Annotated in this window: 55 protein-coding genes and 1 pseudogene (2 of these 56 cut by a window edge); 32 read left to right on the top strand and 24 right to left on the bottom strand. The window is 64.6% G+C overall.

Features of this window, described 5'->3' with window-relative positions:
* On the top strand, positions 1-61 hold the final stretch of the coding sequence (locus CAG33_RS04705) for a helix-turn-helix domain-containing protein (RefSeq protein ID WP_085637136.1). The gene continues 395 nt to the left of window position 1, outside the view; only the last 61 of its 456 coding nucleotides appear in the window; its start codon lies beyond the left edge, outside the window; the stop codon is at positions 59-61.
* Positions 62-155: 94 nt separating this feature from the next.
* Here CAG33_RS04705 and CAG33_RS04700 read toward each other — a convergent pair whose 3' ends face one another.
* Positions 156-416 (bottom strand): accessory factor UbiK family protein, encoded by a 261-nt coding sequence (locus CAG33_RS04700; protein ID WP_085581192.1) that lies wholly within the window; start codon positions 414-416, stop codon positions 156-158.
* Positions 417-829: 413 nt separating this feature from the next.
* Between CAG33_RS04700 and glnK the strand changes: the two genes are divergently transcribed.
* The 4 genes from glnK (at position 830) to sutA (ending at position 3,614) form a co-directional block, all read left to right on the top strand.
* Positions 830-1,168 (top strand): P-II family nitrogen regulator, encoded by a 339-nt coding sequence (gene glnK, locus CAG33_RS04695; RefSeq protein ID WP_002555808.1) that lies wholly within the window; start codon positions 830-832, stop codon positions 1,166-1,168.
* A 35-nt stretch (positions 1,169-1,203) separates the two neighbouring features.
* The gene (locus tag CAG33_RS04690; protein ID WP_085581189.1) at positions 1,204-2,541 is read left to right on the top strand and encodes an ammonium transporter; all 1,338 of its coding nucleotides are present in this window, start codon (positions 1,204-1,206) and stop codon (positions 2,539-2,541) included.
* A 216-nt stretch (positions 2,542-2,757) separates the two neighbouring features.
* Positions 2,758-3,183: a secondary thiamine-phosphate synthase enzyme YjbQ gene (locus CAG33_RS04685; protein WP_085581187.1), complete on the top strand. Its 426-nt coding sequence runs from the start codon at positions 2,758-2,760 to the stop codon at positions 3,181-3,183.
* A gap of 101 nt (positions 3,184-3,284) precedes the next feature.
* On the top strand, positions 3,285-3,614 hold the full coding sequence (sutA, locus tag CAG33_RS04680; protein WP_085581184.1) for a transcriptional regulator SutA: 330 nt from the start codon (positions 3,285-3,287) through the stop codon (positions 3,612-3,614).
* A gap of 85 nt (positions 3,615-3,699) precedes the next feature.
* On the opposite strand, the gene CAG33_RS04675 is transcribed toward sutA, so the two are convergent.
* The 7 genes from CAG33_RS04675 to CAG33_RS04645 all read right to left on the bottom strand — a co-directional run bounded on the left by CAG33_RS04675 (position 3,700) and on the right by CAG33_RS04645 (position 10,578).
* Complete coding sequence (locus tag CAG33_RS04675; RefSeq protein WP_085581182.1) at positions 3,700-5,577, bottom strand: acyltransferase family protein; 1,878 nt, start codon at positions 5,575-5,577, stop codon at positions 3,700-3,702.
* 387 nt (positions 5,578-5,964) lie between these two features.
* Positions 5,965-6,675, bottom strand: a complete 711-nt coding sequence (locus tag CAG33_RS04670) for an HAD family hydrolase (protein ID WP_085630169.1) — start codon at positions 6,673-6,675, stop codon at positions 5,965-5,967.
* Positions 6,672-7,571 (bottom strand): tyrosine recombinase XerC, encoded by a 900-nt coding sequence (xerC, locus tag CAG33_RS04665; RefSeq protein WP_085581178.1) that lies wholly within the window; start codon positions 7,569-7,571, stop codon positions 6,672-6,674. Before xerC ends, CAG33_RS04670 begins: the two co-directional genes overlap by 4 nt.
* A gap of 2 nt (positions 7,572-7,573) precedes the next feature.
* A complete protein-coding gene (locus CAG33_RS04660; RefSeq protein ID WP_085581176.1) occupies positions 7,574-8,299 on the bottom strand; it encodes a DUF484 family protein in 726 nt (241 codons plus the stop codon).
* 13 nt (positions 8,300-8,312) lie between these two features.
* Positions 8,313-9,143 (bottom strand): diaminopimelate epimerase, encoded by an 831-nt coding sequence (gene dapF / locus CAG33_RS04655; RefSeq protein WP_085581174.1) that lies wholly within the window; start codon positions 9,141-9,143, stop codon positions 8,313-8,315.
* A gap of 4 nt (positions 9,144-9,147) precedes the next feature.
* A complete protein-coding gene (gene lysA, locus CAG33_RS04650; protein WP_085581172.1) occupies positions 9,148-10,395 on the bottom strand; it encodes a diaminopimelate decarboxylase in 1,248 nt (415 codons plus the stop codon).
* A gap of 9 nt (positions 10,396-10,404) precedes the next feature.
* Positions 10,405-10,578: a lipoprotein gene (locus CAG33_RS04645; RefSeq protein ID WP_085630167.1), complete on the bottom strand. Its 174-nt coding sequence runs from the start codon at positions 10,576-10,578 to the stop codon at positions 10,405-10,407.
* Between the two features lie 272 nt (positions 10,579-10,850).
* On the opposite strand from CAG33_RS04645, the gene cyaY reads away from it, so the two are divergent.
* From cyaY to rnk, 3 genes are all read left to right on the top strand, one after another.
* Positions 10,851-11,183, top strand: coding sequence for an iron donor protein CyaY (gene cyaY / locus CAG33_RS04635; RefSeq protein WP_085637132.1), 333 nt, complete (start codon positions 10,851-10,853; stop codon positions 11,181-11,183).
* 1 nt (position 11,184) lies between these two features.
* Positions 11,185-11,397, top strand: a complete 213-nt coding sequence (locus CAG33_RS04630) for a DUF1289 domain-containing protein (protein WP_085637129.1) — start codon at positions 11,185-11,187, stop codon at positions 11,395-11,397.
* 156 nt (positions 11,398-11,553) lie between these two features.
* On the top strand, positions 11,554-11,964 hold the full coding sequence (rnk, locus tag CAG33_RS04625) for a nucleoside diphosphate kinase regulator (RefSeq protein ID WP_085581162.1): 411 nt from the start codon (positions 11,554-11,556) through the stop codon (positions 11,962-11,964).
* Between the two features lie 7 nt (positions 11,965-11,971).
* Here the strand turns inward: rnk and CAG33_RS04620 are convergent, their stop codons facing one another.
* From CAG33_RS04620 to CAG33_RS04610, 3 genes are all read right to left on the bottom strand, one after another.
* The gene (locus CAG33_RS04620; RefSeq protein ID WP_085637126.1) at positions 11,972-14,815 is read right to left on the bottom strand and encodes a class I adenylate cyclase; all 2,844 of its coding nucleotides are present in this window, start codon (positions 14,813-14,815) and stop codon (positions 11,972-11,974) included.
* 184 nt (positions 14,816-14,999) lie between these two features.
* A complete protein-coding gene (locus tag CAG33_RS04615; protein WP_085581158.1) occupies positions 15,000-15,248 on the bottom strand; it encodes a TIGR02647 family protein in 249 nt (82 codons plus the stop codon).
* 191 nt (positions 15,249-15,439) lie between these two features.
* Positions 15,440-15,724: a hypothetical protein gene (locus CAG33_RS04610; protein WP_085581156.1), complete on the bottom strand. Its 285-nt coding sequence runs from the start codon at positions 15,722-15,724 to the stop codon at positions 15,440-15,442.
* Between the two features lie 123 nt (positions 15,725-15,847).
* Here CAG33_RS04610 and CAG33_RS04605 point away from each other — a divergent pair, with 123 nt between their 5' ends.
* Positions 15,848-16,528, top strand: coding sequence for a glutathione S-transferase family protein (locus tag CAG33_RS04605; protein ID WP_085581154.1), 681 nt, complete (start codon positions 15,848-15,850; stop codon positions 16,526-16,528).
* On the opposite strand, the gene argH is transcribed toward CAG33_RS04605, so the two are convergent.
* On the bottom strand, positions 16,482-17,876 hold the full coding sequence (argH, locus tag CAG33_RS04600) for an argininosuccinate lyase (protein ID WP_085581152.1): 1,395 nt from the start codon (positions 17,874-17,876) through the stop codon (positions 16,482-16,484). The genes CAG33_RS04605 and argH overlap by 47 nt on opposite strands.
* A gap of 322 nt (positions 17,877-18,198) precedes the next feature.
* Here argH and CAG33_RS28975 point away from each other — a divergent pair.
* The 8 genes and pseudogenes from CAG33_RS28975 to rsd form a co-directional block, all read left to right on the top strand.
* A pseudogene (locus CAG33_RS28975) lies at positions 18,199-18,318 on the top strand (sensor histidine kinase); the annotation flags it as partial.
* Positions 18,315-19,061 (top strand): LytTR family DNA-binding domain-containing protein, encoded by a 747-nt coding sequence (locus tag CAG33_RS04595; protein ID WP_085630161.1) that lies wholly within the window; start codon positions 18,315-18,317, stop codon positions 19,059-19,061. The pseudogene CAG33_RS28975 and the gene CAG33_RS04595, both read left to right, overlap by 4 nt.
* Positions 19,062-19,188: 127 nt before the next feature.
* Positions 19,189-20,130, top strand: a complete 942-nt coding sequence (hemC, locus tag CAG33_RS04590; protein ID WP_085581147.1) for a hydroxymethylbilane synthase — start codon at positions 19,189-19,191, stop codon at positions 20,128-20,130.
* Positions 20,127-20,894, top strand: coding sequence for a uroporphyrinogen-III synthase (locus CAG33_RS04585; RefSeq protein WP_085581145.1), 768 nt, complete (start codon positions 20,127-20,129; stop codon positions 20,892-20,894). The genes hemC and CAG33_RS04585 overlap by 4 nt, the downstream gene beginning before the upstream one ends.
* 16 nt (positions 20,895-20,910) lie before the next feature.
* A complete protein-coding gene (locus tag CAG33_RS04580) occupies positions 20,911-22,053 on the top strand; it encodes a uroporphyrinogen-III C-methyltransferase (RefSeq protein WP_085581143.1) in 1,143 nt (380 codons plus the stop codon).
* On the top strand, positions 22,050-23,288 hold the full coding sequence (locus CAG33_RS04575; protein WP_085581141.1) for a heme biosynthesis protein HemY: 1,239 nt from the start codon (positions 22,050-22,052) through the stop codon (positions 23,286-23,288). The genes CAG33_RS04580 and CAG33_RS04575 overlap by 4 nt, the downstream gene beginning before the upstream one ends.
* 219 nt (positions 23,289-23,507) lie before the next feature.
* Positions 23,508-24,050, top strand: a complete 543-nt coding sequence (locus CAG33_RS04570) for a disulfide bond formation protein B (RefSeq protein ID WP_085581139.1) — start codon at positions 23,508-23,510, stop codon at positions 24,048-24,050.
* Positions 24,051-24,231: 181 nt separating this feature from the next.
* Positions 24,232-24,702, top strand: a complete 471-nt coding sequence (gene rsd / locus CAG33_RS04565; RefSeq protein WP_085581137.1) for a sigma D regulator — start codon at positions 24,232-24,234, stop codon at positions 24,700-24,702.
* 64 nt (positions 24,703-24,766) lie between these two features.
* On the opposite strand, the gene CAG33_RS04560 is transcribed toward rsd, so the two are convergent.
* Positions 24,767-25,432 carry an FKBP-type peptidyl-prolyl cis-trans isomerase gene (locus CAG33_RS04560; protein ID WP_085637123.1) on the bottom strand — a complete coding sequence of 222 codons (666 nt, stop codon included), beginning with the start codon at positions 25,430-25,432 and terminating at the stop codon, positions 24,767-24,769.
* Positions 25,433-25,624: 192 nt separating this feature from the next.
* Here CAG33_RS04560 and CAG33_RS04550 point away from each other — a divergent pair, with 192 nt between their 5' ends.
* The gene (locus tag CAG33_RS04550) at positions 25,625-26,764 is read left to right on the top strand and encodes an AlgP family protein (protein ID WP_085581133.1); all 1,140 of its coding nucleotides are present in this window, start codon (positions 25,625-25,627) and stop codon (positions 26,762-26,764) included.
* Here CAG33_RS04550 and CAG33_RS04545 read toward each other — a convergent pair.
* Positions 26,761-27,222: a TIGR02444 family protein gene (locus CAG33_RS04545; RefSeq protein WP_085581131.1), complete on the bottom strand. Its 462-nt coding sequence runs from the start codon at positions 27,220-27,222 to the stop codon at positions 26,761-26,763. The genes CAG33_RS04550 and CAG33_RS04545 overlap by 4 nt on opposite strands.
* Before the next feature lie 50 nt (positions 27,223-27,272).
* Here CAG33_RS04545 and CAG33_RS04540 point away from each other — a divergent pair, with 50 nt between their 5' ends.
* The 3 genes from CAG33_RS04540 to CAG33_RS04530 all read left to right on the top strand — a co-directional run bounded on the left by CAG33_RS04540 (position 27,273) and on the right by CAG33_RS04530 (position 30,598).
* The gene (locus tag CAG33_RS04540; RefSeq protein WP_085581129.1) at positions 27,273-29,183 is read left to right on the top strand and encodes an ATP-binding cassette domain-containing protein; all 1,911 of its coding nucleotides are present in this window, start codon (positions 27,273-27,275) and stop codon (positions 29,181-29,183) included.
* Entirely contained in the window at positions 29,183-29,764 is a 582-nt protein-coding gene (locus tag CAG33_RS04535; RefSeq protein ID WP_085581127.1) for a mechanosensitive ion channel family protein, read from the top strand. The genes CAG33_RS04540 and CAG33_RS04535 overlap by 1 nt, the downstream gene beginning before the upstream one ends.
* Positions 29,765-29,965: 201 nt before the next feature.
* Positions 29,966-30,598: a LysE family transporter gene (locus CAG33_RS04530; protein WP_085581125.1), complete on the top strand. Its 633-nt coding sequence runs from the start codon at positions 29,966-29,968 to the stop codon at positions 30,596-30,598.
* Between the two features lie 97 nt (positions 30,599-30,695).
* Here CAG33_RS04530 and CAG33_RS04525 read toward each other — a convergent pair whose 3' ends face one another.
* From CAG33_RS04525 to CAG33_RS04505, 5 genes are all read right to left on the bottom strand, one after another.
* Complete coding sequence (locus CAG33_RS04525) at positions 30,696-31,439, bottom strand: penicillin-binding protein activator LpoB (protein ID WP_085581123.1); 744 nt, start codon at positions 31,437-31,439, stop codon at positions 30,696-30,698.
* 3 nt (positions 31,440-31,442) lie between these two features.
* Positions 31,443-32,030, bottom strand: coding sequence for a penicillin-binding protein activator LpoB (lpoB, locus tag CAG33_RS04520; RefSeq protein WP_085581121.1), 588 nt, complete (start codon positions 32,028-32,030; stop codon positions 31,443-31,445).
* A gap of 36 nt (positions 32,031-32,066) precedes the next feature.
* On the bottom strand, positions 32,067-32,441 hold the full coding sequence (locus CAG33_RS04515; RefSeq protein ID WP_085581119.1) for a YcfL family protein: 375 nt from the start codon (positions 32,439-32,441) through the stop codon (positions 32,067-32,069).
* Positions 32,442-32,456: 15 nt separating this feature from the next.
* Entirely contained in the window at positions 32,457-33,851 is a 1,395-nt protein-coding gene (locus tag CAG33_RS04510; protein WP_085581117.1) for a COG3014 family protein, read from the bottom strand.
* A 188-nt stretch (positions 33,852-34,039) separates the two neighbouring features.
* Complete coding sequence (locus CAG33_RS04505) at positions 34,040-35,449, bottom strand: COG3014 family protein (RefSeq protein WP_085637120.1); 1,410 nt, start codon at positions 35,447-35,449, stop codon at positions 34,040-34,042.
* 144 nt (positions 35,450-35,593) lie between these two features.
* Here CAG33_RS04505 and CAG33_RS04500 point away from each other — a divergent pair, with 144 nt between their 5' ends.
* Positions 35,594-37,489, top strand: coding sequence for an FTR1 family protein (locus CAG33_RS04500; RefSeq protein WP_085630143.1), 1,896 nt, complete (start codon positions 35,594-35,596; stop codon positions 37,487-37,489).
* 58 nt (positions 37,490-37,547) lie between these two features.
* Here CAG33_RS04500 and elbB read toward each other — a convergent pair whose 3' ends face one another.
* On the bottom strand, positions 37,548-38,216 hold the full coding sequence (gene elbB, locus CAG33_RS04495; protein WP_085581111.1) for an isoprenoid biosynthesis glyoxalase ElbB: 669 nt from the start codon (positions 38,214-38,216) through the stop codon (positions 37,548-37,550).
* Between the two features lie 116 nt (positions 38,217-38,332).
* On the opposite strand from elbB, the gene CAG33_RS04490 reads away from it, so the two are divergent.
* Positions 38,333-39,568: a sterol desaturase family protein gene (locus CAG33_RS04490; RefSeq protein WP_085581109.1), complete on the top strand. Its 1,236-nt coding sequence runs from the start codon at positions 38,333-38,335 to the stop codon at positions 39,566-39,568.
* Here CAG33_RS04490 and CAG33_RS04485 read toward each other — a convergent pair.
* On the bottom strand, positions 39,549-40,205 hold the full coding sequence (locus tag CAG33_RS04485; RefSeq protein ID WP_085581107.1) for a DedA family protein: 657 nt from the start codon (positions 40,203-40,205) through the stop codon (positions 39,549-39,551). The genes CAG33_RS04490 and CAG33_RS04485 overlap by 20 nt on opposite strands.
* 208 nt (positions 40,206-40,413) lie before the next feature.
* On the opposite strand from CAG33_RS04485, the gene hemB reads away from it, so the two are divergent.
* Positions 40,414-41,427, top strand: coding sequence for a porphobilinogen synthase (gene hemB, locus CAG33_RS04480; RefSeq protein ID WP_085581105.1), 1,014 nt, complete (start codon positions 40,414-40,416; stop codon positions 41,425-41,427).
* Positions 41,428-41,445: 18 nt separating this feature from the next.
* Complete coding sequence (ppk1, locus tag CAG33_RS04475; protein ID WP_085581103.1) at positions 41,446-43,668, top strand: polyphosphate kinase 1; 2,223 nt, start codon at positions 41,446-41,448, stop codon at positions 43,666-43,668.
* 84 nt (positions 43,669-43,752) lie between these two features.
* Here the strand turns inward: ppk1 and ppx are convergent, their stop codons facing one another.
* Complete coding sequence (gene ppx / locus CAG33_RS04470; RefSeq protein WP_085581101.1) at positions 43,753-45,255, bottom strand: exopolyphosphatase; 1,503 nt, start codon at positions 45,253-45,255, stop codon at positions 43,753-43,755.
* Between the two features lie 275 nt (positions 45,256-45,530).
* On the opposite strand from ppx, the gene trxA reads away from it, so the two are divergent.
* From trxA to CAG33_RS04440, 6 genes are all read left to right on the top strand, one after another.
* Positions 45,531-45,860 (top strand): thioredoxin TrxA, encoded by a 330-nt coding sequence (gene trxA / locus CAG33_RS04465; RefSeq protein ID WP_085581099.1) that lies wholly within the window; start codon positions 45,531-45,533, stop codon positions 45,858-45,860.
* 247 nt (positions 45,861-46,107) lie between these two features.
* The gene (gene rho, locus CAG33_RS04460; protein ID WP_085581097.1) at positions 46,108-47,367 is read left to right on the top strand and encodes a transcription termination factor Rho; all 1,260 of its coding nucleotides are present in this window, start codon (positions 46,108-46,110) and stop codon (positions 47,365-47,367) included.
* A gap of 195 nt (positions 47,368-47,562) precedes the next feature.
* Positions 47,563-49,557, top strand: a complete 1,995-nt coding sequence (locus tag CAG33_RS04455; protein WP_085637117.1) for an acyltransferase family protein — start codon at positions 47,563-47,565, stop codon at positions 49,555-49,557.
* Between the two features lie 69 nt (positions 49,558-49,626).
* On the top strand, positions 49,627-51,093 hold the full coding sequence (ubiD, locus tag CAG33_RS04450; protein WP_085637114.1) for a 4-hydroxy-3-polyprenylbenzoate decarboxylase: 1,467 nt from the start codon (positions 49,627-49,629) through the stop codon (positions 51,091-51,093).
* Positions 51,093-52,061: a CDP-6-deoxy-delta-3,4-glucoseen reductase gene (locus tag CAG33_RS04445; RefSeq protein WP_085637111.1), complete on the top strand. Its 969-nt coding sequence runs from the start codon at positions 51,093-51,095 to the stop codon at positions 52,059-52,061. Before ubiD ends, CAG33_RS04445 begins: the two co-directional genes overlap by 1 nt.
* A 196-nt stretch (positions 52,062-52,257) precedes the next feature.
* Positions 52,258-52,926 carry a gamma-glutamylcyclotransferase gene (locus CAG33_RS04440; protein ID WP_085581088.1) on the top strand — a complete coding sequence of 223 codons (669 nt, stop codon included), beginning with the start codon at positions 52,258-52,260 and terminating at the stop codon, positions 52,924-52,926.
* Here the strand turns inward: CAG33_RS04440 and glpT are convergent.
* Complete coding sequence (gene glpT / locus CAG33_RS04435; protein ID WP_085581086.1) at positions 52,902-54,251, bottom strand: glycerol-3-phosphate transporter; 1,350 nt, start codon at positions 54,249-54,251, stop codon at positions 52,902-52,904. The two genes, CAG33_RS04440 and glpT, sit on opposite strands and share 25 nt — an antisense overlap.
* Positions 54,252-54,475: 224 nt before the next feature.
* Here glpT and CAG33_RS04430 point away from each other — a divergent pair, with 224 nt between their 5' ends.
* Positions 54,476-55,105, top strand: coding sequence for a flagellar basal body-associated protein FliL (locus CAG33_RS04430; RefSeq protein WP_085581084.1), 630 nt, complete (start codon positions 54,476-54,478; stop codon positions 55,103-55,105).
* A gap of 15 nt (positions 55,106-55,120) precedes the next feature.
* On the opposite strand, the gene CAG33_RS04425 is transcribed toward CAG33_RS04430, so the two are convergent.
* Positions 55,121-55,175, bottom strand: the 3' end of a protein-coding gene (locus CAG33_RS04425) for an NADPH:quinone oxidoreductase family protein (RefSeq protein ID WP_085581082.1). 923 nt of this gene lie beyond the right edge of the window; the window shows 55 of its 978 coding nt (coding positions 924-978); its start codon lies beyond the right edge, outside the window — the gene reads right to left on this strand; the stop codon is at positions 55,121-55,123.

Genomic DNA, 55,175 nt, shown 5'->3' with positions numbered 1-55,175 from the left:
GTCGGGCAAGGTACTGTCCCCGGCCGATTGCCACCGGCGGGTGGTCAAGCGCGGCGCCTGAGGCGCGGGACGCCTTCACCGAATACGCGAACCCCACACCGGAAGGTGTGGGGTTTTTCATGGGCTGCCGATCCGTAGCCCGGTAGGCTGCGGCCTCACTCGGCCGGCGGGTTCAGCTTCGCTTCGAGCTCCGCCACCTTTGCCTCGAGGCTTTCGAGGCGGGCGCGGGTGCGGGCCAGCACCACCATCTGACTGTCGAACTCTTCGCGGCTCACCAGGTCCAGTTTGCTGAAGGCGCTCTGCATCAGCATCTTGAACTGGCTTTCGATTTCGGCTTTGGGCAAGGGCGTGTCGCCGCTGAACAGACGGGAGGCGGTGCCGCTCAGGGCGTCGAGGAAGTCTTTGGGCGCGAGCATGGGAAATGTCCTGGAAACAATGGCCGGCAGTGTATCACGCAGTGTCTATAGTCATTGGCGCCGGCAGGGATGCACGCTTTTCGCGCAAGCCGCCGGACGGCGGCGCACCGTTGTTGTGCGTATCCCCGGTGCCATTTTAGTGATGGCCACTGCCGACGCGGCCAAGGGATTGAAATCAGTGGGTTTTGGCAAGGTGGCAAGCTTTCTGCTTAGTCGGTGGTGACCCATGCACTGATGCAGTCGCTGTGATGAATGCAGTGCGGCAGGCGGAGCGGGGAGTTTCGTCTGATGCGGTTAGCTGGCGTCGGTCGGGCCGGGAGGGCCGACGATGCGTTACAAAGCCAGGCACTGCGCTTAGACTTGAGTCGGGTTTGTTTTCCTGGGGCAAGTCCACCAATTCGGGAGAGAGTTTCATGAAGCTAGTCACTGCCATCATCAAGCCGTTCAAGCTGGACGACGTGCGCGAGTCGCTGTCCGAAATCGGCGTGCAGGGCATTACCGTCACTGAAGTCAAAGGCTTCGGCCGGCAGAAGGGTCACACCGAGCTGTACCGCGGCGCGGAATACGTGGTCGATTTCCTGCCCAAGGTGAAGATCGACGTCGCCATCGACGACAAGGACCTTGACCGGGTCATCGAGGCGATCACCAAGGCCGCCAACACCGGCAAGATCGGTGACGGCAAGATCTTCGTGGTCAATCTGGAACAGGCGATCCGCATCCGTACCGGCGAAACCGATACCGACGCCATCTAAGCCGCCACAAACCCAACGCCCCAGGAGAAAACAAAATGACTCTGCGTAAATTCGCAGGGCTAGGAGCCCTGTTGCCTATCGTAATGCCCGGCCTGGCCATGGCGGCAGACGAAGCGGCGGCCCCGGTCCTCAATTCCGGCGACACGGCCTGGATGCTCACCTCCACGGCCCTCGTGCTGTTCATGACCATCCCCGGCCTCGCGTTGTTCTACGGCGGCATGGTCCGTTCGAAAAACATCCTTTCCGTGATGATGCAGTGCTTCGCCATCACCGGTCTGATCAGCGTCCTGTGGGTCATCTACGGCTACAGCATCGCGTTCGACACCACCGGCATGGAGCAGGGCGTCGTCAACTTCAACTCCTTCGTCGGCGGCTTCGGCAAGGCGTTCCTCGCCGGCATCACCCCGGCCAGCCTGACCGGCCCGGCGGCGCTGTTCCCCGAGGCGGTGTTCGTCACCTTCCAGATGACCTTCGCGATCATCACCCCGGCGCTGATCGTCGGTGCGTTCGCCGAGCGGATGAAGTTCTCCGCCATGCTGGTGTTCATGGGCATCTGGTTCACCGTCGTCTATGCGCCGATCGCGCACATGGTCTGGTCCGGCAACGGCGGCCTGATGTGGGACTGGGGCGTGCTCGACTTCGCCGGCGGCACCGTGGTGCACATCAACGCCGGTGTGGCCGGCCTGATCGCCTGCCTGGTGCTGGGCAAGCGCAAAGGCTTCCCGACCACCCCGATGGCGCCGCACAACCTGGGTTACACCCTGATGGGCGCGGCGATGCTGTGGATCGGCTGGTTCGGCTTCAACGCCGGTTCCGCCGCCGCCGCCAACGGCACCGCCGGCATGGCGATGCTGGTCACCCAGATCGCCACCGCCGCCGCGGCGCTGGGCTGGATGTTCGCCGAGTGGATCACCCACGGCAAACCGAGCGCACTGGGCATCGCCTCGGGCGTGGTGGCTGGCCTGGTGGCGATCACGCCGGCCGCCGGCACCGTCGGCCCGATGGGCGCGCTGGTGATCGGCCTGGCGGCGGGCGTGGTCTGCTACTTCTGCGCCACCAGCCTGAAACGCAAGCTCGGCTATGACGACTCCCTGGACGCCTTCGGCGTGCACGGCATCGGCGGCATCCTCGGCGCGATCCTCACAGGCGTGTTCGCCGCACCGTCGCTGGGCGGTTTCGGCACCGTCACCGACATCGCGGCGCAGGTCTGGATCCAGTGCAAGGGCGTCGGCTTCACGGTGATCTACACCGCAGTCGCAACCTTCGTCATCCTCAAGGTGCTGGACGCGGTGATGGGCCTGCGGGTGACCGACGAGGAAGAGTCGGTGGGCCTGGACCTGGCTCAGCACAACGAGCGCGGCTACAACCTGTAAGCCAGCGACCTGAAAAAATTGCCCGGTTCGCCGGGCATTTTTTTGTCCGGATTTTGTCATCCGTGACACCGCCGGAAGGTTTTCGCGTGCGGCTTCGGCGCTGTCGGAGGCAGGGGTGTTTATGCGGCCAAAGGCTTACACCGCTGAAGGAATATTAGGGCCTTTGTTTTTTTCCAGAGCGCGCTAGAATGCGCCCCGAAACGTGCGGAGAACTGTATGTGGCAACAGACTCTGATAACCCTGCGGGCACGGCCCCGGGGCTTTCATCTGGTGACGGACGAGTTGCTGGCCGGCCTGCCCGGACTCAAGGCATGCAAGGTCGGTCTGTTGCATCTGTGGCTGCAGCACACCTCGGCGTCGTTGACTGTCAACGAGAACGCCGATCCGGCGGTACGTCGCGACTTCGAACGGTTTTTCAATCGTCTGGTCCCACAAGGAACGGACGGCTATGAGCACAACGACGAAGGCCTGGACGACCTCCCGGCGCACTTCAAGGCCAGCGTGCTGGGCTGTCAGTTGAGCCTGCCGGTTTCGGCGGGAAAGCTGGCGCTGGGCACCTGGCAGGGCGTTTACCTGGGCGAGCACCGCGATCATGGCGGTGCCCGCAAAGTCCTCGCCACCCTCCACGGTGAAGGGGCATGAGCCGCTGGTCAGCAGCGGCGGATGATTTTTTCCGGCGACTTTCGACAGTTGCCTAAGCTGGTCTATAACTAATCTGCTTTTCGCAAGTCATGAGGTAGAACATGAGCGACGATGATCTGGAAAACGACGACCTCGAAGTAGGCGACGAAGACGATACCGAAGAAGGTCTGGAAGCGGCGGCCGACGATGTCGCCGAGGACAGCGATGACGGCGGCGATGCACCTGCCCCGGCCGCTAAAGGCAAGGCCAAGGCTGCGGTCTCGGTCGACGAGCTGCCGAGCATGGAAGCCAAGAACAAGGAACGCGATGCCCTGGCCAAGGCCATGGAAGAATTCCTTGCCCGTGGCGGCAAAGTGGTTGAGGTGGAGGCCAATGTGGTCGCCGACCCGCCCAAGAAGCCCGACAACAAGTACGGCAGCCGCCCTATCTGAGGCGCGTCGCCCGCTTGCCGAAAAAAGCCCGCCGTCGCTGCGGGCTTTTTTCATTGCTGGATAAACCGATGCGGCCTGACTGACACTAGTTCAGTAACGACTCGAAAAACGGGCCCGTTTCCAGCTTTTCAGCCAGGTATTTCGCTCCTGCCGGAGTCAAGTGGGATCCATCGTAGGACATCAACATACCGTTGAGATCAAACAGAGGGCATTGATTGGCCTCGCAAATGCCAGTGACCAAATCCAGAAACTGATCGTTTCTTACTTTTGAAGACAGCAAACGGTTGATGTAGGAAATGCCTGCGTCCGGCGAAGTTCTATAAGCGAGTCTTTGACTGAAACTGAGACTGCTCAGTTTCAAGAGGTCGATTGGGCCGAATGTTTTTCTCCCGACAACAAAAAATTTTCCTGGCCCAAAGTCTCTTTCAAGATTCTTGATGCTTTTGTCCAGTAATTCTATTTGCCAAGGCACCCAGACCGAGACGAGAACAACTCGGTCAGCCTCGGCAAGTAGTTTTTTTACTTCGGGATTGTTATACCAGTTTCCGTTCAGGCAAAGCTGTTGGTAATCTTTTTCGACCTTGTCGATGAAGTTTTCTTCCAGGTACAGATTTCCGCAGGCATGCTCGATCCTGTAAAAGGAAAAATCATTTTTCTCGTAGTACGGTGTATCACGAATGACGTTAAGGAAGTCGCCGGCCATGCTGTCGCCGATCACCAGAACTTTGCGGCCGGGTCCGCGATTGAACTCCTTCAGGCTGAGCTGATTGGCTAGTTCCCAGACGAACTCGCCTCTTTCTTTTGTGAAGGCGAGCACTTCCATGGATTCAGTATCGTATCTTGAAAAATTGCCCTCGGTGGCATATCCAAAAAAGCCGAAGGTCAAGAAACAGGCGGGGGCCACTGTGCCGAAGTAAATTAATCGTTTTGCACCAGGGGCTCGCGGTTTCCGAAAAGGGGTTTCAATGAAGCGCCAGCTCAAAACGGCGAGCGTTGCGGTTAGCAGCAACAAAACAATAGTCAGGGTCAGATCAAGATTCTGAGAAGTCTTGTATCTCGCAAAAGCAAACAGTGGCTGATGCCATAAGTAAGCGCTGTAACTGATTAGCCCTATGCCTACCAGAATTCTTGAGCCCAGTAATCTTCCCACAAAGGTTGCTGGGGTCGCATACAGGATGATCAGAGAGGCGCCGACTGTAGGTACAAGCGCATAGAGGCTCGGGAACGGCGTGTACTTGTCGTAAAAAACAGATGAAAAAACGATCAGAGAAAATCCAAGAGCTGCGCCAGCCTGTTTCGTAATCTGGCCAGGGTGTCTTTTTTTCTCTTGAAAGAGATAAAAGGCCAGTAAGGCTCCCATGAGCAACTCCCATGCTCGCGTGGGTAGCAGATAGAATGTTGCTATCGGATATTTTTCGACGTTGATCTGTGCCAGCATCAGACTGGCAAAGAAGATAAGCAGTAAAGTGCTGACAATGAATTTTTTACCCAGCTTCCAGGTTGCCATCAGGAAGATAGGAAATAATAGATAGTATTGTTCTTCTACGGCGAGGCTCCATGTGTGTAGCATGGGCTTTAGTTCGGTTGCAGTGTCGAAATAGCCGCTCGCATTCCAGAAAAATATATTCGACGAGAAAACTGAAACAGCTGCCAGGCTGCCAGCAAAGTCTTTCATGTCTCGAGGGAGTAGCCAGAGCCACGCGAATATAATTGATACAACCATTACCGCAAAAAGAGCGGGTAGAATACGCCTTGCTCTTCGCTCATAGAACTTGAGTAAAGAGAATGTTCCTGCCTCTTTCTCGGACAGGAGAATGGAAGTTATCAGGTATCCGCTGATGACAAAGAAGACGTCAACGCCAACGAACCCGCCTTTGAATATTTCAAATCCAGCATGGAATAGAATGACGGGGATGACAGCCAGGGCTCGTAGGCCGTCTATCTCTCTTCTGTAGGCTAGCACGCTTTATGTTCCCTCTCGCTACTTCGGTCGAATTGCTTCCGTTCTATTGTTATTTACTGAATTCAGTTAGGGCTTTTAAAAGAAAAATTTCACTTCCGGCTAGTTTGTTGCCGCATCTAACTTGGTAGGGAATGGTATTTCCAGATGAAATTCAGCGGTTGCTTATAGCATTTTTGCGGGCGAAAAAAAAGCAGGTCGTATTTGCCTAGGCAACAGTTGCAAATACCAAAGTGCAGCTTTTCGCAGCGCTTCGGTAAGCGGCGTCTTGCAGCGCAGGGCGTTCTGTGGCGAATCGAACATGCTTCCCCCCTCTCCACTCAATTTGAGCGAAAGGATCATTTACGGCCTGGATAGATCAATCTCGCAGACCGGTATGATCCCACGGGTTTATTCAGCTTGAGCCGCGTTCCAGCGGGCGAGGATCGCAGGCAGATCCGCCAGGTTGCGAATCTCCGCATCCGGCAGGCGCTCCGCTTCCCAGACCTTGCCCGCCGGGTTGAACCAGATCGCCCGCAGCCCGGCCTGCTGTGCCCCGGCGATGTCGTCCCCCGGATGGTCGCCGATGTGCACCGCCGCCTCGGCGCTCACGCCGCCCCGCTGCAAGGCCTCGTGGAACAGCCGCGCGTCCGGCTTGGCGATGCCGATGTCTTCGGCGCACAGGGCGAACTTGAAGTAATCGGCCAGCCCCAGCCGGCGCACGTCGGCGTTGCCGTTGGTGACGACGCCCAGGGCATAGTGGTTGGCGAGGATCTCCAGCACCGGCTCGACCTCGGGGAACACCTCGATCTGGTGCCGTGCGTGGAGGAACACTTCGAAGCTCTTGTCCGCCAGGTCCGACGCCTCGCCGTGGGCGTAGCCGGCCTCTTCCAGCGCGTGGAACAGCACCCGCCGGCGCAACGCGCTGATGCGGTGCTTGAGCCCGGGCTCGCCGGCCAGCACCCGTTCGCGGATGGCCCACAGGTGCTCCACCGGCACCGCGCCCAGGTTCGGCGCATGTTCGCCGAGCCATTGGCGCAGCACCGTTTCGGCGCTGAGGATAACCGGAGCGGTGTCCCACAGGGTGTCGTCGAGGTCGAAGGTGATCAACTGGATGCTCATGAATCCTCGCCTTTGGTGCGTTTGGCCCGAGGATGGGCGCTGTCGTAGACCGCCGCCAGGTGCTGGAAGTCCAGGTGGGTGTAGATCTGGGTGGTCTTGATGTCCGAGTGGCCGAGCAGCTCTTGCACGGCGCGCAGGTCCTGCGATGACTCCAGCAGGTGGCTGGCGAAGGAATGCCGCAGCATGTGCGGATGCAGGTTCTGCCCCAGTTCCCGTTCGCCGGCGAGCTTGACCCGCACCTGGATCGTCCGCGGGCCGAGGCGCCGGCCTTGCTGGCTGACGAACACGGCGTCGTCCGCCGGATTGGCCAGGGCGCGCAGCGGCAGCCAGTGCTCCAGCGCTTCGCGGGCCTTGGCGCCCACCGGCAACAGGCGGGTCTTGCTGCCCTTGCCGAGCACCTGGACCATGCCGTCGGCCAGGTCGAGCTGGTCGAGGTTCAGGCCTGTCAGCTCCGACAGGCGCAGGCCGGAGGAATAGAACAGTTCCAGGATCGCCTGATCCCGGCGGGCCATGAAGTCGTCCTCCACCGCGCCTTCGAGCAGCTGCAGCGCCCGGTCGGTGTCGAGGGTCTTGGGCAGGCGGCGCTCGCCTTTGGGGGGCGTCAGGCCGGTGGCCGGGTCGTGGTCGCAGAGGCCTTCACGGTTGAGGAAGTGATAGAGCCCGCGCACCGCCGACAGCAGGCGGGCGAGGCTGCGCGAGGACTGGCCCTGGGCGTGGAGGCGGGCGATCAGGCTGCGCAGGCGCTGGATGTCCAGCGCCTGCCAACTGCCGATGTTCTGCTTGGCGCACCAGCCGAGCACCTTGTCGAGGTCGCGGCGGTAGGCCGACAGGGTATGGGGCGACACCTGCCGCTCACTGCGCAGGTGTTCGCAGTAAGCGTCCAGTTGCCGTTCCATGTTCAGCGCACCTTGCGCAGGGAGCTGTTGACCCGTGGCAGCACGCGGCCCATGACTTCGGCGATGTAGCTCAGGAACAGGGTGCCCACCGAACTCTTGTAGTGCTGCGGATCGCGGCTGGCGATGGCGAGGATGCCGTGGATGCCCTGGTGGCTGACGGCGACCACGGCGGTGGAGCCGATCTGCTTGCGCTGCTCTTCGCCGAACAGGAAGTCCAGCTCATGCTCGCGCAGGCTGCCGCTGACGCTCTTGCCCTCGGTGAGCAGGCCGCCGATGGCGGTCTGCGCGTCGGCGTGGGTCACCCAGCGGCCCACCGGCGCCGGGTTGTCGCCGAGCAGGATCAGGCTCACGAACGGCACCTGGAAGTCCTGGCGCAGGCTGTCCTCGACGCTGATCACCACGTCTTCGAGGGTCGCGGCGTCCATCAGCGCGAGGATCAGGCGCCGGGTCTTCTCGAACAGCCGGTCGTTGTCCCGGGCGACGTCCATCAGGTGCGAGAGGCGATGGCGCATCTCGATGTTGCGTTCGCGCAGGATCGCCATCTGGCGCTCGACCAGCGACACGGTGTCGCCGCGCCGGTGGGGGATGCGCAGGGACGGCAGCAGTTCCTCGTGTTCGGCGAAGAAGTCCGGATGGGCCTCCAGGTAGGCGGCGACGGCGGCCGCCTCCAGGTTTTCGGCGGCGGATCCGGCGGACGGTCTGGCGGGGGCTTGAGGCTTGTCGGTCATGGCTTCTGCTCGCTCAAAGACGCACTTGTCCTTCGTATACACGCACTGCCGGACCGGTCATCAGCACCGGTTGGCCGGGGCCTGCCCATTCGATGGACAGGCGCCCGCCCGGCAGGTCGATCGACAGCGGCGAATCCATCCACCCCTGGCTGATCGCGGCCACGGCAGCGGCGCAGGCGCCGGTGCCGCAGGCCTGGGTTTCCCCGGCGCCGCGCTCCCAGACGCGCAGCTGTGCGCGGTGGCGGTCGATGACCTGGAGGAAGCCGACGTTGACCCGTGCCGGAAAGCGCGGGTGGTGTTCGATCTTCGGCCCCAGCTCATGCACCGGTGCGCTGTGGATGTCTTCCACGCGCAGCACGGCATGCGGGTTGCCCATCGACACGGCGGCGATGTCGACGGTGACGCCGTCGACCTGCAGCGGATAGCTTTGGGCCTGGGCCTGTGCATCGAACGGAATGTCGGCGGGCACCAGGCGCGGGGCGCCCATGTTCACGCCGATCTGGCCGTCGTTGCGCACGTCCAGCTCGATGATGCCGCCCTTGGTCTCGACGCGGATCCGACGCTTGGCGGTCAGGCGCTTGTCGAGCACGAAGCGGGCGAAGCAGCGGGCGCCGTTGCCGCACTGTTCCACTTCCGAGCCGTCGGAGTTGAAGATCCGGTAACGGAAGTCCACGTCCGGGTTGCTGGGCGCCTCGACGATCAGCAACTGGTCGAAACCGATGCCGGTGTTGCGGTCGCCCCACTGTTTGGCGTGTTTGGGCTGAATGTGCGCGTGCTGGCTGACCAGGTCGAGGACCATGAAGTCGTTGCCCAGGCCGTGCATCTTGGTAAAACGCAGCAGCATGGGGTCACTCCGGCAGCAGGCTTTCGCCGGCATACAGCTCGGCCACGGTTTCGCGGCGGCGCACTTCGAAAACTGAGTCACCGTCCACCAGCACCTCGGCGGCGCGGCCGCGGGTGTTGTAGTTGGAGCTCATCACGAAGCCATAGGCACCGGCCGAATGCACGGCCAGCAGGTCACCCTCTTCGAGGGCCAGTTCGCGTTCCTTGGCCAGGAAGTCGCCGGTCTCGCAGATCGGCCCGACCACGTCGTAGGTCCGCGCCGCGGTGTCGCGCGGGCGCACGGCGGCGATGTCCATCCAGGCCTCGTACAGGGCCGGGCGGATCAGGTCGTTCATGGCCGCGTCGACGATGGCGAAGTCCTTGTGCCCGGTGTGCTTGAGGTACTCGACACGGGTCAGCAGGACGCCGGCGTTGGCGACGATGTAGCGGCCCGGCTCGAACATCAGCGCCAGGTCGCGGCCGGCGAGGCGTTCGCGCACGGCCTTGACGTAGTCGCCGGCCAGCGGCGGCTCTTCGTCGCGGTAGCGCACGCCGAGGCCGCCGCCCAAGTCGATGTGGTGCAGGTGGATGCCGCAGTCGCCGAGGCGGTCGACCAGATCCAGCACGCGGTCGAGGGCGTCGAGGAACGGCGCCAGGGTGGTCAGCTGCGAGCCGATGTGGCAATCGACGCCGATCACGTCCAGGTTCGGCAGGTGCGCGGCGCGCACGTACACGTCTTCGGCGTCGGCGATGGCGATGCCGAACTTGTTCTCTTTGAGGCCGGTGGAGATGTACGGATGGGTGCCGGCATCGACGTCGGGGTTCACGCGCAGCGAGACCGGTGCGCGGACGCCCAGCTCGGCGGCCACGGCCTGGAGGCGCTCCAGCTCGTCGGTGGACTCGATGTTGAAGCAGTGCACGCCGACTTCCAGGGCGCGGCGCATGTCGTCGCGGGTCTTGCCGACGCCGGAGAACACGATCTTGTCGGCGCTGCCGCCGGCGGCCAGCACGCGTTCCAGCTCACCGCGGGAAACGATGTCGAAACCGGCGCCGAGACGGGCCAGGACGTTCAGCACACCGAGGTTGGAGTTGGCCTTGACCGCGAAGCAGACCAGGTGCGGCATGCCGGCCAGCGCATCGGCGTAGGCCCGGTACTGGGCCTCGATGTGGGCGCGGGAGTAGACGTAGGTCGGCGTGCCGAAGCGGTCGGCGATGGCGGACAGCGCCACGCCTTCCGCGAACAGCTCCCCGCCACGGTAGTTGAAAGCGTCCATGGCGATCCCTTAGTAGACGTCGTGCTTGTGTGCCTTGGAAGCAGGCTGATGCTGCGACGACTTGGCTTGCTCGGTCGGGTCCTGATCTTCGTCGGGTAGGTACAGCGGGCCTTTTTGACCGCAGGCCGAGACGAGGCAGGCAACCGCGACGAGCGCCGCGAGGGAAGAGATCAGGCGCTTCATGGCGAAATCCTTGAAAATGCGTTAATTGCGCCGGAGTATACCGGCGACCCGGCGGATTGCCTATGCGACGGGGTTCCCGTCCGGCGGGGCCTGTTGCGGCGGCGCAAGCGACTCCTGCGGCGCCCTGGCCGGCGCCGTCGCCAGCAGGCTGGCTCCCACAGGAATCGAGGGAGGCCGTGGAACCCGCCCGGTCGTTATTCTTTGCAATCGGGCGCCGTCGCTCGTATCTTGCGGCCCTTGAGCCTGATCCGTCATTTCCCGAGGTTGCCGCAATGAGTCTGTCCGAAGCCCGTTTCCACGATCTGGTCGATGCCACCCAGCAGGCGCTGGAGGACATCTTCGACGACAGCGACCTGGACCTGGACATGGAGAACTCGGCCGGTGTGCTGACCGTCAAGTTCGACAGCGGCAGCCAATTGATCTTCAGCCGCCAGGAGCCGCTGCGCCAGTTGTGGCTGGCCGACCGTTCCGGCGGTTTCCACTTCGACTACGACGAGCAGGCCGGCAAGTGGGTGTGCGAGAAGACCGAAGAGCTGCTGGGCGAAATGCTCGAACGCATCGTCTGGGAGCGCGCCGGCGAGAAGCTCGACTTCGACGAGATCTGAGATGAGCACCGAGATCCGGCCTGCCAAGCCGCTCTACAGCAACGTCAGCCCGGCGGTGCCTTCGCCGTGCAGCGGTGTCTGCCGGCTGGACGAGCAGAAAGTCTGCCTGGGCTGTTTCCGCCATGTCGAAGACATCCGCGAATGGCGCTCGGCGGATGACGAACGCCGCCGGGTGATCTGCGCGCAGGCGGTGGCCCGCAAGGCCCGGGCCTGACCGGCGCAGGTTTGTGTCCGGCTTTGGGTGGCTTGTATATTTTTTGAGCTGTGATAGTGTCCGGACACGCCTCAACCCATCGAGGCCCGGTAAGAACCCCGTCTTTTTTGGCGGGGTTTTGCTTTTTTGCGCAGAAGAAAGGAGTCTGCCCGGATCATGACCGCACCATCCATCACCCTTACCCGTCTGGACGTGCAACGTCTGGAGCAGCTGATCGACAGATTGCCTGAAGGCACCCGTGGCGTTGATGAGTTGCAAACCGAACTGGACCGCGCCGAAACGCTGGTGAGCCACGATGACGTGCCCGCCGACGTCGTCACCATGAATTCCCGCGTGCACTGCCGCGAGGAAGGCAGCGGCAAGGACTACCACCTGACCCTGGTGTATCCGAAACACGCCAACGCCGACGAGGGCAAGATCTCGATCCTGGCGCCGGTGGGCAGCGCGCTGCTGGGACTCAAGGTCGGCCAGCACATCGACTGGCCGGCGCCGGGCGGCAAGACCCTGAAGCTGACTCTGCTCGAAGTCGAGTCGCAGCCGGCCAACGGGGGCGACTTCCCGGTGTGACCCCGCCTCAGGCCTGTTCGAGCGCCTCGTTCAGGGCGCGCTCCAGGTCGGCCTTGTAGCGCAGGTAAAGATTGCTCGAACTCTGCCCGTCCCCGAGCAGGCCCGACAGGTCCAGGTCGGTGATGTAGCAGCGGTAGCGTTCGGTTTCCCGGCGCTGGCCGATGATCTCCCGGGCGACCACGCCGAACAGCTGGTCGCCGTGCTCCAGCTCGCTGAATTCCCGTTGGTTGCAGTACAGCGTGACCTGCACCTGACCGGGTGCGGCCTTGCCGATGATGGCCTGCACGTCGTAGTACGGTTCGTCGGCCGGGGTCTGCGGCGCCGCCCGCGCTTCGACCCGCCGCGCCCGTCCGGGGCCCTGGGGCAATAACTGGTAATACAAAATCTCGAGGTCGGGGGCCGGGCCCTGATCCATCGGTGCCTGCGTCTCGCGGCGGAACTGGATCGATTGCAGGAAGCGCTGCAGCGGCACCAACAGGCTCTGCTCGTCGTGGTAGGGCAAATGCTGCTGCCACAGCGCATTGAACTCATCCAGCACGTACAGCTCGGCCTGCCGTTCGGTCACCCGGTAGAACACCTGAATGCATTCGGGTTGGCCCATGGGCAGGATCAGCGCGAGGTCGTGGTCCTCCAGCGCCATCGGATCCAGGTGCAGGGGGCTGTAGTGCGGCAGCTCTTCGCCCAGGTAATCCAGCAGCGCGGGCAAGGTGGCGAGCGCCGCGTGGCTGACCTGGCCCGGCACCAGCTCCAGGACGTGATAGTGCTGCTGGACCTGGATGAGGTAGCGGTGGTTGAGTCCGCTGAGCAGCAGGGTCTGGGCGGTGTCGAGAATCTCTTCCACCCGCCGGGCGATGAACTGCGCGCGGTTGTGGCAGAAGCAGCGCACCCGCAGCTTCGGCTGCCGGGCGCCGGTCGGCAGGTTGTTCAGGTAGTCGCGCAGGCAGTCGAGCAGGGCGTGGGGGCCGTCGAAGCGGTTGACCAGCACCTCGTTCCAGCTGTTGAGCGTGACCTGGTCGAGCGTCAGCACCAGGTTCTCGCGCACCCCGGCGTAGCTCAGGGAGTCGGTGCGCTCGGTGGTCATCAGGATGTTCAGGTCGCGGTGGTGCTTGAGCGGATCGACGCCGACGTTGACCAGCAACAGCACCTCGCTCGGCACGCTGGCGTGCAGCAGCGGTTCTTCGGCGACGGTGGGCAAGGGCAGGACGATGCTCTGCTGCAGGCTGCCGAGCAGGTTGAACAGCTCGAACTCGCTCAGGTCGCTGGTGCCGGGGTGCAGCGCCAGGCGGGTGCTGCTGTCGATCACGCCGTTGCGGTGGCACCAGGTCAGCAGCTCCAGCAATTCGCGGCTACGCTTGATCGGTGCGAAGTGCTCCCATTCCAGCGCCGTGAGGCTGCCGTTGTACAGGCCCCATTGGGTCTGCCCCGGTTCTTTCTTGTTGGGCGACTGCACCAGGGTCAGGGTGTCTTCGGCCAGGTCCGGGGCGATGCCGGGGTTGATGAATTCGATCTTGTCGGCCTTGCGCTCGAAGGCCGCGTACAGCCGCCGGCCCAGCACATTGAGGTCGCGTTTGTTGATCAGGCTGACGGTCTGCTCGGTGCGGGCGAAGCGGGTCAGGAAGCGGTAGCTGTAGTTCAGCTCGTTGACCAGCGCCAGGCGCTCGGCGCTGACCTGGCGCACTTTCCATTGGCTGCGGCTGTCGAGCAGCGCCAGTTGCCGACGGTCCCAGTGCCATTCGTCGGCCAGGCGCTCGAGCAGCGAGCGCTGCCAGCTCTGGGTGCGGGTGTTGCCGGTGAGCTTGCGGTTGACCTTGAGGTACAGCGCCCGGCGCACCAGTTCCAGCCGCTCCGGTTCGTTGCGTGCCGTGAGGTATTCCTCGATCCGCCGGTACACCACCATGTACGGATCCAGCTCGTCCAGGTCCAGCCGGTTGGCGAACACCGCCTGCTTGAAGCGCAGGCTCAGGCACTGCACGTGCGGGTGCTCGCTGGCGTAGACCTCGGTCAGCAGCAGTTTGAGCACCGACTTGTAGGGCGATTCGATGCCCTTGAACAACTGCCACAGCCCGGCGCCGATGAACTCCCCCGGCGGGATGTGCGCCAGGTGGCCGAGGTCGAGGGTTTCGTCGGTGCGGATGAAACGCTTGGAGATCAGGGTGTGGGTGTACTGCGCGTAGGCGCTTTCCTCATAGACCGGCACCAGCCACCAGATCGGCGTGCGGCCGGCCAGCCAGATGGCCGTGCGGTAGAACTCGTCCAGCAACAGGTAGTGCTGGGTGGTGCCGCAGTCTTCGGAGCTCAACTGGCTGTCGCGCTCGCCTTTGACGAAACGGGCCGGGTCGATCAGGAAGAAGTGCGCCTCGGCGCCCTGGCTCGCGGCCCAGGCTTCGAGGGCCTGGCACTTTTTGCGCAGCTCGGCCAGTTCGCTGTCGCCCAGGTCCGGGGCATGGCAGACCCACACGTCCATGTCGCTCTGGTCGGCCTGGGCCAGCGTGCCGAGGCTGCCCATCAGGAACAGGCCGTGGATCGGCCGGGGCGGGTTGCTGCCGTGGCGCGGCTTGTAGGAGAACGACCGGGTCAGGCGCTGGGCCTCGGTGAGCGTGTCGGCGTCCGGCTCATAGTTCGACAGCCCTGCCGGCGTGCTGCCCGACACATAGCCGGGCAGCAGGGGATGGTTGACGTGGAAGAACAGCGGCAACAGGGTCAGCACGCTTTGCTGACGGGGCGAAAGCCCTTCCCGTGCCCGGTCCAGGCGGCCTTCGTTGAGTTTGAGGAAGCGTGCGCGCAGCTGGCTGAGCACCTTGCGGTCGATGCCTTCGTCCAGGTCGGGGCGGATTTCGTGGGTGCGGGGCATGTCGGCTCGCAGGGCTCGGGGGCAGAGGGGCTCGCAATGCCGGGGAGTTTAGCGCCTGGGCGGGGGAATCATTAAGCTGAATTTGTTTTTTGGCGCCATTTTTCCAGCGTCGGCACCGGCAGGCCGCCGGGCTGGCCCGCGGAAAGCCCGTGGCAGGGGTTTCCGTGGGCAATGGGGGAGAAGGTCAGGCGGTTTCTTCGGCGACGTCGAGGATGGTCAGCAGACTCTGCACGTGTTCTGCGGCATCGCGGCCCAGGCTGGTCAGGTAGCCACCGTCGACCTGGTCGATGAGTTCTTTCTGGAACAGGCTCTTGGCGGCGGCGATGTGTTTCGGGGCGGCGGTCTGATGAATCTTCAGACCTTCCTGGGAACTGTCCAGGTTGAAGAGTGCGAGGACTTCCAGTTCGGCAACCAACTCAGGGGTAAGCGACATAAGGACTCCAGACTTTCTAGGAATTGAGCGACAGCGCCCCTAAGGTGAACCTGCCGTTGCGGCCTGTCCAGTGCCGCCGACCGGGTTTTTCCTTCTTGGGGGTGGAGTCCAGTGTAGTCAGGCGCCGGCGCCGGGCCGCAGAGATGGGTGACAAATTGTGTGGGAGCGGGCGCGCTCCCACTGGGTCGGGCTCACTGCTTTTCCGGCGGCAGCTCAGGGAGCGCGCGCAAGGCCGTCTCGTACCACTGGGTGTCGAACGCCCGGTCTTCGTCGAGCATGGCGTCGATCTCGTAGGCCAGCACATGGGCCATCAGGTTGAGGATGTCCTCGCGTTCGTAGCCGACCAGGGTCAGCTTGTTGAACGTGGCCTTGGCCGCCGGCGGGTTCTCGCTCTCGATCTGGTTCTCGACGGCTTCGATCAGGGTGGACTCGGTGAAGGCTTCTTCGTCGTTGTCGATGTCGGTTGGCTCGCTCATGGCAGGCTCCTGTGCAAAAGGCGTCAGTCTACCCTCATTCAGCGCCGTGATGCCGGTGGCGCGAATCCCCCGCAGGATCTATAAACAGGCACTGCCCACCCCGCACGGCCTGGAGGCTATGTGATGTTCAAACTGTACGGATTCGCTGTCAGCAACTACTACAACATGGTCAAGCTGGCGCTGCTGGAGAAAGGCCTGCCCTTCGAAGAGGTCACGTTCTACCCGACGCAGACCCCGGAGGCACTGGCCATCAGCCCCCGCGGCAAGGTGCCGGTGCTGGGGGCCGGCCCCGGCTACATCAATGAGACATCGGTGATCCTCGAATACCTCGAACAGACCGGCCAAGGTGCGCCGCTGCTGCCTGCCGACCCGTTCGAGCGGGCGCAGGTGCTGGCGCTGGCCAAGGAGATCGAGCTGTACATCGAGCTGCCGGGCCGTGCCTGCTACGGCGAGGCGTTCTTCGGCGCGACGGTGCCTGAGGCGATCAAGGAGAAGACCAAGGCCGAACTGCTGCTGGGCTTCGCCGCCCTGGGCCGGCACGGCAAGTTCGCGCCGTACGTGGCGGGCGACCGCCTGAGTGTGGCGGATCTGTATTTCCTGTACAGCGTACCGCTGGCCTGCGCGGTCGGACAAAAGCTGTTCGGGGTGGATCTGTTGGCAGAGATGCCGAAGGCCAAGGCGCTGCTGGAACAGCTGGAGGAGAATCCGCACGTGCAGAAGATCGCGGCGGACAAGGAAGCGGCGATGCCTTTGGCCCTTAGCGGGCGGCGAGCAGGGCTTGGCCGCGGGCCACGGCAGCCTTGACCTGGGCCGGTGCGGTTCCGCCGATGTGGTCACGGGCGTTGACCGAGCCTTCCAGGGTCAGCACGGCGAACACGTCCTGTTCGATCTGGTCGCTGAACGTGCGCAGTTCTTCGAGGCTCATTTCCGCCAGGTCCTTGCCGGTGTCCACGCCGTACTTCACCGCATGGCCGACGATTTCGTGGCAGTCGCGGAACGGCAGGCCGCGGCGCACCAGGTAGTCGGCCAGATCCGTGGCGGTGGAGAAGCCGCGCAGGGCCGCCTCGCGCATCATCGCGTGCTTGGGCTTGATCGCCGGCACCATGTCGGCGAACGCGCGCAGCGAGTCGCGCAGGGTGTCGGCGGCGTCGAACAGCGGTTCCTTGTCTTCCTGGTTGTCCTTGTTGTAGGCCAGCGGCTGGCCTTTCATCAGGGTCAGCAGGCCCATCAGGGCGCCGAACACGCGGCCGGTCTTGCCGCGCACCAGCTCCGGCACGTCGGGGTTCTTCTTTTGCGGCATGATCGAGCTGCCGGTGCAGAAGCGGTCCGGCAGGTCGATGAACTGGAACTGCGCGCTGGTCCACAGCACCAGCTCTTCGGAGAAGCGCGACAGGTGCATCATCGCGATGCTGGCCGCCGAGCAGAATTCGATGGCGAAGTCGCGGTCCGACACGTTGTCCAGCGAGTTGCCGCCCACGGCGTCGAAGCCCAGCAGCTGCGCGGTGTATTCGCGGTCGATCGGGTACGTGGTGCCGGCCAGCGCGGCGCTGCCCAGCGGCATGCGGTTGGTGCGCTTGCGGCAATCGGCCAGGCGCTCGTAGTCGCGGCTGAGCATTTCGAACCAGGCCAGCATATGGTGGCCGAAGGTCACCGGCTGAGCGGTCTGCAGGTGGGTGAAGCCCGGCATGATGCTGCCGGCTTCGCGCTCGGCTTGCTCCAGCAGGCCTTTCTGCAGGCGGGTGATCTCGGCCAGGATCAGGTCGATCTCGTCGCGCAGCCACAGGCGGATGTCGGTGGCGACCTGGTCGTTGCGGCTGCGGCCGGTGTGCAGCTTCTTGCCGGTGATGCCGATGCGGTCGGTCAGGCGGGCTTCGATGTTCATGTGGACGTCTTCCAGATCCACGCGCCAGTCGAACTGGCCGGCCTCGATCTCGCCCTGGATGGTCTTCAGCCCGTCGATGATGCTGTCGCGCTCGGCATCCGTCAGCACGCCGACCTTGGCCAGCATGGTGGCGTGGGCGATCGAGCCCATGATGTCGTGGCGATACAGGCGCTGGTCGAAAGTGACGGAGGCGGTGAAGCGGGCGACGAAGGCGTCGACGGGCTCACTGAAGCGGCCGCCCCAGGACTGATTGGTCTTGTCAGTGCTCATGAATTCGCTCGTATCGGCTTGGAGAAAGAAGGCTGCAAATGCTGGCGCGGATGATAACAGGGTTGCCGATCCTGTCGCTGACACTGGTCGAAACGTTTTTTTCTCATCCCCTGCGCCACAATCGCCGCCGTCGCCGTCGCGATTTGCGCAACGATATTTTCCGATTGAGCAATGTCGGCCCGACGAACGTCTACAGTTGGACTGAAGGGTCGGCGCAAATGCGGTTCGGGCGCCGGCCAAGAAAAAGAGAGGGGTGGGAGCTTTGGCCATCGGCAAGCCCTGCGCAAGGCGCAGGATCCGGGCACCGGCAAATTTTGCCGGCCGACGTACGGCACTTTTCGGCGTCCGCGCTAGTCTTAGCGTGGTTCGCGGTGACGGACGTCACTCCACCTGTCTACGCTATCCTTGTGCGAGACTCACGCAGGAATCCAGCGCAATATGAATGTCCTGATCGTTGATGACGAACCCTTGGCCCGCGAGCGCCTCAGCCGAATGGTGAGCGAACTCGGGGGTTACACTGTCCTGGAGCCCAGCGCCACCAATGGCGAAGAGGCGCTGGCCCTGATCGACAGTCACAAGCCGGATATCGTGCTGCTCGATATCCGCATGCCGGGCCTGGATGGCCTGCAGGTCGCTGCCCGTCTGTGCGAACGAGAAACCCCGCCCGCCGTGGTGTTCTGCACAGGTTCCGATGAATTTGCCGTGGAGGCCCTGAAGGCCGGTGCCGTGGGCTATGTGGTGAAACCCGTGCGAACCGAACACTTGCAGGATGCCCTGAAAAGGGCCGAACGTCCCAACCGGGCCCAGCTCTCGGCCCTGACCCGTCCCGCCGCCGAAAGCGGCAACGGTCCGCGCAGCCACATCAGCGCCCGGACCCGCAAAGGCATCGAGCTGATTCCCCTGGATCAGGTGGTGTACTTCATCGCCGACCACAAATACGTGACCCTGCGCCACGAGCACGGCGAAGTCCTGCTGGACGAGCCGCTCAAGGCGCTGGAGGACGAGTTCGGCGAGCGCTTCGTGCGGATCCACCGCAACGCCCTGGTGGCGCGCGAGCGCATCGAGCGGCTGCAGCGCACGCCGCTGGGGCACTTCCAGCTCTACCTCAAAGGCCTGAACGGCGATGCCTTGATCGTCAGCCGCCGGCATGTGGCGGGCGTGCGCAAGATGATGCAGGGGCTCTGACCCGGCGTCCGTCGCTTCTTCCTGTCAGGCACACGGGCCAGGGAGGCCGTGCGCTTGCTGATTCAAGTCAAAGTGGATTTGGCTGAGCTGTTATCATCCGCCGTATCTATTCAGTACGGATTGATCCATGTCCTCTCGCGAAATCCGCATCGCCACCCGCAAAAGTGCTCTGGCCCTCTGGCAGGCCGAATTCGTCAAAGCCCGTCTGGAAGCGGCCCACCCGGGGTTGCAGGTGACGCTGGTGCCCATGGTCAGCCGCGGCGACAAGCTGCTCGACTCGCCGCTGTCGAAGATCGGCGGCAAGGGGCTGTTCGTCAAGGAACTGGAAACCGCGCTGCTGGAGAACGAAGCCGACATCGCCGTCCACTCGATGAAGGACGTGCCGATGGATTTCCCCGAGGGCCTGGGCCTGTTCTGCATCTGCGAGCGTGAAGACCCGCGTGACGCCTTCGTCTCCAACACCTACGCCAGCCTCGACGCGCTGCCGGCCGGCAGCATCGTCGGCACGTCCAGCCTGCGCCGCCAGGCCCAATTGCTGACCCGCCGTCCGGATCTTGAGATCCGCTTCCTGCGCGGCAACGTCAACACCCGTCTGGCCAAGCTCGACGCAGGCGAGTACGACGCCATCATCCTCGCGGCGGCCGGCCTGATCCGTCTCGGCTTCGAAGACCGCATCACTTCGGCGATCAGCGTCGACGACAGCCTGCCCGCCGGCGGCCAGGGCGCCGTGGGCATCGAATGCCGCAGCGCCGACCGCGAAATCCATGCCTTGCTGGCGCCGCTGCATCACGCCGACACCGCTTCGCGGGTGACCGCCGAACGTGCCCTCAACAAACACCTGAACGGCGGCTGCCAAGTGCCGATCGCCTGCTACGCCGTGCTGGAAGGCGATCAGCTGTGGCTGCGCGGCCTGGTGGGCGAACCGAGCGGCGGCAAGCTGCTCAGCGCCCAGGCCCGGGCCCCGCGCGAGGCGGCCGAGTCGCTGGGCGTGCAGGTCGCCGAAGACCTGCTCGGCCAGGGCGCCGACGACATCCTCAAGGCAGTGTACGGCGAGGCAGGTCACGAGTGACCGGCTGGCGCCTGCTGCTGACCCGTCCGGCGGATGACTGCACGGCGCTGGCCGAGGTGTTGGCGCAGCAGGGGATTTTCAGCAGCTGCCTGCCGCTTTTGGAGATCGTCCCTTTGGCGGTCTCTGACACAATGCGCCGGACCCTGGGGCAACTGGCGCAGTGCGCTGCGGTGATCGTGGTCAGCAAACCGGCGGCGCGCCTGGCCGTGCAACTGCTGGACGCTTGCGCAGACGTGCCGCCGTCGTTGCCCTGGTTCAGCGTCGGCGCGGCGACGGCGCAGATTCTGAAGGACCGGGGGCTGGACACCCACTTCCCGGACGAGGGCGACGACAGCGAAGCACTGCTGCGCCTGGAGCGCTTGCGCGAGGCGGTGGCGCGGCCCGGTTCGCGGGTGCTGATCCTGCGCGGCGAGGGCGGGCGCGAGCTGCTCGCCGAGCGCCTGCGCGCGCTTGGTGCTAGTGTCGAGTATCTGGAGCTGTACCGCCGCGACCTGCCGGCCTGCGCGCCAGGGGAGCTGACGCGCAGGATCGGATCGGAACGCCTGAACGGGCTGGTGGTCAGCAGTGGACAGGGTTTCGAGCACCTGCGCCAATTGGCCGGCGACGCCTGGCCCGAGGTGGCGCAGTTGCCGTTGTTTGTTCCAAGCCCAAGGGTCGCCGAACAGGCGCGTGCCGCCGGGGCCCGAACAGTTGTGGATTGCCGCGGCGCCAGTGCCGCGGCCTTGCTGACGGCGTTACGGGAGCATCCCGTGCCCGTTCTCTAATGCAAAGGATGGATACGTGAGCGAAACAGCCTTGCCTAAAGATGATGTTCAACCTGTGATCGATGCACCGGTTGACGTACCACCACCGGCCCGGGAACCGCGTCGGGGAAACGGACTGGCCATCGTGGCATTGCTGCTGGGCGCCGCCGGCGTCGCGGTCGGCGGCTGGGGCGTGTGGCAGGTGCGTCACCTGCAGGCCGACACCCGGCAGCAGTTGGACCAGGTGCAGGCGCTGAACGATCAGGCGCAGTCGCTCAAGCTCAACGAGCAGCGCCTGACCGAACGTCTCGGGCAATTGCCGGGCGCCGACGAGCTCGATGAGCGCCAGCGGCTGGTGACGCAGTTGCAGGGCGATCAGCAACGTCTCAACCAGCGTCTGGAAACCGTCCTCGGCGCCAGCCGCAAGGACTGGCGCCTGGCCGAGGCCGAGCACCTGCTGCGTCTGGCCAGCCTGCGCCTGTCGGCGCTGCAGGACGTCAGCAGCGCCCAGGCCTTGGTGCAGGGCGCCGACGAGATCCTGCGCGAACAGAACGATCCCGGTTCGTTCGCCGCCCGCGAGCAAGTGGCGAAAACCCTGGTGGCCCTGCGCAGCACCGCGCAGCCGGATCGCACCGGCCTGTTCCTGCGCCTGGGCGCCCTGCGCGATCAGGTCATCGAACTCACCGAACTGGCGCCCGAGTACAAGGACCGCGGCGAATCCCTGCTGGGCCTGACGGCCGACGGCGACGGGGCCAGCCGCTGGGCGCAATGGTGGGATCAGGTCTCGCGGTACATCCGCATCGACTTCAACGCCGACAAGAACGTGCGACCGCTGCTGGCCGGGCAGAGCCTGAGCCAGGTGCGCCTGGCCCTGAGCCTGGCGCTGGAGCAGGCGCAGTGGGCAGCGCTCAACGGGCAGGCGCCGGTGTACGCCCAGGCGCTGGCCGAGGCGCGGGACGTGCTCAAGGGCAACTTCAATCCGGACAACCCGCAAAGCAAAATCATGCTGGAGCAAGTGGCCGAACTGAGCCAGCAGCCGGTGACGGTCAGCACGCCGGACCTGGCCGGCACCCTGAGCGCGGTGCAGGCCTATCTCGAGCGGCGCAACGTCAATGCCGAAGACTCGGTCAAGCCGTTCGCCAAACCGGCCGCCGGCACGGCGCAGGAGGCCACGCCATGAAGCGCCTGTATGTGATCGTGTTTCTGGCCATCGCCGTCACGGCGGCGCTGGGTCTGGCGATCGCCCAGCATTCCGGTTACGTGCTGGTCGCGTACAAGAGCTTCCGCTATGAGTCGAGCCTGTGGGCGACCCTGGCGCTGGTGGCGGTTCTCTGGCTGCTGATCTGGGCCGTCAAGGCGCTGGTCGAGCTGGTGCTGACGTCCGGCGGGGTGGTCAACCCGTGGTCGCGGCGCAACCGCAGCCGGCGCGTGCAGGTGGCGATCGAGCACGGGCAGCTGGATCTGGCCGAAGGCCGCTGGGCCAGCGCCCAGCGTCACCTGTACCGGGCCGCCGAAGCCGAGCGCCAGCCGTTGCTGTATTACCTCGGCGCCGCCCGTGCCGCCAACGAGCAGGGCAACTATGACGAATGCGACCGTTTGCTGGAGCGCGCCCTGGAGCGTCAGCCCCAGGCCGAACTGGCGATCGCCCTGAGCCACGCGCAGTTGCAGACCGACCGCGGCGACACCGACGGCGCCCTGGAAACGCTGCAGGCCATGCACGGGCGCCATCCCCACAACGCCCAGACCCTGCGCCAGTTGCAACGGCTGCATCAGCAGCGCGGGGAATGGTCGGCCGTGATCCGGCTGTTGCCGGAACTGCGCAAGGACAAAGTCTTGCCGCCGGCCGAACTGACGGAGCTGGAACGCCGTGCCTGGGGCCAGAACCTGTCGCTGGCGGCCCAGCGTGAAGAGGACGGCACGGTCGGCCAGCAATCCCTTGAGCGGGCCTGGCAGCAGCTCACCTCCGCCCAGCGTCAGGAGGCGCCGCTGGTGCTGGCCTACGCCGAGCAGTTGCGTCAGTTGGGCGCGCAGGTCGAGGCGGAAGAAGTGCTGCGCAATGCCCTCAAGCGCCAGTACGACAGCCACCTGGCGCGCCTGTACGGTCTGGTGCGCGGCAACGATCCGGCGCGTCAGTTGCAGACGGCGGAGGGGTGGCTCAAGGAACATCCCGCCGATCCGAGCCTGCTGCTGACGCTGGGTCGCCTGTGCCTGCAAGCCAGCTTGTGGGGCAAGGCGCGGGACTACCTGGAAAGCAGCCTGCGCACGCAACGCAACCCGGAGGCCTGTGCCGAACTCGCCCGCCTGTTGGCCCGTCTCGGCGACACCGAGCGCAGCAATCAGCTGTTCCAGGAAGGGCTGGGCCTGCTGGATGACCGTCTGCTGGCCGCACCGTTGCCGGTGCCGGCCCGTGCCTGAAGGAGTGACGGGGAGCGTGCTCCCCGTTAACGCCCGACGCCAGAAAAGTTACTGCTGATCTGGGTCTTAGGCAGCGTCCTACACGGGACTACATCTAATCCTCTCGCACCTGTCGGGATTTCCCTACACCTCTGGTGAAGTGTCGGCAGTGCCCCGCCTTGAAAGGCCGGCGCGCTTTCCTCTACCGTAACTGCCTGTCTTTACTGTTGCGGATAAGCCATGTCGTTGACCTGCTCACGCTCCCTGTTTTTCATGGCTTTCATGGCAGGGGCTCTGGCCCTGGGGGCTTCCTACTACCTCGAATACACGGTCGGCCTGACGCCTTGCCATCTGTGCCTGGTGCAGCGCCTGTTCCTGGTCGCGCTGTTTGTCTGCTGCGGTGTGGCGGCGGTGCATGGGCCGCGGCGGGTGGGCCTGTCGCTTTACTGGATGTCGGCGCTGGCCGCCAGCGCCGGGGGCATGACCGCCGCCTGGCGCCAGGTGCTGTGGCAGAGCGACCCGCTGCACCAGTTGGCGAACTGCATACCGGCCCCAGAAACGCCGCTGTCGTGGATGTGCGCGCTGTCAGGCATGTTCAACGACCATGGTGACTGCGCCGAGATCTCCTGGACGCTGTTCGACCTGAGCATTCCGGAGTGGAGCCTGCTGTTTTTCCTCGGCATGTCGATCCTGGCGGTCTACCAGCTCTTGCGTCTGCTCTGGGGCGCGGTGCAGCGTCCGTTCGGCGGCGAAGCGTCGCACCGGCTGTTGATCCGGGATTAAACGCTTGTATGAACTTTGTCGCCTGCGTACCTTGAAGCCACTGGCCTGCGGGAATAATCTGGCCCGCACGTGTCATTGCAATTCAGTTGCTCAATGACGCTCTGCCCGGCAGCCTCCGAATCCGTTTTCACAAGAGGGGCGCGGGTGTAGAGCAGTGACCCACAAGGGAAGAGAGATCGCCATGCTCGAAAGTTGTCAGAGTGCTCAGGAACGTTGGGGTGGAGTTCATCAGCTGATCGACCGCTGGCTCCAGGAGCGTGAGGAGCTGGTGACCGCGTTCAGCAAACTGCGCGATGCCAAACCCGCGTTCGCCGACAAGTCGAAGAACGGCCGGTTTTGCCAGATCCTCGTCGATTACGTGTCCGCTTGGCACTTCGAAGTGCATGAACAATTGAGCGATGAAGCCAAGGCGTTCCATGACAAGCGCGGGCTGAAACTTGCGGAGCAGATCGGGCCGCGCATCGACGAGATCACGCAGCTTGCCCTGGACTTCAATGACCACTGCCACAAGGGCCAGTGCAATGACACCGAGCGCTTCGCGGAAGAGCTGAAGAATCTGGGCGTGCTGTTGCACGAACGCTTCGAGCTGGAAGACTGCCTGATCGAAGTGCTGCACAACGCCCACAAGGAAGAAGCCCCGGTTCAGGCCTGACGGCGACCCTTGGGCAAGACACACAGAACGGTGCGCCATGGCGCACCGTTTTTCGTTTGCGCGGTCAGCCGGTCGCGCCCTTCAATTCGACCTCGAACACCAGCGGCGTGAACGGTGCGATCAGGTCGCCGGCACCGTCCGCGCCGTAGGCCTGGTCGGAGGGGATCACCAGTCGCCATTTCGCGCCCACCGGCATGTTCTGCAACGCGGTGCGCCAGCCGGCGATCACGCTGTCGAGGTTGAACCACTGCGGCTGCGTGTTCTGGTCGAACACGGTGCCGTCCGGCAGCCGGCCGACGTACAGCACCTGCACCTTGCCGTCGGGGCCGGCCTTGGTGCCGGTGCCGGGCGCAAGCTCGGTCATCAGGATGCCGTCGGCCAGTTCCTTCACGCCGGGCTTGGCCTTTTCGGCGGTGAGGAAGCGCTGTTCGTTTTCCATCGCGGCCTCGCTCGAAGGCTGCGATGCCTGCTCGGCGTTGCGCGATTCGTGGTCGGCCAGGATCTGCTCGATCCGCGCCTCGCTCAAGGCCAGCGGCTTGCCTTGGTAGGCCTGCTGCAAACCGTCGATCAACGCCTGGATCTGCAGTTGCGGCACCTCCTGGCGCAGGCGTTCGCCGAGGCTGGCGCCCAGGCTGTAGGCCAGGTCATGGGCATCGTTCGCAGTGGTTTTCTCGTCGGCCTGGGCGACGGAAAAAACCAGGCAGAGGGATAAAAAAAGGTAGCGCGGCATGGGCACTCTCCATCCTGAATTGCGGTGGATTATGCCAGCGCAGACACCTGCAACGGTGAACTGCTTTTGTCTGTGCGCAGAAGTTTTGCGCAGCGCTGCAACCGAGCGCTTTCGATACTGTCAACATGCCCTAGCGGCGGTAGCAGCAGAGGTCTAGTATGAGCCGCACTCACGTCAGCCAGGAGGTAAACCATGTCGGCCACCAAGAAGCCCGTAAACACTCCGTTGCACTTACTCCAACAGCTCTCGGGCAGCCTGCTCGAACATCTGGAAAACGCATGCTCCCAAGCCTTGGCTGATGCTGAAAAACTGCTCGCCAAACTGGAGAAGCAACGCGGCAAGGCGCAAGAGAAACTGCACAAGTCCCGCACCAAACTGCAAGACGCCGCCGCCGCCGGCAAAGCCAAGGCGCAGGCCAAGGCCAAGTCGGCCGTGAAGGAACTCGAAGACCTGCTCGACGCGCTGAAGGGCCGTCAGTCCGACACCCGCAGCTACATCCTGCAACTCAAGCGCGATGCCCAGGAAAGCCTGAAACTGGCCCAGGGCGTGGGTCGTGTGCAGGAAGCCGCCGGCAAGGCGCTGTCTGCCCGTACGGCCAAACCGGCAGCCGCCGCACCGGCCAAGAAAGCCGCCGCCAAACCGGCTGCGAAACCCGCTGCAAAACCTGCCGCCGCCAACACCGCTGCCGCCAAGGCACCGGCCAAGCCTGCTGCGAAACCTGTAGCCGCCAAAGCGCCGGCGAAGGCTGCCGCCAAACCTGCCGCGAAGAAACCGGCAGTGGCCAGCACCGCCAAGCCTGCGGCCAAACCCGCCGCTAAACCTGTGGCCAAGGCTGCCGCCAGCAAGCCGGCCGCCGCTAAACCGGTAGCCGCCAAAGCCGCCCCGGCGAAGACCGCAGCCGCTAAACCTGCAGCGAAACCTGCCGCGAAACCCGTAGCCAAGCCTGCGGCGAAACCCGCAGCGAAACCGGCTGCGAAGACCGCTGCCGCGAAACCTGCCGCCAAGCCGGCCACCGCCAAACCCGCAGCCAAACCTGCGGCAAAAGCGCCTGCCAAACCTGCCGCTGCGGCGAAGCCTGCGACCACCGCCGCCAAGCCTGCGGCTGCAAAACCTGCGGCCAAGCCAGCCGCCAAACCAGCAGCCAAACCTGCCGCGAAAAAACCGGCCGCCGCCAAGCCTGTCGCCAAGCCGGTGACCGCTGCCGCCGCCAAGCCGGCCGCTGCTGCACCTGCAGCCGCCACCGCCCCAACCGCCGCCACCCCGACCAGCGCACCCACACCTGCGCCGGCCGCCGTGTCGAGCGTCGCCAGCACCCCGACCAGCGCCTCCTAAGCGCCGGCCGCCGCGACGCGCAGCACCCGCAGCGCGTCGCGGTTCAGGTTGGCCGCCTCGCCGGCCAGGCCTTCGAGCCAGTCGCTCGACTCTTTCGAGTTCCGCGCCCAACCCTGGGCCACGCCTTCCAGCCGCGACAGCAGCGCGCGCTCCGCTTCCAGTTCCAGCCCCTTGATCTGCTCCCGCATGCCCTTGAGCAGCGGGTCGGTGTCGGCCGCGTCTTTCCATTGCAGGCGCAGTGCCCGAAGCGGTTGGACCACGTCGCGGTCCCAAGGGTCGGTGATGTGCCGAAGCTGGTGCACGCGCCCGTCGTCGCAGGTCGCGTCTCGTTGTTCAAGCCACAGGCCGCACAGCATCAGGCACACGTTCGCCCCCGCCGATTGCAGGCGCAGGCAGGCGGCCTCCACGTCCGGACGGGCGTAGACGGCCAGGGCAAAGCTCCACAGGTCAGAGGACATCGTGCTACTCGCGCCAGTTGCGGGCGAAGCTGGTAGACTCCGCCGCCATTATGATCCGACTTCAGAACCTGACTTTACAGCGTGGCCCGCAGCGTCTGCTAGAAGACGCCGAGCTGACCCTGCACGCCGGCCACAAGGCCGGTCTCATCGGTGCCAACGGCGCCGGCAAATCCAGCCTGTTTGCCTTGCTGCGCGGCGAGCTGCACCCGGACTCGGGTGACTGCCTGCTGCCGGCCGACTGGCGCATCGCCCACATGCGCCAGGAGGTCGACACGCTCGAACGCCTGGCGGTCGACTACGTGCTCGACGGCGACGTGCGCCTGCGCCAGGTGCAGCGCGACCTCGCGGCGGCCGAAGCGGCCCATGACGGCGAGGCCCTGGCCCGCCTGCACGCCGAACTCGACAGCGCCGACGGCTACACCGCCGATGCGCGTGCGCGCAAGCTGCTGGCCGGCCTCGGGTTCACCAATGAGCAGATGGATCGTCAGGTAGGAGATTTCTCCGGTGGCTGGCGGATGCGTCTGAACTTGGCGCAGGCTTTGATGTGCCCGTCGGATCTGCTGCTGCTCGACGAACCGACCAACCACTTGGATCTCGACGCGATCATCTGGCTGGAGGAGTGGCTCAAGGGCTACCCCGGCACCCTGCTGCTGATTTCCCACGACCGCGACTTCCTCGATGAAGTCGTCGATCACGTGGCCCATGTCGACCAGCGCAAGCTGGTGCTCTACCGCGGCGGCTACACCGCGTTCGAACGCGCCCGCGCCGAGCGCCTGGCCCAGCAGCAACAGGCCTACGAGAAGCAGCAGGCGCAGCGTGCGCATATGGAAAGCTACATCGCCCGGTTCAAGGCCCAGGCCACCAAGGCCCGTCAGGCCCAGAGCCGGATCAAGGCCCTGGAGCGGATGGAAGAGCTGTCGGCGGCCCACGTCGATTCGCCGTTCGACTTCGTGTTCCGCGAGTCGACCAAAATCTCGAGTCCGCTGATCGACCTGTCCGACGCCCGCCTGGGCTACGGCGAAAAGACCATCCTGGAGAAGGTCAAGCTGCAGCTGACCCCGGGGGCGCGGATCGGCCTGCTCGGCCCCAACGGCGCGGGCAAGTCGACCCTGATCAAGAACCTCGCCGGCGAGCTTGCGCCGCTGGCCGGGCGCCTGACCCGCGGCGAGAACACCGTGGTCGGCTACTTCGCCCAGCACCAACTCGACTCGCTGGACGCCAAGGCCAGCCCGTTGCTGCATCTGCAGCGTCTGGCGCCGACCGAACGCGAACAGACCCTGCGCGACTTCCTCGGCGGTTTCGACTTCCGCGGCGGGCGGATCGACGAGCCGGTGCTGAACTTCTCCGGCGGCGAGAAAGCGCGCCTGGCCCTGGCGCTGATCGCCTGGGAGCGGCCGAACCTGCTGCTGCTCGACGAACCGACCAACCACCTGGACCTGGAAATGCGCCTGGCCCTGACCATGGCGTTGCAGGAGTTCAGCGGCGCCGTGCTGGTGGTGTCCCACGACCGGCACCTGCTCAAGAGCACCACGGACAATTTCTACCTGGTGGCGGACGGCAAGGTCGAAGAGTTCGACGGCGACCTCGACGACTACGCCCGTTGGCTGGTGGACTACCGCCAGCGCAACGCACCGGTCAGCAGCACGCCGGTGAACCCGGACAAGACCGACAAGAAGGCCCAGCGCCAGGCCGCCGCCGCGTTGCGCCAGCAACTGGCGCCGCACAAGCGCGAAGCCGACAAGCTCGAAGCGGAGCTGGGCAAGCTGCACGAGAAGCTCGCCAAGGTCGATGCCAGCCTCGGCGACAGCGACATCTACGACCCGGCCCGCAAGAACGAACTGCGTGACCTGCTGGCCGAACAGGCCAAGCTGAAAGCGCGGGAAGCCGAGCTGGAAGAGGCGTGGATGCAAGCGCTGGAAACCCTGGAAAGCATGCAGGCGGAGCTGGAGACGCTGTCTTGATGGAGGCGTTCAAGCTGCCGCTGCCGGCGGTGTGGGTCGAGCCGATCTGGCTCGGCGTGCAGATCCTGCTGATTCTGCTGGCCGCCTACTTCGCCCAGCGCTTCGTCGCCAAATGCCTGACCCGCCTGGGCGAGCGTTACCCGTTCCCGCCGCAGTTGCTGATGCCGCTTCGCGGCGGCCTGCGCTGGCTGATCATGGGCAGCGCGCTGATCTTCGTGCTGGAGCGCCTCGGGGTGTCGGCCACCGTGCTGTGGACGGCGCTGTCCGGTTTCGTCGCGGTGGCGGCGGTGGCGTTCTTCGCCATGTGGAGCGTGCTGTCGAACCTGCTCTGCGCGATCCTGATCTTCACCGTCGGCCCGTTCCGCCTGGGCGATGTGGTCGAGCTGGTGGACACCACCGACAAGCCCGGGGTGAAGGGGCGGGTGGTGGCGATCAACCTGCTGTACACCACGCTGATCGAGGCCGAGGAGCTCGGCACGGGCAGCGCCATGGTGCAGGTGCCCAACAGCCTGTTCTTCCAGCGTTCGGTGCGGCGTTGGCGGGGCAGCGATGTGTTTCCTTCCAGCGGGTTCGAGAAGTAAGTCTTCTGTCCTGCGTCGCCTGGGCTGGCGCCATTGCCAGCAGGCTGGCTCGCACAGGTCATGTGGCGTCGGCAAGGTGAAGGCGCCATCGGCCCGTAAACGTTGGTCGGCAAGCTGCAACATCCTGCAAAAAATCGGTGGTCATCCGCCCGGATCCGCATTAGCTTGGACGTCTGTCACGAGTCTGAGTCGAGGTGTGCGATGGAGTTTCAAACATGGCTGGCGTTCTTCGCCGCCTGTTGGGTGATCAGCCTGTCTCCGGGCGCCGGCGCGATCGCGTCGATGTCCAGCGGTCTGCAGTACGGTTTCTGGCGCGGTTACTGGAACGCCCTCGGCCTGCAACTGGGGCTGGCCCTGCAGATCGCGATCGTCGGCGCCGGCGTCGGCGCGATCCTGACGGCCTCGGCCACGGCGTTCTACGCGATCAAGTGGTTCGGTGTGGCCTACCTGGTCTACCTGGCGGTCAAGCAATGGCGTGCGCTGCCCAGCGACATGAGCGACGATGCCGCCGTGCGGCCGATCGGCAAGCCGATGGCGCTGGTGTTCCGCGGGTTCCTGGTGAACATCAGCAACCCCAAGGCCCTGGTGTTCATGCTGGCGGTGCTGCCGCAGTTCATCGACCCTCATGCGCCGCTGCTGATCCAGTACCTGGTGATCGGCGCGACCATGATCTGCGTCGACCTGATCGTCATGGCCGGCTACACCGGCCTGGCCTCGAAGGTGCTGCGCCTGCTGCGCACGCCCAAGCAACAGAAGCGCATGAACCGTACCTTCGCCGGGCTGTTCATCGGCGCGGCGGCGTTCATGGCGACGCTGCGCAAAGCCGCCGCCTGAATCCTGCGGCCACAAAAAAAGGCGACCTGTTCAGGTCGCCTTTTTTTTGGCTCGGGATCCTTCCCCGCCGCGGGTGCTTCCCTGCGTCAGCGGGCAATCACTTGAGGATCACCGGCGCCGTGTCGCGCGGCAGGTTGTTGCGCTGCTGCGGCTCGCGCGGCTGCTCGTAACCGCCGCCGCCGAGCTGCATGCTCAGTTGCCCGGCCACGTCCTCGCCCAGCGCCTTGGACACGTCACGCACCACCCGCGGGCGGTTCAGCGAGATCTTGATGTCGCGGCCGTTCACCAGTTTGGTGTCCTGCGCTTCACCCATCGCCGTGAAGGCCGAAGTGATCTCGTAGGTCTTGGTGTTGATCAGGCTGAAGTCCGCCACCAACGTCAGGCCCAGCACGGCCGAGTAGCTGTCGGTGTGGGCCAGCTCGTTCATGTCCTGGGTGAAGTCGATGTCCGACACGGTGCCGAACAGCACGTAGTCGGCGCCCTTGAAGTTACCCGCCTTGATCCGCTTGATGACGTCGTAGACGTCGCCCTTGGACGAGGCGGTGTAGGGCGTGCCCTGCACCAGTTGGAACATCCCGGTGCGCAGGATCTCACCCTTGATGTCGCCGGTGAATTTGCGCAGCTCGCCCTGCTCGATGTAGCTGGTGGTGGCCTCCAGCTCGTTGTAGCTCGAAGAGCCGCTCGCGCTGTAGTAACCCTCGCGGTAGTTGTTCTGGGCCGAAACGATGTGGATGTACTGCTCCACACGCTCCTGGTACGCCAGGTCCGTCACCGCGACTTTCGGGGCCGCTTGCGCGCCGAACGCGCAAGCCAGGGCCATCATGCCAATCCATGCGCGCATCGGTTAACGCTCCGTGGTTTTGCGGATCTCTTTTTCGTCCATCCACTCGGCCAGACCGCTTTCGACGTCGATCAGTTGCAGGCTGAATTTGTAGAAGACGTCCTTGTAGTCGCTGCTGCGCTTGACGATCGAGCTGATCGAGCCTTCCAGGCGGTACTTGGCGGCGATCATGTTGCCGGTCTTGGCCACGGTGCTCTTCTTGTACAGGCCGCTCTGGTTCTGCAGCTTGAGCTGGTCGACCTGGCTCTGCATCGCGGTGTTGTCGCTGGCGAAGCGGGCGGTGCCGGACTTCATCAGCTGGGTCTTGATGCTGGTGGTGATCTCGCGGGTGTCGATGTACTCGCTGGTCTTGTTCTTCACGTCGTAGACCTGAACCACAGGACGGCCCTGCAGGATGCCGGACTGGGCCAGGGAGCGGGTCATCGACTCGGCAATCATCTGCAGGTCGGTGGAGCCGAATTCGTTGGTCACGGTCTCGACGGCCTTGGTGTCGCCGTAGCTGATGTTCTTGCTGCCCAGGGTCGGCGAGGTGTTGGCGCAGCCGGTGGCCAGCAGGGCGAGGACGGCGATGCAGGAAAAGCGTGCAAACATGGGAATGCTCTCTAAATCGGGAATGGGGTGTCGGGCTTAAGGCGTCTTGAGTTCCAGGCGGAAGTCCACAGCCTTGGGCGTCGGGGCGATGGCCTGGATGAAGCTGGTCTGGGCGCCGTACATCATCTGGCTTTTCCAGACTTCTTCTTCGGCGACCGGGAAGCCTTCAGGGCCGAGCCAGGCGAAGCGGTAGTAGAACGTCTTGTTGCTGTTGAGGGTGTTGCTCAACTGCACGTTGACGGTCATGAAGCCGTTCTCGCGGGCCACGCGCATGGCGCCGACCACAATGTGCTTCTGCGGGCCCATGGCCACGACCTTGCTCGCGGCGCTGCCCGGTTCCGGTGGCGGCGGGGTGGCGCAGCCGCTCGCCAACAGGGCGAGGGCGGCGACGGCGAAGAGTTTGAAACGCATGCAAAGACTCCGTTCTTAAGGTTGTTTGAGGCTGGCCACGGCGGTGGCGTTGGCGCCCGGGATCACGTGGGCGGCGTTGCCGGCGGCGAACACCTGGCTGCCGACGGCGCGCAGAGTGATGACCTGGTATCGCTGATCGACGGTGACCTTGACCTGCGAGCCACCGGCCACGCTTGGCAGGGTCACCTGGTGCTCACCCTTTTTCAGGCGCAGGCGCACCACTTGGGTGGTGTCCGGCAATGTGCGCCACGTACGGGTATCGGCACCTTCGAGCACGGCTGAAGAGATGCCCACCGCCAGGCCCGCCAGCGGGTTGGTTTCGTTGAGCTTCTTCTGGGCCGCGCCTTTGGTGATCGCCCGCACGGCGGTGCGCACGATGATCCCCGGCATGTCGTCGCGCAGGGCGCGGCGGGACATGGCGGTGGTGCTGTTGAGGGCGGTGAGGTCCAGTTGCCGGCCGTCTACGCCGATCTGGGCGAAGGGGGCGGTGGAGGTGTCCGGCTTGATGACCGGGAACGACAGCGGGGTGATCACCAGGTTGTTGTCGATCGGCAGCGGCAACGGCACGCGGATCGAGTCGCGGGCCGGCGCCAGGCCGCTCTGCACCACGATCAGGATGTCGCTGTCGTCGGACTTGGCCGGCTTGTCGAGGTCGACCAGCGCCTGTTCCAGCAACGGTGTGTTCGGACGCAGCTCGGCGGCCTTGCGGTAGCCCGGCGCGGCCAGGTCCTTCTCGCCCAGCGCTTCATAGACGAAGCCGGCCAGGTAATGGCTGAACGCACTCTGGTAGCTGTTCTTCAGGCCGACCACTTCCGGCGCGTCGAGGCTGGCGACCGGGTAGCCCTGCAGATCCTTGTACTGGGTCTTGATGCCTTCCTTCTCGGCCTCTTCCTCGCTCTTGAGGTATTCCTTGTCGCGCAGCTCGGCGATCACCGCTTCGCGCTCGTGGGTCTTCTTGATCGCGGTGCGGGCGCCGTCGAAGTCGTTGACCGCCAGCAGGTTGAGGGCCATCTGGGTGGTCAGCATGACCTTTTCGTAGTCGTAGCCTTCGTAGCGGCGCACCTTGTCGTTGACCAGGAAGCTGCCGAATTGGGCCAGGTACTTGTCGGTGTCGAGCTTGACCGAGTCTTCCCACTTGCCCACGACCTGGTCGGCGGCGGTCCAGGCGCCCTGGCTGCCGGACAGGTCGCCCTTGGCGCGCAGCAGTTCGCCTTTCTCGAAGTAGTAGAGCAAGTCCTTGTCGGGACCGGTGTTGTTCTTTTCCAGCAGGGTCAGGGCGGCGTCGACGTTGCCGGCGGCCAGTTGCTGGTTGGTCTGGGCCAGTTCGGAATCGTAGTTGCGAAACGCCGAACAGCCGGACAGCAGGGTGACGGCGCTGAGCGCGAGCAGGGTGGGAGCGCGGAATGCCATGGGGGTACTTCTTCCATGAGTGGCGACAGCCCCGGTGCGGGTCGGGCTGCAGGGACCGATCGGCAGGGGTGTTGGCGTCCTGCCGATTCCTCATCAAAAGAGGAGCTTTAATGCCGTTTCGCGATAGCGAGGGCGCGGCATTATAGGTCCGCGGTGCTGGCTATGTAATAGCTTTTTAATTTCACCGGTTAGTGAGGTGCCATTACTTGTGTCGTGTTCGATACCGCCTGCGGCGGCACGTAGGCCGCGCCGATGATGAACGCCAGATCGCCGAACGCCCGTAGGTTGATGACCTGATGATCCTGGTCGATGCGCACCGTGATCGGCGGCGTGCGCTTGGCGTTGGGCAGGACGAGGGTGTGCTCGCCCTTTTTCAGGCGCAGGCGCGCCACCAGGGTCTTGTCCGGCAGCGTGCGCCAGGTGCGGGTGTCGGCTTCCTCGAACGGATCCTTGGCGGTCACCGTCAGCGAGGCCTTGGCCGGGTTGCGCTCGTTTTCGTTGGCCTGCCCGATCGCGGCCATGTTGGCGCGGAACATCGCGGCGGAAATGATCGCCGGCATGTCGTCGCGCAGGGTGCGCACCGCCATGTCGGTGACGCTGTTGACCTGGGCCAGCGAGCGTTTGCGGCCGTCCACCGTGAGGTGGTCGAACTTGGGCGTGACCGCGTCCGGGATCATCACCGGAAACGAGATCGGCGCGACGATGACCAGGTTCTCGTTGAGCCGCACGGGAATCGGCACGGTGACGGACGCCCGGGCCGGCGCCAGGCCGCTCTGCACGACAATCAGGACATCGCTTTCGCCGGCCTTGGCCGGCGGTTTGTCGAGGTTGCGCAGCGCCTGTTCGAGAAAGGGTAGGTTGGGCCGCAGTTCGATCGCCTGCCGATAGCCCGGCGCGGCCAGGGTCCGTTCCCCCAGCGCTTCATAGGTGAAGCCGGCCAGGTAATGGCTGAACGCGCTCTGATATCCGTTTTTCAGCTCGATGACCGCCGGCGCCTCCAGGGTGGTCACCGGATAGCCCTGCAGGTCCTTGTAGTGCAGCCGGGTGCCTTGGGCCTTGGCCTGGTTCTCGACCTCTTCGTACTGCCGTTCGCGCTGGCTGGCGATCAGCGTTTCGCGCTCGTGGGTCTTCTTGATGTCGGCCCGCGCACCGTCGAAGTCATTCATCGCCAGTTGGTTGAGGGCCATCTGGGTGGTCAGCATGACCTTTTCGTAATCGTAGCCGTCGTAGCGCTGCAGCTTGTCGTTGACCAGCATCATGCCCATTTCCTTGTAGAAGCGGTTGAGCAGCTTCACCGGGGCGGACGGCACCGCTTCTTCGCGGCGGACAATCATCTGGTCGGCGCTGCGCCAGGTCGCCTGACTCTCCGGCAGGGCATTGCCGAGGCTGAGGACGGCGCCTTTCTCGAAATAATAGAGCAGGTCCTTGTCTTCCCATGGGTTGTTCCGCTCGATCAGGTACAGCGCGTTGTCGAGGTTGCCCATCATCAGCTGGTCGTTGGTCTGCTGCATTTCCAGGTCGTAGTTGCGGTAGGCGGCACACCCGCCCAGTTGCGCCAGAAGGCTGAACAGCAAGGGAAGCAGCAGGCAGTGGCGCATGGGAAACGGTTCTTCCTTGAGCGTTGGGGTGGCGCATTATAGGGACGGGTGCTGGCCATGTGCTTTGCATCGGCAAGAAAGCTTGAGGGAAATGCGTTCGACGTGAACAATATGTAACTTCGCATTTCCATTTGAGACTCATTCATGACTGCCGCGTCCCGATTCCTGGCCTGGCTGGTGTTCCCGTTTTGCGTGCTGGGCAGCGTCGACCTGCTGGCCGATACCGTGGAAGGCGCGCCGCAGGCGCTGCACCTGCTCGATTACATCAGCGCCGACTACCCGCCGACGGTGGCGGCCGGCAAGGTCATCGACGACGCGGAATACCGTGAGCAGCTGGAATTCACCCAGGTGCTGCAAGGGCTGATCGCGGCCATGCCGGCCAAGCCCGAGAAGGCCGGGCTGGAGCAGGGCGTCAGCGCGTTGCGTGGGGCCATCGCGGCCAGGCAGGACGGCGCGGATGTCGCCCGCCAGGCCCGGCAGCTCGGCGCGCAACTGGCGGTGGCCTACGAGGTCAGCCAGGCGCCGGTGATCACCCCCGATCCGACCCGCGGCGCGCCGCTCTACGCCCAGCACTGTTCGGTCTGCCACGGCGAGACTGGCGCCGGCGACGGCCCGGCGGGCGTCGGCCTGACGCCGGCCCCGGCCAACCTGCGCGACGCCGTGCGCATGGATCGCCTGAGCCTGTACGCGATCTACAGCACCCTCGGCCAAGGCGTCGAAGGCACCGACATGCCGGCCTTCGCCGACCAGCTCGACGACCGTCAGCGCTGGGACCTGGCGACCTACATCGCCCAGTTCAGCGCTGATTCGGCCGTGCCGAAATCCGAAAAGACCTACAACATCGCCGACCTGGCCCGTCAGACCCCGGCCGAAGTGCAGGCGGCCGAAGGCCCGCAGGCCGCTGCGGTGTTCCGCGCGCAGCGGGCGCAGCCGCCGCAGGTCAAGCGCGGCCCGGCGCAGTTGCTCGACTACACCGCCGCGACCCTGGACAAAAGCCTCGCCGCCTATCGTGCCGGCGAACGCGACCAGGCCTACGACCTGTCGGTGGCCGCCTATCTCGAAGGCTTCGAACTGGTCGAAAGCTCCCTGGACAACGTCGACGCCAACGTGCGCAAGGACACCGAGAAGTCCCTGATGGCCTACCGGCAGTCCCTGCAGGACGGCTTGCCGGTGGCCCAGGCCGAACAGCGCCTGGACGCGGCCAAGGCCAAGCTCAAGGCGTCCGCCGGCCTGCTGGGCAGCGATGGCCTGAGCTGGTCGCTGAGCTACATTTCCGGGCTGCTGATCCTGCTGCGCGAAGGGCTTGAAGCGATTCTGGTGCTGGCGGCGATCCTCGCGTTCCTGCGCAACACCGGCCAACAGTCGGCGGTGCGCAGCGTCAACGCCGGTTGGGGCCTGGCCTTGCTGGCCGGCCTCGGCACCTGGGCGCTGGCGGCGTACGTGATCGACGTCAGCGGTTCCCAGCGCGAGCTGCTCGAAGGCGCCACCGCGCTGTTCGCCGCCGTGATGGTGCTGTGGCTCGGAGTGTGGATGCACGACCGCCGTCACGCGGCGGCCTGGCAGGACTACATCAAGCAAAGCCTGGTGGGCGGCGGCGGGCGCTTCGGTTTCGCGGTGCTGGCGTTCTTCTCGGTGTACCGCGAACTGTTCGAGGTGATCCTGTTCTACGAAACCCTGTGGCTGCAGGCCGGCCCCGCCGGGCATGACGCCGTGCTGGCGGGCGGCGCTACGGCGCTGGTGCTGCTGGTCGGCCTGGCGTGGGTGATCCTGCGCGGCTCGGCGAAACTGCCGCTGGCGCTGTTCTTCAGCATCAACGCCGGCCTGCTGTGCGCATTGTCGGTGGTGTTCGCCGGGCATGGCGTGAAGGCGTTGCAGGAGGCGGGCATCTTCGGCACGCGGCCGGTGGCGTTCTTCGAGTTCGACTGGTTGGGGATCCATGCCGACGCCTACTCGCTGACGGCCCAGGCCGTGGCGATCGCGGCGATCATCATTCTTTACGGCCGCAGCCGGGTGGCGGAGAAGCGGCGGGCGACGGCCTGACCCCTGAAGGCAGGGTGGCGAAGGAGCAAGCTCCCTCGCCACAAAGGGGCGCTTGCGCTCAGGCGTCGTTCTCGTGGGTCAGTTCCAGCACGCGGTCGACCAGCTTGTTGATCCCCGAAGCCGCCTCGCCGATCGATTTCGCCAGCATGTAGGCCGGGGTGGTCACCAGTTTGCGTGCCTTGTCTTCGACGATGTCGGTCACCGCGCAGTCTTCGTGGGTGGCGCCCATCTTGCCGATGGCCGCTGCGGTGTCGGCGTCGTTGCCGATGGTGCAGGTCACGCCCGGGCCGTAGATCTTCGCCGCCAGCGCCGGCGAGATGCAGATCAGCCCCACCGGCTTGCCCGCTTCGGCAAAGGCTTCGGCCAGGGCCAGCACCTCAGGCTGCACGGTGCAGCCGGGGCCTTCGACGGCGAAGTCGGACAGGTTCTTCGCCGCACCGAAGCCGCCGGGCACGATCAGCGCGTCGAAGTCCTCGACGTCGGCCTCGCGCAGGTCCTTGACCTCGCCGCGGGCGATGCGCGCCGACTCCACCAGCACGTTGCGCGACTCGGGCATCTCTTCGCCGGTCAGGTGGTTGATCACATGCCGTTGCGCGATGTTCGGGGCGAAGCACTGCACCTGGGCGCCGCGCTGGTCGAGGCGCAGCAGGGTGATGACGCTTTCGTGGATCTCGGCGCCGTCGTACACGCCGCAGCCGGACAGGATCACTGCGATTTTCTTGCTCATGGGGCTTTCTCCAGATTCATGGCGTTAAATGTCCACTAATTTGTCACTCGTTGCCATAGGGATAATTCGCGGCTACACCTAGGATCTGTCCTCAAAGATCACGATCAGGGCGCGTCATGGATTTCATTCTGTATGCGGTACCGTTCTTCTTTGTGCTGATCGCGGCGGAGCTCGTCGCCGACCGCTGGCGCGGGGTGAGTAACTACCGCGTGGCCGATGCGGTGAACAGCATCAGCACCGGCGTGCTGTCGACCACCACCGGCCTGTTGACCAAGGGCGTGGGGCTGGTGACCTATGCGTTCGCCCTGGATCACATGGCCCTGCTGCGGCTGCCGGCCGACAGCGTCTGGGTCTGGGTGTTCGCCTTCGTGTTCTATGACTTCTGCTACTACTGGCTGCACCGCATGGGCCATGAGCGCAACATCCTGTGGGCCGCCCACTCGGTGCATCACCAGAGCGAGGACTACAACCTTTCCACGGCCCTGCGCCAGACCAGCACCGGGTTCCTGTTGAGCTGGATCTTCTACCTGCCGATGGCGCTGGCCGGGGTGCCGCTGCCGGTGTTCGTCAGCGTGGCGGCGCTGAACCTGCTGTACCAGTTCTGGGTGCACACCCGGCACATCCCCAAGCTCGGCTGGTTCGAGTGGTTCTTCGTCACGCCGTCCAACCATCGGGCCCACCATGCGCAGAACGCTCTCTATATGGACCGCAACTACGGCGGGGTGTTCATCGTTTGGGACAGGCTGTTCGGCTCGTTCCAGGAAGAGGACGACAACGAACCGGTGATTTTCGGCGTGACCACGCCGCTGGCGAGCTGGAACCCGCTGTGGGCCAACCTGCAGTTCTATGCGCAATTGTGGGACGACGCGCGACGCACGCGCAGCAGATGGGACAAGCTGCGGATCTGGTTCATGCGCACCGGCTGGCGCCCGGCGGACGTGGCGGCGCAGTACCCGATGAGCAAGCCGGACCTGAGCCAGTTCCGCAAGTTCGAGGTGCCGCTGGACGGCCGCCAGCAGTGGTACGTGGTGCTGCAGTTCGGCGTCTACATTGCGTTGGGCAGCTACCTGATGAACCTTGAGCACAGCCTGCCCGCCGGTGCGCTGGTGCTCGGCTGGGGCGCGGTGGCGCTGGGGCTGTTCGCGTTGGGCACGGCGTTGGAGAATCGCCCGTGGGCGTTGCGGGTGGAGCTGCTGCGGCTGGCCTCGAACCTGCCGCTGGTGTGGCTGGCGCCGCTGGTGGGGCTGTGGCCGGCCAGCCCGGTGGCGTGGATCGGCCTGCTCAGTTACACCTTGCTCAGCGGCATCGGCCTGTACTGCTGCCGCCAGCGACTCACTCGGCTGGCGTCTTAGGCGTCTTGGTCTCGGCCGCGCTGGCCAGTTCGGCCTTGCGCCGCTCGGCCTTGGCGGCCTGTTCGTCTTCGTAGACCTGCTTGGCCAGCCGCGCATTCTTGAAGCGTCGGCGCAGCCACAGCAGCAGGCCCAGCACCAGCAGGCCGCCGAGCACCCACAGTTCGTACTTCTTGATGCTGCCCAGCATGCCTTCGAGCACGGCGCCGAAGTGATACGCGGCGGCGGCCAGCGCGGCGGCCCAGATGGCCGCGCCGATGCCGTTGAGCAGCAGGTAGCGTCCCGGCGGATAGCCCGACAGGCCGATCGCCACCGGCATCACGGTGCGCAGGCCGTAGACGAAGCGGAAGCTCAGCACCCAGATGTCCGGATGCTTGCGGATGTGCTCCAGCGCCCGGTCGCCCATCATCTGCCAGCGCGGCTTGCGCGCCAGCAGCTTGCGCCCGTGCTTGCGGCCCAGGAAGTACCACAGCTGGTCGCCGGCGTAGCTGCCGAAGAACGCCACGACCACCACCAGGTTGATGTCCATGTAGCCACGGAACGCGAGGAAGCCCGCGAGCACCAGGATGGTTTCGCCTTCGAAGAACGTGCCGAGAAACAAGGCAAAGTAGCCGAAGTCATGCAGAAGTTGTTGGAGCATTGTCTGGGTGCTGGCGAAATGAACGCGCAGCCTAACCCTTCGGACACATTCAGGAAAGTGTCGAAATGTGTCTCGACGTGAACAATTCCTACACTGACAATGGAATGCGACTACCTGTCACAGGGGTGCACATAACTGTAATACGACCGTCATAATGGCCGCTTATAACTGTCACGCTCGCCCGTCTGCGCGGGCTCAGGAGTCTGCCGTGAGCTTTACCCCTGCCAACCGCTTGTTCCCAGCCACCCGCCTGCGCCGCAACCGCCGTGACGGGTTTTCCCGTCGGCTGGTGCGTGAAAACGTGTTGACGGTCGACGACCTGATCCTGCCGGTGTTCGTGCTCGACGGCGAGAACCGCCGTGAAGCCGTGGCCTCGATGCCGGGTGTGGAGCGCCTGACCGTCGACCTCCTGCTGGAAGAGGCGGCCAAGTGGGTTGAGCTGGGCATTCCGGCGCTGGCGCTGTTCCCGGTCACCCCGCCCGGGCTCAAGTCCCTCGACGCCGCCGAAGCCTGGAACCCCGAAGGCATCGCCCAGCGCGCCACCCGGGCCTTGCGTGCGCGGTTCCCGGAACTGGGCGTGATCACCGACGTCGCCCTGGATCCGTTCACCACCCACGGCCAGGACGGCATCCTCGACGAAAGCGGCTACGTGCAGAACGACATCACCGTCGATGCGCTGGTCAAGCAGGCGTTGTCCCATGCCGAGGCCGGCGCCCAGGTGGTGGCTCCGTCGGACATGATGGACGGGCGCATCCAGGCGATCCGCGAGGCCCTGGAAGTGGCCGGCCACGTCAACGTGCGGATCATGGCCTACTCGGCCAAGTACGCCAGTGCCTATTACGGGCCGTTCCGCGACGCGGTGGGCTCGGCGGCGAACCTGGGCAAGGCCGACAAGGCCTCCTATCAGATGGATCCGGCCAACAGCGACGAAGCCCTGCACGAAGTGGGCGCCGACTTGTCTGAAGGCGCGGACATGGTGATGGTCAAGCCGGGCATGCCGTACCTGGACATCCTGTTCCGGGTGAAGGATGCCTTCAAGGTGCCGACCTTCGTCTATCAGGTCAGCGGCGAATATGCCATGCACATGGCGGCGATCCAGAACGGCTGGTTGAGCGAAGGCGTGATCCTCGAATCCCTGACCGCCTTTAAACGTGCGGGCGCTGATGGCATCCTGACTTACTTTGCTGTCCGTGCCGCCCAATTGTTACGAGAGCAGAAATAGCCCTCCCAGGAACATTCGATGAATACCGAAGGACTCACTGAAGTTGCCGTAAAAGACGCTCAACCTGTGGTCGAGCAGATCACCGAGACGCCACCGGAGCTCGAGCCCGCGCCACCCGCGCCGGCCGCCGAAGCCGCCGCGGCCCCGGTGATCGCGATTCCGGGCCTGGATGACAGCAGCCTGTACATCCACCGGGAATTGTCGCAACTGCAGTTCAACATCCGCGTGCTGGAACAGGCGCTGGACGAGTCCTATCCGTTGCTGGAGCGGCTGAAGTTCCTGCTGATCTTCTCCAGCAACCTCGACGAATTCTTCGAGATCCGCGTCGCCGGCCTCAAGAAGCAGATCACCTTCGCCCGTGAGCAGGCCGGCGCCGACGGCCTGCAGCCGCACCAGGCCCTGGCCCGGATCAGCGAACTGGTGCACGGCCACGTGGACCGCCAGTACGCGATTCTCAACGACATCCTCCTGCCGGAGCTGGAAAAGCACCAGATCCGCTTCATCCGCCGGCGCTACTGGACCACCAAGCTCAAGACCTGGGTGCGCCGCTATTTCCGCGACGAGATCGCGCCGATCATCACCCCGATCGGCCTCGACCCGACGCACCCGTTCCCGCTGCTGGTGAACAAGAGCCTGAACTTCATCGTCGAGCTCGAAGGCATCGACGCCTTCGGCCGCGACTCGGGCCTGGCGATCATCCCGGCGCCGCGCCTGCTGCCGCGGATCATCAAGGTGCCGGAAGAGGTCGGCGGCCCGGGCGCCAACTACGTGTTCCTGTCGTCGATGATCCACGCCCACGCCGATGACCTGTTCCAGGGCATGAAGGTCAAGGGCTGCTACCAGTTCCGCCTGACCCGCAACGCTGACCTGGCGCTCGACTCCGAAGACGTCGAAGACCTGGCCCGGGCCCTGCGCGGCGAGCTGTTCTCGCGCCGCTACGGCGACGCGGTGCGCCTGGAAGTCGCCGACACCTGCCCTAAGCATCTGTCCGACTACCTGCTCAAGCAGTTCAACCTGAGCGAGACCGAGCTGTATCAGGTCAACGGCCCGGTCAACCTGACCCGCCTGTTCAGCATCACTGGCCTGGACAGCCATCCGGAGCTGCAGAACGCCCCGTTCACCCCGCAGATCCCCAAGCTTCTGCAGAACAGCGAGAACATTTTCAGTGTGGTCAGCAAGCAGGACATCCTGCTGCTGCACCCGTTCGAGTCGTTCACGCCGGTGGTGGATCTGCTGCGCCAGGCGGCCAAGGATCCGCACGTCCTGGCGGTGCGCCAGACCCTTTACCGCTCCGGCGCCAACTCGGAAATCGTCGATGCCCTGGTGGACGCGGCGCGCAACGGCAAGGAAGTGACCGCGGTCATCGAGCTGCGCGCGCGCTTCGACGAAGAGTCCAACCTGCAGCTGGCCAGCCGTCTGCAGGCGGCCGGCGCGGTGGTGATCTACGGCGTGGTCGGCTTCAAGACCCACGCCAAGATGATGCTGATCCTGCGCCGCGAGCAGGGTGAGATCGTGCGCTATGCCCACCTCGGCACCGGCAACTACCACGCCGGCAACGCCCGCCTGTACACCGACTACAGCCTGCTGACCTCCGACGATGCCCTGTGCGAAGACGTCGGCAAGCTGTTCAGCCAACTGATCGGCATGGGCAAGACGCTGCGCATGAAGAAGTTGCTGCATGCGCCGTTCACGCTGAAGAAGGGCATGCTCGACATGATCGCCCGCGAGACGCAGTTCGCCCTCGACGGCAAGCCGGCGCACATCATCGCCAAGTTCAACTCGCTGACCGATCCGAAGATCATCCGCGCGTTGTACAAGGCCAGCCAGTCCGGCGTGCGCATCGACCTGGTGGTGCGCGGCATGTGCTGCCTGCGTCCGGGCATCGCCGGGGTATCGCACAACATCCACGTGCGTTCGATCATCGGCCGCTTCCTGGAGCACACCCGGGTGTTCTATTTCCTCAACGGCGGCGAGGAGCAGATGTTCCTCTCCAGCGCCGACTGGATGGAGCGCAACCTCGACAAACGGGTCGAGACTTGCTTCCCGGTGGAAGGCAAGAAGCTGCTGACCCGGGTCAAGAAGGAGCTGGAGCTGTACCTGACCGACAACACCCACAGCTGGAGCCTGCAGTCGGACGGCCGCTACATCCGCAACACGCCGACGGGCAACCAGAACCCGCGCAGCGCCCAGGCGACGCTGCTGGAGCGGCTGGGCAGCCCGATCCTGCCGGTCAGCAGCTGACCGACGGCCAGGCACAAAAAAGGCGATCCCTCGGGATCGCCTTCTTGTTTCGCCGGTTTCCTGCGGCGGGTCGGTCGCCACCGGTCAGTGGACGGTCAGCACGATCCCGACCCGCGTCAGCCACTCCGCCTCCAGGGCGAAGTCCGCCTGGGTCAGCTGGTTGTCGTCCAGCCAGTGTTCCGGGAACTCCACATCGAGGGTGTCGCCGTTGGCGTGCAGCGCCACTTGCGGCATCGCCTGGGTGCCGCGGATGTGGTGGAACAGGATGGCGAAGCGCAGCAGCACGCACAGGCGGATCAGCTTGATGCCGTCGTCGTCGAACTCGGCGAACTTGTCCTTGGGGATGTTGCGGCGGTGGCCGCGCACCAGCAGCGCCAGCATCTGCTGGTCCTCGCGGGAGAACCCGGCCAGGTCCGAGTGCTCGATTAGGTAGGCGCCGTGCTTGTGGTAGTGGTAGTGGGCGATGTCGAGGCCGACTTCGTGCACTTTCGCCGCCCAACCCAGCAGTTCGCGCCAGATGCCGTCCTCCAGGTCCCAGTCCGCGGCGACCTGGTCGAAGGCGTGCAGGGCCTTGCGCTCGACCCGCGCCGCCTGTTCCAGGTCGACGTGGTAGCGCTCCATCAGCGACGTCAGGGTGCGCTCGCGCACGTCTTCGTGATGGTGGCGGCCCAGCAGGTCGTACAGCACGCCTTCGCGCAGCGCGCCTTCGCAGTGATCCATGCGCTTGAGTTCGAGGGCGTCGAAGATCGCCTCGAGAATCGCCAGGCCTGCCGGGAAGATCGCCCGGCGGTCAGGCTTGATGCCTTCGAAGTCGATCTTGTCCGCGTCGCCGAGCTTGAACAGCCGGCGCTTGAGCCAGGCCAGGCCTTCGGCGTTGACCTCGCCCGAACCGTGGCCGCCGGCCTTCAGCGCCAGGCCGATGGCGCGGATGGTGCCCGAGGAGCCGATGGCCTCGTCCCAGGTCAGGCGGTGCAGGGCGTGCTCGATGCTCATGATCTCCAGCCGCGCCGCCGTGTAGGCCTGGGCGTAGCGGGCCGGGGTGATCTTGCCGTCCTTGAAGTAGCGCTGGGTGAAGCTGACGCAGCCCATCTGCAGGCTTTCGCGCAGCAGCGGCTCGAAACGCTGGCCGATGATGAATTCGGTGCTGCCGCCGCCGATGTCGGCCACCAGGCGCTTGCCCGGCGTGTCGGCGAGGGTGTGGGAGACGCCCAGATAGATGAGGCGCGCTTCTTCGCGGCCGGAGATGACCTCCACCGGATGGCCGAGGATCTCTTCGGCGCGGTGGATGAACTCGACGCGGTTGCGCGCCTCGCGCAGGGCGTTGGTGCCGACGATCCGCACGGCGCCCAGGGGCATGCCGTTGATCAGTTGGGCAAAGCGCTTGAGGCAGTCGAGCCCGCGCTGCATGGATTCTTCGTTGAGGTGGCGCTCTTCGTCGATGCCGGCGGCGAGCTGGACCTTCTCCCCGAGGCGTTCGAGAATGCGGATCTCGCCGTTCTGGGCCTTGGCCACGACCATGTGGAAGCTGTTGGAGCCCAGGTCGATCGCGGCGATCAGGGACAGATTCTTGGCTTGGTTCTGGGGCATGGTCAGGGGGTCTCGGTCGATAACCCCGACATCGTGCCACGATCAAACGCCGCCGCCAACGCGCAGGGGCCAAACCCTTGATCCTGCGCAGATTCGCGCAAGATCCTTGGCCGACCTGAGCCGCCGCCTTTCGCCGGGGCCCCGGCGACGCGCGGTTTGAGCTATACCCAAACTCATGAGCCACCATAGCGAGACTCAATCATCTGCGGCTTCCTGAACAGGGGAAGGGCGGCTATGATGGGCCACGTTTTTTTGCTTACAACCTGGAGAATTCCATGAGCAGCGATCTGATCAAACACGTTAGCGACGCTAGCTTCGAAGCTGACGTACTCAAGGCCGAAGGCGCTGTCCTGGTCGACTACTGGGCTGAGTGGTGCGGCCCGTGCAAGATGATCGCTCCGGTCCTGGACGACATCGCCGCCGAGTACCAGGGCAAGGTGACCGTCGCCAAGCTGAACATCGACGAGAACCAGGAAACCCCGGCCAAGCACGGCGTGCGCGGCATCCCGACCCTGATGCTGTTCAAGAACGGCAACGTCGAAGCGACCAAAGTCGGCGCGCTGTCGAAGTCCCAGCTCAAGGCTTTCCTCGACGCCAGCCTCTGAGCGCCGCTGTAAAGTCCGCTGAAAAAGGCCCCGCAAATTGCGGGGCTTTTTGCTTATTCAGGGCTAGACGCTCCGAAACTCAGGTGATACATTCGGCCCCGCACTGGTTTCTCCACTGCCCCCTGCTAGCCGTCGCCGACGCACTCCTTTCGAACAAGTACGCGATCCTGTCGCCTTCTCCGCGGCGCGGCCTCATTAAGCCAAAAGCTTAATTTCCCCCCTCTATAAATGATTACGTCATTCCTATATGAATCTGACTGAACTCAAGCAAAAGCCGATTACCGACCTGCTCCAGCTGGCCGAAGACATGGGCATAGAAAATATGGCCCGTTCGCGCAAGCAGGACGTGATTTTCTCCCTGCTGAAAAAGCACGCGAAAAGCGGTGAGGAAATCTCCGGTGATGGCGTGCTGGAGATTCTCCAGGACGGCTTCGGCTTCCTGCGCTCCGCTGACGCTTCCTACCTCGCAGGTCCCGACGACATCTACGTCTCGCCGAGCCAGATCCGCCGTTTCAACCTGCGCACCGGCGACACCATCGTCGGCAAGATCCGCCCGCCGAAGGAAGGCGAGCGTTATTTCGCCCTGCTCAAGGTCGACACGATCAACTTCGACCGTCCCGAGAACGCGAAGAACAAGATTCTGTTCGAGAACCTGACCCCGCTGTTCCCGAACGTGCGCATGAAGATGGAAGCCGGCAACGGTTCCACCGAAGACCTGACCGGTCGTGTGATCGATCTGTGCGCGCCGATCGGCAAAGGCCAGCGTGGTCTGATCGTGGCGCCGCCGAAGGCCGGTAAAACGATCATGCTGCAGAACATCGCAGCGAACATCGCCCGTAACAACCCAGAAGTTCACCTGATCGTGCTGTTGATCGACGAACGTCCGGAAGAAGTGACCGAAATGCAGCGCACCGTGCGCGGCGAAGTGGTCGCCTCGACCTTCGACGAGCCGCCGACCCGTCACGTGCAAGTGGCCGAAATGGTGATCGAGAAGGCCAAGCGCCTGGTCGAGCACAAGAAGGACGTGGTGATCCTGCTGGATTCCATCACCCGTCTGGCCCGCGCCTACAACACCGTGATCCCGAGCTCCGGCAAGGTGCTGACCGGTGGTGTCGATGCCCACGCCCTGGAGAAGCCGAAGCGTTTCTTCGGCGCGGCGCGCAACATCGAAGAAGGCGGCTCGCTGACCATCATCGCCACTGCGCTGGTCGAGACCGGCTCGAAGATGGATGAAGTGATCTACGAAGAGTTCAAGGGCACCGGCAACATGGAGCTGCCGCTGGACCGCCGCATCGCCGAGAAGCGTGTGTTCCCGGCCATCAACATCAACAAGTCCGGCACCCGCCGCGAAGAGTTGCTGACCGCCGACGACGAGCTGCAGCGCATGTGGATCCTGCGCAAGCTGCTGCACCCGATGGACGAAGTCGCGGCCATCGAGTTCCTGGTCGACAAGCTGAAGACGACCAAGACCAACGACGAATTCTTCCTGTCGATGAAGCGCAAGTGACATAGACGGTCGAGTCCGAAAAGTGGCGCCCTGCGGGGCGCCATTTTTTTGCCTGTTTTTTTGTCTGGGCGATGGGAGGTTCGCGATCTGGTATGGTCAGTGACTGGGCATAACAACAGGCAGCGAGTGCGGGCGGCTCATGGAGAGCGTCGCGGCTGCACAGAAAACAACCATCTGATCGGCATTGAACAAATTATGAGCACTCTCGCTTATCGAAGGGATATCGACGGCTTGCGCGCAGTCGCGGTGATCGCCGTTGTGCTGTTCCATTTCGGGGTTCCGGGCTTTACCGGCGGTTTTGTCGGCGTGGACGTGTTCTTCGTGATTTCCGGCTACCTGATCACCTCGATCATCTGGAACCAGCGCCAGGCCGGGCGCTTCAGCTTCGTCGACTTCTGGGCCCGGCGCGCCCGGCGGATCCTGCCGGCGCTGTTTGCGATGATACTCGCCGTGCTGGCGGTGGGCTGGTTCCTGCTGGCGCCAAAGGACTACGAAGAGCTGGGGCGCTCGGTGCGCTACCAGGTGATGTTCGTCTCCAACCTGCTGTTCATGCGGCAGGACGGCTACTTCGATGTCGCCTCCGACCTCAAGCCGCTGCTGCACACCTGGTCGCTGGCGGTGGAGGAGCAGTTCTACATTCTCTTCCCATTGCTGCTGACCGTGCTGTCCGGGCGCTTGAAGCACTGGCGGCTGGCGCTGTTCGGCGTGTTGCTGGTGTCCTTCGGCCTGAGTGTCTGGGCCGTCAGCCACCACCCGGAAAAAGCCTTCTTCCTGCTGCCCATGCGCGCCTGGGAGCTGCTGGCCGGAGCGATGTTGGCGGTGGCGCCGAAAAGCGCCTGGCGCCTGAAGCCGATGGCGGCCCAGGGCCTGAGCCTGCTCGGCCTGGCCCTGATCCTGCTGGCGGTGTTCGGCTACGACAAGGCCACGCCGTTCCCCGGTGCGGCGGCGCTGCTGCCGGTGCTGGGCGTGGTGGCGCTGATCCTGGCCAACGGGCACCGCCGGACCTGGGTCGGCGAGCTCCTGAGCAGCCGGTTGATGGTCGGTCTCGGCCTGGTGTCGTATTCCTGGTACTTGTGGCACTGGCCGGTGTTCGTGTTCTCCCGCTACGCCAGTGTCGATGAGCCGGGCGCGTTCGACACCCTGGGCCTGATTCTGCTGACGCTGGTGTTGGGCTATCTGTCCTGGAAATTCGTCGAGACGCCGTTCCGCGAGCGTCGCCTGCTCGCCGGCCGTCGGCAGATCCTGCTGGCCGGTGCCTGCGGCGTGCTGGTGATCGGCCTGGCCGGACAGAGCCTGCGCTGGACCGACGGCTTGCCGTGGCGCCTGTCCGAGCAGGCGCTGCAGTACGCCAAGGGGCGCGAGTGGCGGCCGGAGCTGATGGCCTGCCTGGCCGACGACAAGACGCCGGACGACAAACTGTTCTGCCATTACGGCGCCGCGAACGGTCCGGCCCGCACCCTGGTCTGGGGCGACAGCCACGCCACCGCGCTGATCCCGGTGTTCGACGACGGCGCCAAGGCCCATGCCGTGAGCGTGATGCTGGCCAGTTCCCCCGGTTGCGTGCCGGTGCAGGGCCTCGAGCATGACGCCCGCTGCGCGCGCTTCAACCAGCGGGTCGAGCATGCCTTGGCGCCGCCGGTGAGCGACGTGGTGTTGGTGGCGCGTTGGAGCCTCTACCTCTACGGCGACGCCAAGGGCGATCTGGCCCACGCCCTGAAGGCCGCCGACGGGCACTACGACCGCGCCGTCGCCGAGCAGCGCCTGGCCGATGGCCTGCGGGCGCGGGTGGCGCAGCTGCGGGCCGGCGGGCATCGGGTCTGGCTGGTGAAGGAGGCGCCGCTGCAGGCTTTCAGCCCGCCGTACCGGCTCACGCGCCTGGCGATGCTCAACCGCCCGGTGGACGATGTCGGCCTGGCGCTCGGCGAGCACCTCAAGCGGCAGACTTTCATCAGCGGGCTGTTCGCCCAGCTGGCGCAGGATCCGGCGGTGCGGGTGGTGGATCCGGCGCCGCGGCTGTGCGACGCGGAAGGTTTTTGCCGCGCCGAACTCGACGGCCATTCCTTGTACACCGACGACAATCACCTCTCGGAAGTCGGCGCGCGGTTCGTGGCGCCGGTCCTCGAACCGTTGTTCGTCGGCCTGCAGGCCGGGGCGAACCTTCGCAAAGGGCAGGCCAATGCAGCCAAGTGAGGCCTGACGGGCTGCCAGCGGGCGGCATAGCAGGTAGGATGTACGCCTATTTTGAGGGTGCCATCGTCAATGAAATTCAAGGATCTTCGGGATTTCGTGCAGCAGCTTGAGCAGCGCGGAGAGTTGAAACGCATCCAGGTGCCCGTCTCGCCGGTGCTGGAGATGACCGAGGTGTGCGACCGCACCCTGCGGGCCAAGGGGCCTGCGCTGCTGTTCGAGAATCCGACCGGCTTCGACATCCCGGTGCTCGGCAACCTGTTCGGCACCCCGCAGCGGGTGGCGATGGGCATGGGCGCCGAGTCCACCGACGAACTGCGCGAGATCGGCAAGCTGCTGGCGTTCCTCAAGGAGCCCGAGCCGCCCAAGGGCCTGAAGGATGCGTGGTCGAAGCTGCCGATCTTCCGCAAGATCATCGCGATGGCGCCGAAGGTCGTGAAGGACGCGCCGTGCCAGGAAGTGGTCATCGAGGGCGACGACGTCGACCTGGCTACACTGCCGATCCAGCACTGCTGGCCGGGCGATGTCGCGCCGCTGATCACTTGGGGCCTGACCGTCACCAAAGGCCCGAACAAGGATCGCCAGAACCTGGGCATCTACCGTCAGCAGGTGATCGGCCGCAACAAGGTCATCATGCGCTGGCTCAGCCACCGGGGCGGGGCGCTGGACTACCGCGAGTGGTGCGAGAAGCATCCGGGCCAGCCGTTCCCGGTGTCCGTGGTCCTCGGCGCGGATCCGGCGACCATCCTCGGCGCGGTCACGCCGGTGCCGGACAGCCTCTCCGAATACGCCTTCGCCGGCCTGCTGCGCGACAGCCGCACGGAACTGGTGAAATGCCGCGGCAACGACCTGCAGGTGCCGGCCACCGCCGAGATCATCCTGGAAGGCGTGATCCACCCGGGCGAGATGGCGGACGAAGGCCCTTACGGCGACCACACCGGCTACTACAACGAGGTGGACAGCTTCCCGGTGTTCACCGTCGAGCGCATCACCCACCGCATCAAGCCGATCTACCACAGCACCTACACCGGCCGGCCGCCGGATGAGCCGGCGATCCTCGGCGTGGCGCTGAACGAAGTGTTCGTGCCGATCCTGCAGAAGCAGTTCCCGGAGATCACCGACTTCTACCTGCCGCCCGAGGGCTGCTCGTACCGCATGGCCGTGGTGACGATGAAGAAGTCGTATCCGGGGCACGCCAAGCGCGTGATGCTGGGTGTCTGGTCGTTTTTGCGACAGTTCATGTACACCAAGTTCGTTATCGTCACCGACGACGACATCAACGCCCGGGACTGGAACGACGTGATCTGGGCCATCACCACGCGCATGGACCCCAAGCGCGACACGGTGATGATCGACAACACGCCCATCGACTACCTCGACTTCGCCTCGCCGGTGTCGGGGCTGGGGTCGAAGATGGGGCTGGACGCCACCCACAAGTGGCCGGGCGAGACCACTCGCGAATGGGGCCGCGTCATCGTCAAGGACGACGCCGTCACCCAACGGATCGATGCCATCTGGAATCAGTTAGGAATAGATTGATGCGTGTAACCCTTCAGCCCTCCGGAGCGGTGCTAGAGATACGGCCCGGCGAGCGGATTCTCGATGGTGCGCGGCGCCTGGGCTACGAATGCCCGCAGAGCTGCCGCAACGGCAATTGCCATGTGTGCGCGGCGCTGCTGGTGGAAGGCCGGGTCGAACAGGCCGGCAAGGTGCATGACCACGGCGAGTTCTACACTTGCATAGCGGAGCCGCTGGAAGACTGCATCGTGCTGTGGGATGGCGTGCTCGCGCTGGGAGAGTTGCCGGTGCGCAGCCTGTCGTGTCAGGTCGTCGAATGCCGGGACGTCGGCGGCGATACCTGGCGGGTGCGCCTGCGGGCGCCGGCCGGCAAGCCGCCGCGCTACCACGCCGGGCAGTACCTGATGATCGAGCGCGAGAACGGCGAGAAATCGGCGTTCTCCATGGCCTCGGCGCCCCACGCCGGCCGCGACCTGGAGATCCACGTGCTGGCGCGTGAGAACAGCGCGCTGAGCCTGATCGACCAGCTCCAGCGCAACCCGCTGGTGCGCGTCGAGCTGCCGTTCGGCGACACCCACCTGGCCGAACTGCCCGAGGGGCCGCTGGTGCTGATCGCCGCCGGCACCGGCATGGGCCAGATCCACAGCCTGATCGAACACTGCCGGGCCAACGGCTTCAAGCACCCGGTGCACCTGTATTGGGGCGTGCGCCGGCCGGAAGACTTCTACCGCATCGAACATTGGGACGAATGGCTGAAGTTGCCCAACCTGTTCCTGCACAAGGTCGTCAGCGATCAATGCGGCTGGGAAGGGCGCTGCGGGATGCTGCACGAAGCGGTGTGCGAAGATTTCCCCGACCTCAAGGCCTTGCACGTCTATGCCAGCGGCTCGCCGGCCATGGTCTACGGCACGCTCGATGCGCTGGTCGAGGCCGGGATGGACGCCCATCAGATGCGCGCCGACGTGTTCGCCTACGCCCCTCGGGTATAAGTTCGATATACCTCCATATATAGCCGATCGGTATTTATGTAATTGCATGAATACCGGTAGGTTATATATCAATCCGGCAATGGATGAATGAAAGCGCCTGGCACTTCAATTGCCTTAAAACATATGTGCCTTATTGTTACAGCGGTGCGTTCTATTTAGTAATTCTTCACCCGCGGGGAGCTGAACGCTATTCGCCATGAGCGCCATCGAAAACGGTTTTTCGCATCCGGCTTACCCTCCGCGGCTCGATCTCGGGCCGCAGCTGACCCACGAACAGCTTCTCCTCTCCATGCAATCGACCATGGCGCGCCACAAGGGCGGGCCGGTGTGGCTGTTCGCGTACGGATCGCTGATCTGGCGGCCGGAATGCACGGCGGTCGAACGGGTGCGCGGGCGGGTGCACGGCTATCACCGCGGCCTGTACCTGTGGTCTCACGAGCACCGCGGCACGCCGGAGATGCCGGGGCTGGTGTTCGGCCTGGATCGTGGGGGCTCGTGCAGCGGCTTCGCCTACCGGTTGCCGGAAGACAATCTCGACAGCGCACTGTATGCCCTGTGGAAACGCGAGATGCCGTTTCCGTCCTACCGGCCGCACTGGCTCAATTGCCGTCTGGAGGATGGCAATCAGGTTCAGGCGTTGGGGTTTGTGTTGGAGCGGCACCTGCCCAGCTATGCCGGCAACCTGCCGGACCATGTGCTGAGCCAGGTGTTCGAAAGCGCCTGCGGGCGCTACGGCACGACGCGCGACTATGTCGAGCAGACCGCCCACGCCCTGCGCAGCCACGCCATGCCAGACCGCAATCTGGAGGCGCGGCTCAGGCGCTGCCGGTCACAGGCCGATCAGGCGAGCGCTTCGCGGCTCTGACTGGCGGCTTGCTTGTGCAGCAGGGTCGGGGCCAGGAAGGCCATCGACAGCAGGCAGGCGCCCACCAGCAGCACGAAACCGCCGTCCCAGCCGAAGTGGTCGACGGTGTAGCCCATTGCGGCGCTGGCCGCGACCGAACCGCCCAGGTAACCGAACAGGCCAGTGAAGCCCGCTGCGGTACCGGCGGCTTTCTTCGGCGCCAATTCCAGCGCCTGCAGGCCGATCAGCATGACCGGGCCGTAGATCAGGAAGCCGATGGAGAACAGGGCGATCATGTCGACGGTTGGGTTGCCGGCCGGGTTCAGCCAGTACACCAGGGTCGCCACGGTCACCAGGGCCATGAACACCATGCCGGTCAGGCCGCGGTTGCCGCGGAAGATCTTGTCCGACATCCAGCCGCACAGCAGGGTGCCCGGAATCCCCGCCCACTCGTAGAAGAAGTACGCCCACGACGTCTTGTCGACGTCGAAGTGCTTGGCTTCCTTGAGGTAGGTCGGCGCCCAGTCCAGCACGCCGTAGCGCAGCAGGTAGACGAACACGTTGGCCATGGCGATGTACCAGAGCATTTTGTTGCGCAGCACGTACTTGACGAAGATTTCCTTGGCGCTGAATTCGTCTTCGTGGCTGGCGTCGTAGCCTTCCGGGTAGTCGTTCTTGTACTTCTCGATCGGCGGCAGGCCGACCGACTGCGGGGTGTCGCGCATGGTGATGAAGGCGAACGCCGCCACCGCCAGGGCCACCGCCGCCGGGACGTAGAACGCGGCGTGCCAGTCGTTGAACAGGCCCATGCCGACCAGGAACAGCGGGCCGATCAGGCCGCCGCCGACGTTGTGCGCCACGTTCCACACCGACACCACGCCGCCGCGCTCCTTCTGCGACCACCAGTGCACCATGGTGCGTCCGCTCGGCGGCCAGCCCATGCCTTGGGCCCAGCCGTTGATGAACAGCAGGATGAACATCATGGTCACGCTGGAGGTCGCCCATGGCGCGAAACCGAAAATGAACATCACCCCGGCGGACACCAGCAGGCCGAACGGCAGGAAGTAGCGCGGGTTGGAACGGTCGGACACCAGGCCCATGAGGAACTTGGACAGGCCGTAGGCGATGGCGATGGCCGACATCGCCAGGCCCAGGTCGCCGCGGCTGTAGCCTTGGTCGATCAGGTACGGCATGGCCAGGGAGAAGTTCTTGCGCAGCAGGTAGTAGCCCGCGTAGCCGAAGAAGATGCCGGCGAAGATCTGCCAGCGCAGGCGTCGGTAGGTACTGTCGATTTTTTCTTCAGGCAGGGGAGCCTGATGTGCGGCAGGTCGAAAGAAAGCAAACATTCAAGAGCTCCAGAATTCTTGTTTTGACTGCGGATGTGAATGTTACAGTTTCGTTACCGAAAATAGCACCGCCTGCCATCCGCAAAACAGCGGAAATGTTGGAAAACGCACGTTCTTTTACGAACCTGTCGCTCAGCTGTAAGAACGGGGCGTTTTCACCACTTGTGAACATCGGGCGGCTTAGACTCGCGATCCGTCGACCGACTGTTCTGCAGAGATGAATGATGGCTTTGAAGGTGCGCATGCTTGTGGTCCGCCTGCTGGTGGCGGCCGTTCTCACCGCCGGCTTGCTGGCGCTGGTCTTCACTGACCATCCCGGGCATTCCGGTTTGCGCAATGCCACGGTGCTGATCATCCGGCATGCCGAGAAGCCCGACGTCGGAACCGAACTCAACGCCCGGGGCGAGCAGCGTGCCGCGGCCTATGCCGATTACTTCAACCCGCTGGAGCTGGATGGCCAGGCGCTGACGCCCCAGCGCCTGCTGGCCGCCGGCGATAGCCCCGAAAGCGTCCGCTCGCGCCTGACCCTGACCCCGCTGGCCCGGCGTCTGAACCTGTCGGTCGAGCAGCCCTACATCAACGGCGATGTCCATGACTTGGTGAAATTGCTGCGCAAAGGCAACAAGGCGCCGACGGTGCTGATCGCCTGGCACCACGGGCACATCGACAAGCTGATCAAGGCGTTCGGCGGCGACGCCACGGCGCTGATGGGCCAGCGCAAGTGGCCGGACGGGGTCTACGACTGGGTGATCGTCCTGCGTTTCGACGACAAGGGGCGACTCATTCCGTCACGCAGCGAGAAGGTCCAGGAGCACCTGCTGCCGGGTGACGGAGCGATGTCGCCCCGGATCTGACGGTACTTTGCCGGCTCAGCGCACCTGCACCACCACCTTGCCCACCGCCTTGCGCTGGCCCAGGTCATTG

The organism is Pseudomonas sp. B3(2017) (assembly GCF_002113595.1).
In the GTDB taxonomy this organism is placed as follows: domain Bacteria; phylum Pseudomonadota; class Gammaproteobacteria; order Pseudomonadales; family Pseudomonadaceae; genus Aquipseudomonas; species Aquipseudomonas ekonensis.
The sequence above is the reverse complement of the archived record's forward strand: the minus strand, read 5'-3'. Positions and strand labels throughout refer to the sequence as shown.

Bases quoted from the DNA above. Each gene is read 5' to 3' on its own strand.
- CAG33_RS04615 (WP_085581158.1), bottom strand. From the start codon at position 15,248: ATGTCGCTTACCCCTGAGTTGGTTGCCGAACTGGAAGTCCTCGCACTC.
- CAG33_RS04685 (WP_085581187.1), top strand. From the start codon at position 2,758: ATGTGGCAACAGACTCTGATAACCCTGCGGGCACGGCCCCGGGGCTTT.
- CAG33_RS04535 (WP_085581127.1), top strand. From the start codon at position 29,183: ATGGAGGCGTTCAAGCTGCCGCTGCCGGCGGTGTGGGTCGAGCCGATC.
- trxA (WP_085581099.1), top strand. From the start codon at position 45,531: ATGAGCAGCGATCTGATCAAACACGTTAGCGACGCTAGCTTCGAAGCT.
- CAG33_RS04485 (WP_085581107.1), bottom strand. From the start codon at position 40,205: ATGCTCCAACAACTTCTGCATGACTTCGGCTACTTTGCCTTGTTTCTC.
- CAG33_RS04595 (WP_085630161.1), top strand. From the start codon at position 18,315: ATGAATGTCCTGATCGTTGATGACGAACCCTTGGCCCGCGAGCGCCTC.
- CAG33_RS04570 (WP_085581139.1), top strand. From the start codon at position 23,508: ATGTCGTTGACCTGCTCACGCTCCCTGTTTTTCATGGCTTTCATGGCA.
- lpoB (WP_085581121.1), bottom strand. From the start codon at position 32,030: ATGTTTGCACGCTTTTCCTGCATCGCCGTCCTCGCCCTGCTGGCCACC.
- CAG33_RS04430 (WP_085581084.1), top strand. From the start codon at position 54,476: ATGGCTTTGAAGGTGCGCATGCTTGTGGTCCGCCTGCTGGTGGCGGCC.
- CAG33_RS04505 (WP_085637120.1), bottom strand. From the start codon at position 35,449: ATGCGCCACTGCCTGCTGCTTCCCTTGCTGTTCAGCCTTCTGGCGCAA.
- sutA (WP_085581184.1), top strand. From the start codon at position 3,285: ATGAGCGACGATGATCTGGAAAACGACGACCTCGAAGTAGGCGACGAA.
- rho (WP_085581097.1), top strand. From the start codon at position 46,108: ATGAATCTGACTGAACTCAAGCAAAAGCCGATTACCGACCTGCTCCAG.
- argH (WP_085581152.1), bottom strand. From the start codon at position 17,876: ATGAGCACTGACAAGACCAATCAGTCCTGGGGCGGCCGCTTCAGTGAG.
- CAG33_RS04510 (WP_085581117.1), bottom strand. From the start codon at position 33,851: ATGGCATTCCGCGCTCCCACCCTGCTCGCGCTCAGCGCCGTCACCCTG.
- CAG33_RS04515 (WP_085581119.1), bottom strand. From the start codon at position 32,441: ATGCGTTTCAAACTCTTCGCCGTCGCCGCCCTCGCCCTGTTGGCGAGC.
- CAG33_RS04700 (WP_085581192.1), bottom strand. From the start codon at position 416: ATGCTCGCGCCCAAAGACTTCCTCGACGCCCTGAGCGGCACCGCCTCC.
- glnK (WP_002555808.1), top strand. From the start codon at position 830: ATGAAGCTAGTCACTGCCATCATCAAGCCGTTCAAGCTGGACGACGTG.
- ubiD (WP_085637114.1), top strand. From the start codon at position 49,627: ATGAAATTCAAGGATCTTCGGGATTTCGTGCAGCAGCTTGAGCAGCGC.
- CAG33_RS04545 (WP_085581131.1), bottom strand. From the start codon at position 27,222: ATGTCCTCTGACCTGTGGAGCTTTGCCCTGGCCGTCTACGCCCGTCCG.
- ppx (WP_085581101.1), bottom strand. From the start codon at position 45,255: ATGCCCCAGAACCAAGCCAAGAATCTGTCCCTGATCGCCGCGATCGAC.
- CAG33_RS04455 (WP_085637117.1), top strand. From the start codon at position 47,563: ATGAGCACTCTCGCTTATCGAAGGGATATCGACGGCTTGCGCGCAGTC.
- CAG33_RS04610 (WP_085581156.1), bottom strand. From the start codon at position 15,724: ATGAGCGAGCCAACCGACATCGACAACGACGAAGAAGCCTTCACCGAG.
- rnk (WP_085581162.1), top strand. From the start codon at position 11,554: ATGACCGCACCATCCATCACCCTTACCCGTCTGGACGTGCAACGTCTG.
- cyaY (WP_085637132.1), top strand. From the start codon at position 10,851: ATGAGTCTGTCCGAAGCCCGTTTCCACGATCTGGTCGATGCCACCCAG.
- CAG33_RS04540 (WP_085581129.1), top strand. From the start codon at position 27,273: ATGATCCGACTTCAGAACCTGACTTTACAGCGTGGCCCGCAGCGTCTG.
- CAG33_RS04530 (WP_085581125.1), top strand. From the start codon at position 29,966: ATGGAGTTTCAAACATGGCTGGCGTTCTTCGCCGCCTGTTGGGTGATC.
- dapF (WP_085581174.1), bottom strand. From the start codon at position 9,143: ATGCTGCTGCGTTTTACCAAGATGCACGGCCTGGGCAACGACTTCATG.
- CAG33_RS04690 (WP_085581189.1), top strand. From the start codon at position 1,204: ATGACTCTGCGTAAATTCGCAGGGCTAGGAGCCCTGTTGCCTATCGTA.
- CAG33_RS04630 (WP_085637129.1), top strand. From the start codon at position 11,185: ATGAGCACCGAGATCCGGCCTGCCAAGCCGCTCTACAGCAACGTCAGC.
- CAG33_RS04445 (WP_085637111.1), top strand. From the start codon at position 51,093: ATGCGTGTAACCCTTCAGCCCTCCGGAGCGGTGCTAGAGATACGGCCC.
- CAG33_RS04550 (WP_085581133.1), top strand. From the start codon at position 25,625: ATGTCGGCCACCAAGAAGCCCGTAAACACTCCGTTGCACTTACTCCAA.
- hemC (WP_085581147.1), top strand. From the start codon at position 19,189: ATGTCCTCTCGCGAAATCCGCATCGCCACCCGCAAAAGTGCTCTGGCC.
- CAG33_RS04670 (WP_085630169.1), bottom strand. From the start codon at position 6,675: ATGAGCATCCAGTTGATCACCTTCGACCTCGACGACACCCTGTGGGAC.
- CAG33_RS04440 (WP_085581088.1), top strand. From the start codon at position 52,258: ATGAGCGCCATCGAAAACGGTTTTTCGCATCCGGCTTACCCTCCGCGG.
- CAG33_RS04605 (WP_085581154.1), top strand. From the start codon at position 15,848: ATGTTCAAACTGTACGGATTCGCTGTCAGCAACTACTACAACATGGTC.
- CAG33_RS04525 (WP_085581123.1), bottom strand. From the start codon at position 31,439: ATGCGCGCATGGATTGGCATGATGGCCCTGGCTTGCGCGTTCGGCGCG.
- rsd (WP_085581137.1), top strand. From the start codon at position 24,232: ATGCTCGAAAGTTGTCAGAGTGCTCAGGAACGTTGGGGTGGAGTTCAT.
- CAG33_RS04490 (WP_085581109.1), top strand. From the start codon at position 38,333: ATGGATTTCATTCTGTATGCGGTACCGTTCTTCTTTGTGCTGATCGCG.
- lysA (WP_085581172.1), bottom strand. From the start codon at position 10,395: ATGGACGCTTTCAACTACCGTGGCGGGGAGCTGTTCGCGGAAGGCGTG.
- CAG33_RS04620 (WP_085637126.1), bottom strand. From the start codon at position 14,815: ATGCCCCGCACCCACGAAATCCGCCCCGACCTGGACGAAGGCATCGAC.
- CAG33_RS04575 (WP_085581141.1), top strand. From the start codon at position 22,050: ATGAAGCGCCTGTATGTGATCGTGTTTCTGGCCATCGCCGTCACGGCG.
- CAG33_RS04560 (WP_085637123.1), bottom strand. From the start codon at position 25,432: ATGCCGCGCTACCTTTTTTTATCCCTCTGCCTGGTTTTTTCCGTCGCC.
- CAG33_RS04500 (WP_085630143.1), top strand. From the start codon at position 35,594: ATGACTGCCGCGTCCCGATTCCTGGCCTGGCTGGTGTTCCCGTTTTGC.
- glpT (WP_085581086.1), bottom strand. From the start codon at position 54,251: ATGTTTGCTTTCTTTCGACCTGCCGCACATCAGGCTCCCCTGCCTGAA.
- CAG33_RS04660 (WP_085581176.1), bottom strand. From the start codon at position 8,299: ATGACCGACAAGCCTCAAGCCCCCGCCAGACCGTCCGCCGGATCCGCC.
- ppk1 (WP_085581103.1), top strand. From the start codon at position 41,446: ATGAATACCGAAGGACTCACTGAAGTTGCCGTAAAAGACGCTCAACCT.
- CAG33_RS04645 (WP_085630167.1), bottom strand. From the start codon at position 10,578: ATGAAGCGCCTGATCTCTTCCCTCGCGGCGCTCGTCGCGGTTGCCTGC.
- xerC (WP_085581178.1), bottom strand. From the start codon at position 7,571: ATGGAACGGCAACTGGACGCTTACTGCGAACACCTGCGCAGTGAGCGG.
- elbB (WP_085581111.1), bottom strand. From the start codon at position 38,216: ATGAGCAAGAAAATCGCAGTGATCCTGTCCGGCTGCGGCGTGTACGAC.